Origin of the sequence: Photobacterium sp. Ph5 (assembly GCF_022129445.1) — a bacterium.
In the GTDB taxonomy this organism is placed as follows: Bacteria; Pseudomonadota; Gammaproteobacteria; order Enterobacterales; family Vibrionaceae; genus Photobacterium.
In genome coordinates this window covers 1-57,671 of the sequence record NZ_JADQAQ010000007.1, presented here as the reverse complement: position 1 = coordinate 57,671, position 57,671 = coordinate 1, and the positions used below count along the sequence as shown (strand labels likewise).

50 protein-coding genes, 2 pseudogenes and 1 riboswitch (1 of these 53 running past the window's edge) are annotated in these 57,671 nt (G+C 38.7%); of the genes and pseudogenes, 28 read left to right on the top strand and 24 right to left on the bottom strand.

Annotated elements, in window-relative coordinates:
* Positions 1-1,951, bottom strand: partial view of a trimethylamine-N-oxide reductase TorA gene (gene torA / locus I3259_RS04540; RefSeq protein ID WP_238028530.1) — the 5' portion only. Its footprint begins 578 nt before the window's first position; only the first 1,951 of its 2,529 coding nucleotides appear in the window; the start codon lies at positions 1,949-1,951; the stop codon falls past the left edge of the window.
* Between the two features lie 92 nt (positions 1,952-2,043).
* Positions 2,044-3,210 (bottom strand): pentaheme c-type cytochrome TorC, encoded by a 1,167-nt coding sequence (gene torC / locus I3259_RS04535; protein WP_238028529.1) that lies wholly within the window; start codon positions 3,208-3,210, stop codon positions 2,044-2,046.
* Between the two features lie 201 nt (positions 3,211-3,411).
* On the opposite strand from torC, the gene torR reads away from it, so the two are divergent.
* Positions 3,412-4,125 carry a two-component system response regulator TorR gene (gene torR / locus I3259_RS04530; RefSeq protein WP_005368225.1) on the top strand — a complete coding sequence of 238 codons (714 nt, stop codon included), beginning with the start codon at positions 3,412-3,414 and terminating at the stop codon, positions 4,123-4,125.
* A 572-nt stretch (positions 4,126-4,697) separates the two neighbouring features.
* Here the strand turns inward: torR and panP are convergent.
* From panP to I3259_RS04515, 3 genes are all read right to left on the bottom strand, one after another.
* Entirely contained in the window at positions 4,698-6,365 is a 1,668-nt protein-coding gene (gene panP / locus I3259_RS04525; RefSeq protein ID WP_238028528.1) for a pyridoxal-dependent aspartate 1-decarboxylase PanP, read from the bottom strand.
* A 149-nt stretch (positions 6,366-6,514) separates the two neighbouring features.
* Positions 6,515-7,486 carry a DUF2860 domain-containing protein gene (locus tag I3259_RS04520; protein WP_238028527.1) on the bottom strand — a complete coding sequence of 324 codons (972 nt, stop codon included), beginning with the start codon at positions 7,484-7,486 and terminating at the stop codon, positions 6,515-6,517.
* A gap of 252 nt (positions 7,487-7,738) precedes the next feature.
* Positions 7,739-8,251 (bottom strand): hypothetical protein, encoded by a 513-nt coding sequence (locus I3259_RS04515; RefSeq protein WP_238028526.1) that lies wholly within the window; start codon positions 8,249-8,251, stop codon positions 7,739-7,741.
* 270 nt (positions 8,252-8,521) lie between these two features.
* On the opposite strand from I3259_RS04515, the gene I3259_RS04510 reads away from it, so the two are divergent.
* Together I3259_RS04510 and I3259_RS04505 are read left to right on the top strand one after the other, a co-directional pair.
* Positions 8,522-8,611, top strand: a complete 90-nt coding sequence (locus I3259_RS04510; protein ID WP_238028525.1) for a YnhF family membrane protein — start codon at positions 8,522-8,524, stop codon at positions 8,609-8,611.
* Positions 8,612-8,742: 131 nt separating this feature from the next.
* A complete protein-coding gene (locus tag I3259_RS04505; RefSeq protein ID WP_238028524.1) occupies positions 8,743-9,993 on the top strand; it encodes a patatin-like phospholipase family protein in 1,251 nt (416 codons plus the stop codon).
* A 45-nt stretch (positions 9,994-10,038) separates the two neighbouring features.
* Here I3259_RS04505 and I3259_RS04500 read toward each other — a convergent pair whose 3' ends face one another.
* The 5 genes from I3259_RS04500 to I3259_RS04480 all read right to left on the bottom strand — a co-directional run bounded on the left by I3259_RS04500 (position 10,039) and on the right by I3259_RS04480 (position 17,087).
* Positions 10,039-12,477 carry a VolA/Pla-1 family phospholipase gene (locus I3259_RS04500; RefSeq protein WP_238028523.1) on the bottom strand — a complete coding sequence of 813 codons (2,439 nt, stop codon included), beginning with the start codon at positions 12,475-12,477 and terminating at the stop codon, positions 10,039-10,041.
* Positions 12,478-12,513: 36 nt separating this feature from the next.
* On the bottom strand, positions 12,514-13,758 hold the full coding sequence (locus I3259_RS04495) for an outer membrane protein transport protein (RefSeq protein ID WP_238028522.1): 1,245 nt from the start codon (positions 13,756-13,758) through the stop codon (positions 12,514-12,516).
* 406 nt (positions 13,759-14,164) lie between these two features.
* Entirely contained in the window at positions 14,165-15,070 is a 906-nt protein-coding gene (locus tag I3259_RS04490; protein WP_238028521.1) for a manganese-dependent inorganic pyrophosphatase, read from the bottom strand.
* Between the two features lie 254 nt (positions 15,071-15,324).
* Positions 15,325-16,329, bottom strand: a complete 1,005-nt coding sequence (locus I3259_RS04485; protein WP_005368218.1) for a GGGtGRT protein — start codon at positions 16,327-16,329, stop codon at positions 15,325-15,327.
* Positions 16,330-16,394: 65 nt separating this feature from the next.
* Positions 16,395-17,087, bottom strand: a complete 693-nt coding sequence (locus I3259_RS04480) for an iron-sulfur cluster assembly scaffold protein (protein WP_005368217.1) — start codon at positions 17,085-17,087, stop codon at positions 16,395-16,397.
* Positions 17,088-17,308: 221 nt separating this feature from the next.
* Positions 17,309-17,376, bottom strand: a riboswitch (Fluoride riboswitch).
* A gap of 492 nt (positions 17,377-17,868) precedes the next feature.
* Between I3259_RS04480 and I3259_RS04475 the strand changes: the two genes are divergently transcribed.
* The 3 genes from I3259_RS04475 (at position 17,869) to emrD (ending at position 21,558) form a co-directional block, all read left to right on the top strand.
* On the top strand, positions 17,869-19,146 hold the full coding sequence (locus I3259_RS04475; protein WP_238028520.1) for an alpha/beta fold hydrolase: 1,278 nt from the start codon (positions 17,869-17,871) through the stop codon (positions 19,144-19,146).
* A 267-nt stretch (positions 19,147-19,413) separates the two neighbouring features.
* Positions 19,414-20,013, top strand: a complete 600-nt coding sequence (ribA, locus tag I3259_RS04470) for a GTP cyclohydrolase II (protein ID WP_238028519.1) — start codon at positions 19,414-19,416, stop codon at positions 20,011-20,013.
* A 330-nt stretch (positions 20,014-20,343) separates the two neighbouring features.
* Complete coding sequence (gene emrD / locus I3259_RS04465) at positions 20,344-21,558, top strand: multidrug efflux MFS transporter EmrD (protein ID WP_238028518.1); 1,215 nt, start codon at positions 20,344-20,346, stop codon at positions 21,556-21,558.
* Positions 21,559-21,656: 98 nt separating this feature from the next.
* Here emrD and I3259_RS04460 read toward each other — a convergent pair whose 3' ends face one another.
* Positions 21,657-21,983, bottom strand: coding sequence for an HI1450 family dsDNA-mimic protein (locus I3259_RS04460; RefSeq protein ID WP_005368211.1), 327 nt, complete (start codon positions 21,981-21,983; stop codon positions 21,657-21,659).
* A gap of 240 nt (positions 21,984-22,223) precedes the next feature.
* Here I3259_RS04460 and I3259_RS04455 point away from each other — a divergent pair, with 240 nt between their 5' ends.
* The 3 genes from I3259_RS04455 to I3259_RS04445 all read left to right on the top strand — a co-directional run bounded on the left by I3259_RS04455 (position 22,224) and on the right by I3259_RS04445 (position 26,026).
* Positions 22,224-22,994 (top strand): nucleotidyltransferase domain-containing protein, encoded by a 771-nt coding sequence (locus I3259_RS04455; protein WP_238028517.1) that lies wholly within the window; start codon positions 22,224-22,226, stop codon positions 22,992-22,994.
* Between the two features lie 24 nt (positions 22,995-23,018).
* Positions 23,019-25,403: a DNA polymerase II gene (locus I3259_RS04450; protein WP_238028516.1), complete on the top strand. Its 2,385-nt coding sequence runs from the start codon at positions 23,019-23,021 to the stop codon at positions 25,401-25,403.
* Positions 25,404-25,504: 101 nt separating this feature from the next.
* The gene (locus I3259_RS04445; RefSeq protein WP_238028515.1) at positions 25,505-26,026 is read left to right on the top strand and encodes a YqhA family protein; all 522 of its coding nucleotides are present in this window, start codon (positions 25,505-25,507) and stop codon (positions 26,024-26,026) included.
* A 73-nt stretch (positions 26,027-26,099) separates the two neighbouring features.
* Here the strand turns inward: I3259_RS04445 and I3259_RS04440 are convergent, their stop codons facing one another.
* Positions 26,100-26,417, bottom strand: a complete 318-nt coding sequence (locus I3259_RS04440; protein ID WP_238028514.1) for a hypothetical protein — start codon at positions 26,415-26,417, stop codon at positions 26,100-26,102.
* 257 nt (positions 26,418-26,674) lie between these two features.
* Here I3259_RS04440 and I3259_RS04435 point away from each other — a divergent pair, with 257 nt between their 5' ends.
* Positions 26,675-26,938 carry a DUF1289 domain-containing protein gene (locus tag I3259_RS04435; protein WP_080902005.1) on the top strand — a complete coding sequence of 88 codons (264 nt, stop codon included), beginning with the start codon at positions 26,675-26,677 and terminating at the stop codon, positions 26,936-26,938.
* Positions 26,939-27,017: 79 nt separating this feature from the next.
* Here the strand turns inward: I3259_RS04435 and rplY are convergent, their stop codons facing one another.
* Positions 27,018-27,296, bottom strand: a complete 279-nt coding sequence (rplY, locus tag I3259_RS04430; protein WP_006645495.1) for a 50S ribosomal protein L25 — start codon at positions 27,294-27,296, stop codon at positions 27,018-27,020.
* A 377-nt stretch (positions 27,297-27,673) separates the two neighbouring features.
* Between rplY and I3259_RS04425 the strand changes: the two genes are divergently transcribed.
* Complete coding sequence (locus I3259_RS04425) at positions 27,674-29,713, top strand: TonB-dependent hemoglobin/transferrin/lactoferrin family receptor (protein WP_238028513.1); 2,040 nt, start codon at positions 27,674-27,676, stop codon at positions 29,711-29,713.
* 83 nt (positions 29,714-29,796) lie between these two features.
* On the opposite strand, the gene gss is transcribed toward I3259_RS04425, so the two are convergent.
* Entirely contained in the window at positions 29,797-31,677 is a 1,881-nt protein-coding gene (gss, locus tag I3259_RS04420; protein ID WP_238028512.1) for a bifunctional glutathionylspermidine amidase/synthase, read from the bottom strand.
* A 331-nt stretch (positions 31,678-32,008) separates the two neighbouring features.
* Between gss and I3259_RS04415 the strand changes: the two genes are divergently transcribed.
* From I3259_RS04415 to I3259_RS04395, 5 genes and pseudogenes are all read left to right on the top strand, one after another.
* On the top strand, positions 32,009-32,239 hold the full coding sequence (locus I3259_RS04415; protein WP_238028511.1) for an amphi-Trp domain-containing protein: 231 nt from the start codon (positions 32,009-32,011) through the stop codon (positions 32,237-32,239).
* Between the two features lie 117 nt (positions 32,240-32,356).
* Positions 32,357-32,932: a class I SAM-dependent methyltransferase gene (locus I3259_RS04410; protein WP_238028510.1), complete on the top strand. Its 576-nt coding sequence runs from the start codon at positions 32,357-32,359 to the stop codon at positions 32,930-32,932.
* 59 nt (positions 32,933-32,991) lie between these two features.
* Positions 32,992-33,369 (top strand): annotated as a pseudogene (locus tag I3259_RS04405) (MmcQ/YjbR family DNA-binding protein).
* Positions 33,370-33,404: 35 nt separating this feature from the next.
* Positions 33,405-33,878: an ASCH domain-containing protein gene (locus tag I3259_RS04400; RefSeq protein WP_238028509.1), complete on the top strand. Its 474-nt coding sequence runs from the start codon at positions 33,405-33,407 to the stop codon at positions 33,876-33,878.
* 220 nt (positions 33,879-34,098) lie between these two features.
* Positions 34,099-34,671, top strand: a complete 573-nt coding sequence (locus I3259_RS04395) for a protocatechuate 3,4-dioxygenase (RefSeq protein ID WP_238028508.1) — start codon at positions 34,099-34,101, stop codon at positions 34,669-34,671.
* A 9-nt stretch (positions 34,672-34,680) separates the two neighbouring features.
* Here I3259_RS04395 and I3259_RS04390 read toward each other — a convergent pair.
* Positions 34,681-34,887, bottom strand: a pseudogene (locus I3259_RS04390) (LysR family transcriptional regulator); the annotation flags it as partial.
* Positions 34,888-34,930: 43 nt separating this feature from the next.
* Complete coding sequence (locus I3259_RS04385; RefSeq protein WP_238028507.1) at positions 34,931-35,794, bottom strand: AraC family transcriptional regulator; 864 nt, start codon at positions 35,792-35,794, stop codon at positions 34,931-34,933.
* A gap of 582 nt (positions 35,795-36,376) precedes the next feature.
* On the opposite strand from I3259_RS04385, the gene I3259_RS04380 reads away from it, so the two are divergent.
* Positions 36,377-36,604 (top strand): hypothetical protein, encoded by a 228-nt coding sequence (locus tag I3259_RS04380; RefSeq protein WP_238028506.1) that lies wholly within the window; start codon positions 36,377-36,379, stop codon positions 36,602-36,604.
* 299 nt (positions 36,605-36,903) lie between these two features.
* Here the strand turns inward: I3259_RS04380 and I3259_RS04375 are convergent, their stop codons facing one another.
* A complete protein-coding gene (locus tag I3259_RS04375; protein ID WP_238028505.1) occupies positions 36,904-38,649 on the bottom strand; it encodes a DEAD/DEAH box helicase in 1,746 nt (581 codons plus the stop codon).
* Positions 38,650-38,825: 176 nt separating this feature from the next.
* On the opposite strand from I3259_RS04375, the gene I3259_RS04370 reads away from it, so the two are divergent.
* The 3 genes from I3259_RS04370 (at position 38,826) to I3259_RS04360 (ending at position 41,834) form a co-directional block, all read left to right on the top strand.
* Positions 38,826-39,896, top strand: a complete 1,071-nt coding sequence (locus I3259_RS04370) for an FAD:protein FMN transferase (RefSeq protein ID WP_238028504.1) — start codon at positions 38,826-38,828, stop codon at positions 39,894-39,896.
* Positions 39,897-40,055: 159 nt separating this feature from the next.
* Positions 40,056-40,754, top strand: coding sequence for a spondin domain-containing protein (locus tag I3259_RS04365; RefSeq protein WP_238028503.1), 699 nt, complete (start codon positions 40,056-40,058; stop codon positions 40,752-40,754).
* A gap of 648 nt (positions 40,755-41,402) precedes the next feature.
* Positions 41,403-41,834, top strand: a complete 432-nt coding sequence (locus I3259_RS04360) for a GNAT family N-acetyltransferase (protein WP_238028502.1) — start codon at positions 41,403-41,405, stop codon at positions 41,832-41,834.
* 122 nt (positions 41,835-41,956) lie between these two features.
* On the opposite strand, the gene I3259_RS04355 is transcribed toward I3259_RS04360, so the two are convergent.
* The 4 genes from I3259_RS04355 to I3259_RS04340 form a co-directional block, all read right to left on the bottom strand.
* Positions 41,957-42,913 (bottom strand): DUF3137 domain-containing protein, encoded by a 957-nt coding sequence (locus tag I3259_RS04355; protein ID WP_238028501.1) that lies wholly within the window; start codon positions 42,911-42,913, stop codon positions 41,957-41,959.
* Positions 42,914-42,933: 20 nt separating this feature from the next.
* On the bottom strand, positions 42,934-43,497 hold the full coding sequence (locus I3259_RS04350; protein ID WP_238028500.1) for a LemA family protein: 564 nt from the start codon (positions 43,495-43,497) through the stop codon (positions 42,934-42,936).
* Positions 43,498-43,656: 159 nt separating this feature from the next.
* A complete protein-coding gene (locus I3259_RS04345) occupies positions 43,657-44,151 on the bottom strand; it encodes a GNAT family N-acetyltransferase (protein WP_238028499.1) in 495 nt (164 codons plus the stop codon).
* A 312-nt stretch (positions 44,152-44,463) separates the two neighbouring features.
* Positions 44,464-45,303: a 2OG-Fe(II) oxygenase family protein gene (locus I3259_RS04340; RefSeq protein ID WP_238028498.1), complete on the bottom strand. Its 840-nt coding sequence runs from the start codon at positions 45,301-45,303 to the stop codon at positions 44,464-44,466.
* 268 nt (positions 45,304-45,571) lie between these two features.
* Between I3259_RS04340 and rsuA the strand changes: the two genes are divergently transcribed.
* From rsuA to I3259_RS04325, 3 genes are all read left to right on the top strand, one after another.
* Positions 45,572-46,267, top strand: a complete 696-nt coding sequence (gene rsuA / locus I3259_RS04335; protein WP_238028497.1) for a 16S rRNA pseudouridine(516) synthase RsuA — start codon at positions 45,572-45,574, stop codon at positions 46,265-46,267.
* A 234-nt stretch (positions 46,268-46,501) separates the two neighbouring features.
* A complete protein-coding gene (locus I3259_RS04330; protein ID WP_238028496.1) occupies positions 46,502-47,692 on the top strand; it encodes a Bcr/CflA family multidrug efflux MFS transporter in 1,191 nt (396 codons plus the stop codon).
* Positions 47,693-47,982: 290 nt separating this feature from the next.
* Positions 47,983-48,636: a DUF2913 family protein gene (locus tag I3259_RS04325; protein WP_238028495.1), complete on the top strand. Its 654-nt coding sequence runs from the start codon at positions 47,983-47,985 to the stop codon at positions 48,634-48,636.
* A 76-nt stretch (positions 48,637-48,712) separates the two neighbouring features.
* Here I3259_RS04325 and I3259_RS04320 read toward each other — a convergent pair whose 3' ends face one another.
* Positions 48,713-49,885 (bottom strand): MFS transporter, encoded by a 1,173-nt coding sequence (locus I3259_RS04320; protein WP_238028494.1) that lies wholly within the window; start codon positions 49,883-49,885, stop codon positions 48,713-48,715.
* A gap of 183 nt (positions 49,886-50,068) precedes the next feature.
* Between I3259_RS04320 and I3259_RS04315 the strand changes: the two genes are divergently transcribed.
* From I3259_RS04315 to I3259_RS04300, 4 genes are all read left to right on the top strand, one after another.
* On the top strand, positions 50,069-50,848 hold the full coding sequence (locus tag I3259_RS04315; protein WP_238028493.1) for a helix-turn-helix transcriptional regulator: 780 nt from the start codon (positions 50,069-50,071) through the stop codon (positions 50,846-50,848).
* Between the two features lie 268 nt (positions 50,849-51,116).
* The gene (locus I3259_RS04310; protein WP_238028492.1) at positions 51,117-52,292 is read left to right on the top strand and encodes a PcfJ domain-containing protein; all 1,176 of its coding nucleotides are present in this window, start codon (positions 51,117-51,119) and stop codon (positions 52,290-52,292) included.
* 38 nt (positions 52,293-52,330) lie between these two features.
* Positions 52,331-53,116 (top strand): helix-turn-helix domain-containing protein, encoded by a 786-nt coding sequence (locus I3259_RS04305; protein ID WP_238028491.1) that lies wholly within the window; start codon positions 52,331-52,333, stop codon positions 53,114-53,116.
* A 48-nt stretch (positions 53,117-53,164) separates the two neighbouring features.
* On the top strand, positions 53,165-54,349 hold the full coding sequence (locus tag I3259_RS04300; RefSeq protein ID WP_238028490.1) for an MFS transporter: 1,185 nt from the start codon (positions 53,165-53,167) through the stop codon (positions 54,347-54,349).
* A 51-nt stretch (positions 54,350-54,400) separates the two neighbouring features.
* Here I3259_RS04300 and I3259_RS04295 read toward each other — a convergent pair whose 3' ends face one another.
* Positions 54,401-55,087, bottom strand: a complete 687-nt coding sequence (locus I3259_RS04295) for a peptidoglycan DD-metalloendopeptidase family protein (RefSeq protein ID WP_238028489.1) — start codon at positions 55,085-55,087, stop codon at positions 54,401-54,403.
* Positions 55,084-56,340 carry an MFS transporter gene (locus tag I3259_RS04290; RefSeq protein ID WP_238028488.1) on the bottom strand — a complete coding sequence of 419 codons (1,257 nt, stop codon included), beginning with the start codon at positions 56,338-56,340 and terminating at the stop codon, positions 55,084-55,086. Before I3259_RS04290 ends, I3259_RS04295 begins: the two co-directional genes overlap by 4 nt.
* A 631-nt stretch (positions 56,341-56,971) precedes the next feature.
* Between I3259_RS04290 and I3259_RS04285 the strand changes: the two genes are divergently transcribed.
* Positions 56,972-57,274, top strand: coding sequence for a hypothetical protein (locus tag I3259_RS04285; protein ID WP_238028487.1), 303 nt, complete (start codon positions 56,972-56,974; stop codon positions 57,272-57,274).
* Positions 57,275-57,671: the final 397 nt, after the last annotated feature.

The window sequence follows — 57,671 nt, the reverse complement described above, 5'->3', positions numbered from 1 at the left end:
AGTAGATCTCGATCATACCTGAAGACGTACCTAGTGGCTCAAGATCGGGTTCTTTACGGAATGATTCGTGGCGAACCCACTCTTTACCCGCAGGGAATTCGATGAAACCTTCACCTTCCCAGAACTTCTTGAAGTTAGGCATACGAACACCTAAACCACGGCCTTGCAGACGCGCACCGTTGTAGATCTCTTCAATGATTTCCATTTGCGTCTTACCGCCAGTGAACGCTTCTTCGCGGTCAAAGCGAGAACATAGTTCACGGAAAATCTCAAAGTCATCTTTAGACTGGTACATTGGTTCAACAATCTTACGTAGGGCAATAATACCTGCGTTAGAGTGGTTACCGTACTGCTCGATATCGTTACGCTCGTAAGTTGTTGTTGCAGGTAATACGATATCTGCAAAACGACATGTTGCTGTCCACTGGTGATCAATCGATACAACCGTTTCTAACTTAGTCCAAGCCTTGATCATCTTGTTACGATCTTGGTGGTGACCAAATGGGTTGTTACCACTGAAGATCGCCATCTTCATAACAGGGTACTTAATCTTCTGACCATTGTAGTTAATGGTCTTGCCTGGATTGTCGATACAATCAACAAAGCGAGCAACTGGAATGAAAGTAGAGTAACCGTCGTATGAACCGTTATGAATTGGAGCAACACCTGTCACACCACTAAAGCCTGACATGAGTGGACCATTAGAGGTGATTGAGCCTGCATCATTGTAGTGCCAGCCGAAACCGAAGCCACCACCAGGTAGGCCGATTTGACCTAGCATTGCTGCAAGTACCACTAGCATCCACGCGTACTGTTCGCCGTGCTGCATACGTTGTAGACACCAGCCACCAATGATTTGCGTACGGCCGCTTGCCATTGTGCGCGCAAGAGCACGGATATCATCAGCTTTGATACCACAGATCTTTTCAGCCCACTCAGGGTTCTTAACAACACCGTCAGTCTTACCAAGAACGTAAGGCATGAACTTATCAAGACCTGTTGTGTAATCAGCAATGAAGTCTTTGTTGTATAAGTTTTCAGTGTATAGCGTATGTGCAAGCGCAAGCATTAATGGAACGTCAGTCTGTGGGTTAACACGGATCTGTTCGCCACCAACTGCTTTTTGCGTGCTAGAAACCACTGGATCGACGTAGATCACTTTGATTTCTTTGTTTTTCACTTTCTCTGCAAGTTGCTCATAGTACTGGTATGGGCTGTGGTCTGGTACTAACCAACCCACTTGCAGGTTTTTAATTGGGTCAGATGCCCAAATAACAATAGTGTCAGTGTGCTCAAGCACGAGCGGCCATGATGTTTGTTGCTCGTAAACTTCCATTGCACCAGCAACGTAAGGAAGAATTACCTGAGCGGCACCTGTTGAGTAGTCACCCATCTTACCTAGGGTAGTACCGTGAAGGCCAACACCACGCTTCATCATGGTACCTGCGTTATGCAGTTTACCCACTGATTGCCAACCTGTATGGCCTGCGTATAGTGCGCTTGGACCAAAGTTGTTTTGTACACGTTCCATCTCATGGTACATGAAGTCTAACGCTTGAGACCATGGCACACGTACAAAGCGGTTATTACCACGTTGGGTTGTATCTGACTTATAGCCTTGCTTTAGCCAATCAATACGTACCATTGGGTATTTAACACGTGCAGGGTTGTAAACCACTTCACGTACCGCTTGGATCATATCAGTTGGGTTTTTGTCCTTTTCAAATGGTGTTGTTTCAGTCCAAACACCGTCAACAACTTTAGCGCGGAATGCACCCCAGTGTGAGCCTGATAGAACTTCACCAGAGAACGCAGCTTTTGCTTCTTCAGCAGCCATTGCTTTACGAGGAGCAAGAAGGCTAGTACCTACAACAGATGCAGCACTTGCCATTGCAAGACCAGATAGGAAGCGGCGGCGTGAGATGCCAGTTTTATTAGTTTGAGTCGCCATATGTTGGAGAATCCTTAAACTTTAATTTTTATCGATGGGGCGGGGATTGTGATATCACCCGCCTATCATTTATTTGTTATTAGGCTGCAGGATTAGTGCGCGCCTGCACCGCCTGTATCGCTACCGTGGTTCTGAAGGTATTTCAATAGCGTACGTTCTTCTGTCTTAGACAGACGGTAGTAAGAGCTCATGGCTTTCAGACTTGCGATCCAGCCATTTGCAGTAAAATGGCCTGGTGCTGGCGCCGCGTGACAAGCGTTACATGTAGAGCCGTACATTTCTTCTGCATAGTTCCAGATAGGCTGGATGCTATCGATCATGTCAGCTTTAGTAATCCATGCTTGTACTGTTACGTTCTGCCATACGATGTCAGTTGCTGGATCAGTTTCTTCCTTAACAATCTTCTCGTTAGCTTTAATATCACCACGGATAGTCGCTTTGAATACGCGCTTACCCATGTATTCTGTCATAACACGGCCTTTACCAGATTTCTCTAACCAGCCATTTACTTCAACTTTCAGCATGTCGCCTTTACGTTCAAGTACAGTTACTTCAGATGCAGGTAGTAGTTTACCTTCTGACTTACCGTTAGCGTCGTCAGTTGCGAACAGATCTTTTTCACCTAGAGAGTAAAGTTTGTCTGCAGTAGCACCTTGAGATGTCGCTTCAGCTTGAAGGTTTTGGTAATCCTTCTGGAAACCACCAGCCATGTTTGGTAGTTCGTGTGCAATACCTTTGTGACACTCGATACAGTTCATGTCTTTAGCCGCAGCTTCGGTCATTGCAGCTGCAGCTTCAGGTGACTGTTTAGCGTGATCCATAGCAGAGTAGTCGTGACAGCTTTTACATGTTTTCGAGTTTTGGCTTGCCATACGCTTCCAAACCATCTGAGCGAGCTCTAAGCGGTGCTCTTCAAATTTCTCTGGCGTATCAATTTTCTTAGTGATGTATTGGTTGTATACATCTTTCCATGCACCAAGCTTACGTTGAATAGCACCTGGAAGATCTTTAGGTTGGTGACAGTCAACACATTCAGCACGTACACCAGAAGCATTTTTAAAGTGTACAGATTGCTTATATTCTTCATAGTTTTGCTGCATGGTGTGGCAGCCTACACAGAATTCAGTTTGAGAGGCGTGTTCAAATCCCTTATGCACAGCAAAAATGCCCGCAAGGGTGATACCAATACCAACTAGAACAAGAGCAAGAATTGAGTACTTGCTGCTTGGCTTAGTCAACATTTGCCAAAGTTTTTTCATGTTGAATGATTCCATTTAAGAATGAATGCCCGCCGTAAGCTACGGTGACGTTATAAATTTTATGGGGTAATCTTATGTCCACGATGTGAATAAGGTTAACGGTACGAATGAATAGCAAACTCATGTTTATGACAAATTGTGAATAACAACGGTTTGTGCTAACGTTTCGTAAGAACACCTAAAAAACTAAAAGAGACAAACATGACTCATCACGTACTTGTTGTGGAAGATGAAATTGTTACCCGTACTAAACTGGTAGGGTATTTCGAGAACGAAGGATATAAGGTTAGCCAAGCGGATAGTGGCGCACAGATGCGAGAGATCATGGCGACCGAAAAAATTGACCTCGTCATGCTTGATATTAACCTTCCAGGTGAAGACGGTTTGATGCTTACACGTGAGCTTCGTAGCCGCTCTGAAGTGGGGATTATTTTGGTCACAGGACGTACTGATAGTATCGATCGTATTGTGGGTTTAGAGATGGGTGCAGATGACTATGTCACTAAACCTTTTGAACTTCGCGAGCTGCTTGTTAGAGTGAAAAACTTGTTATGGCGCATGACCTTAGTGGAAAAAGCACGTGACGAGACAATGGTCGAAATGCAGGAAGATAACATCATTCGTTTTGGCGAATGGCAGTTCGATATAAACAAACGTGCACTGACTCATAATGGCTTACCAGTGAAGTTAACTAAAGCTGAATATGAGCTATTAGTTGCCTTTTCTTCACACCCAAATGTAGTGCTTAGTCGTGAACGTATTTTGAATATGTTAAGCCATAGAGTTGAAGCACCAAATGATAGAACGATTGATGTTTTAATCCGTCGTATGCGTTCTAAAATGGAACTCGATCCAAAGAATCCACAGATTTTTGTTACCGTTCATGGTGAAGGATATATGTTTGCTGGTGATTAATTTTCACCTGAAATATATTTCAGTAGCATCAAAAAATATTTATTGATGCGAAACATTTTGAAATAAAAAGGCCATATCATTTTGTGATATGGCCTTTTTTCTAGAACAAAATGCGCGAATTTCTTGATGTAAATCAACCAATAAAGAGATTATTTTTTGGTTGTTTTTTGAACAAAAACATCGATTGATAATTATTATCAAATTGCTGGCTGTTTTGAAACATCGGATTAACATTGTTAGTACCAATAAAAATCAATTTAAAGATCATGTCGTTAACAATCCAAAAAAATAATGTCAAAATATGAAAAAGATAAATTATTGAACAGCGCTCAAAAACGGGTAGTGAATACTTATCTTGGAAATAAGAAACACTATGCGAGTAATAGAAGTAGATATTTGACTGATTATTGATGCTATTCATACTACAATAATGCACTGTTAATAGTTGATTTGCAGATTATTCATAAGGTAGACATAGAATTTTGGGATTGTTAATGGTTACAAAATGTAAAAAGCCCAGCAAAACTGGGCGTAAACGCCAAATAATCAAAAAAAAGATATAGATAAACGGTCTATTTATATCGTTTTTCATCTCTTTTTCGCATTATTTGTGCGGTTAATTTTTCTATTTCTGGCAAGCTTATCGTACTTTCTTTTGCTAATTCACGTTGTTCACATAGAACATCACGTAAGATAGTTTCTGTCGTTAATGGGTTGGCTAATACAACACGGAATACTGTTGTGATCTTATGCTGCCATTTTTCTGGTGTAATACGGGTACGAGATACAAATGACTTACCTGATTCACGCTGTCTTTTTTGGATGAATTTCGTTAAATCATTCAATAATTCTAATAACGTTTCACGTTCATCATTTGTAGCAATTAATAAAGCTTGCTGCGTTGCTGCAGGAACGTAGCGATAGGTCAGTAAACAAAGCTCTGGTTCTGTGACTAGTTCAAAATCATCTTGCTGCTTTATTAAATTTGCAAAATATTGTGCATTCTCAATACTATTATTGATCAGTAACTCGTACCCAGGACGGCTAATAATATTCATACTGGCATAAAGCAACATTGCCATACCACTTCGTGAACCCTCTAAGGTGTGACTACCTAAATCTTTCGATCCTTTTCGTAAAATATATTCGGCATGGTGCTCAATCGCAGACATCAACTCTGGATTTTTAAAAATAACCATACCTGCACCCATCGGTATATAGAGCTGTTTATGGGCATCAATCGTAATAGAATCTGCACGTTCGATTCCCTTAAGTAAAGGGCGGTATTTATTCGACATTAATGTAGCGCCACCCCAAGCAGCATCAACATGAAAATGGCAATCATGAGCGTCAGCAATATCAGCAAGTTGATCTAAGGGATCAATGTTGCCTGTTTCTGTTGTGCCAGCAATACCAATGATGGCAAAAGGTTTGATATTACGTTTTTTTAGTTCAACGAGGGTGGTTTGTAAGTGATCGAGATCAATACGGTTATCGTCATCCGTTTTGATTGAAATTAGGCTATCACGACCAATGCCTAATACATCAGCAGATTTTTTTAATGAATAATGACCACGCTCAGAGACTAAGATGGCTAAGTCATCATAGCCATAATGTCTCATTGCTCGAAATAATCCTTCTTGGGCAATGCCTTTAAAATCCCCGTCAGGTTTTAAGACTGTATTCCTTGCTACCCATAAAGCGGTGATATTGGCAATGGTGCCGCCTGAACAAAAAGCGCCTAAAGAATGGTCAGCACTGTGCATCCATTGTTGGTAGAAACTTTCGTTTTCATTAAAGATGAGCTTATGAAGCATACCCAATACTTGACGTTCAAGTGGGGTGAAGGCTTTAGAAGTTTCAATTTTGACGAGATTTTGATTTAGCGCGATCATGATTTTAGAAAGTGGCATCATGAAATAAGGTAGGGCAGAAGTCATGTGTCCAATAAAACTGGGCGCCGAGGTATGAACTGATTGGGATACTAATTTATTTAATAGAAATTGGGTGTGCTCTGAGACAAAGCTTGGTGTTTCAGGAATTGCAGGATCGGAGAAGTCTTTTTCTATTTCGATAAGAGGCTTTTCAGTCGCAGCGATGTGTGTGCGTAGAAACTCATTTAAGTTTTCTGATAGCTCTTTTTCTATCATGCCCAGTGTTGAATCTGGGGCTTCCGGTACTGTAAAGATTCGATGCAGAGATTCTTGTGATGCATCGGCAGTGCGATTATTAACAGCCATAATACTCAGTAACGTTTTTTTAACTTTGATAAAGTGCTGTTAATCTAATAGAAAAGTAGGGCCATGTCTCGTAAAATTTATAGCTCTGTATCATAACAGAGCCATAATTTTCATCGTTCAGACATAAGTACTTATTGTCTTGATTGTTGTTAGAAGCGGTAGTTCATCCCTAAACTAACAAGCATAGTATCAGCATCGTAGAAGTTGATATTAGATTGTGTGGTGTTATAACCAACTAGAGATACAACGCCCCAATTTTTCCAACCAAATGGCTGTTTATATTCATAAGCAAGGAAAGCACCTAAACGGTCATCTTTTTGTTTTTTATTAAAAACAGGGTTTTCCGTATCAAATAAAGCTTTTTTATAGCTCAAAGTAAAAGCTAAGCTTGAACGCTGGAAGATTTGAATAAAAGTTGCTGAGCCACCAAAAATATCGGCAGACATTGCTTTACCGTCAGCGTCAATAGCACTGTAGTTTAATGCGGTACGGATCATTTGTGTTCGGCTCAGAGGAAGTAGGTGGCTTCCTTCTACAAAAAAGAGTTTTGCATTTCTATCTAGTAGGTTTTGATCGGTAGCTAAGCCTTCTCCACTTTTTTCTTGATCTACTTCATAGCGACCATATGCAGTATCTAACGAGTACATAGAGCCAGCAATATTGTCCCACTGAGCACGTACCGCTTTTACATTACTTCCTGTTTTAGCACGTGGTTTCCCTGTTAAATAGGGGTTTTGCCATGTTTTTAATTCTAATAATCCAGGAATGTAACTTAATGAAACAGTGCCGTTTTCTTCAAGTTTTTGGCGAAAGCCAAGTTCGGTATGGAAACGCCCTAAAGCGACATCAGAACGATCAGTACCAAAAAATAATTGCTGTTTAGCATTGCTGAAAGTATATGACAGGGTACCAAGTGGTGCGATAAGAGTGTGCTCTTGCTCATCACCAGATGAATTCAAATTGGAGGTGGTGGCATTATTAGAATCAAACTGTGAATTTGTTTGAGTGTATGCGGCCATAAGTGAGATATCACCGCTAATACCTGGTGTCCAATCCACAGGTTTTGCTACGGTATTGAAACTTGCAACTGCAATAACTAAACCAAGATAGATTGGTTTCATTTTAAACATCCTTTTCATCCAATATTCCTTACTCTAATGGTGGGATATATAAGGAATAAAAATAAAGTGTAAAGATAACTTAATTTTATATTAGCAATAGATATTATTGAATGAAAATATGATTTTTTTGTTGTGTTTTGATAATTAATTAATTAATTTATTTATTGAGGTAACTTGAATGAATTTAAAAATAACGATACCGAAAATTGCTCTTATTTTATGTAAAGGAAAATAAGAGCAATATATGGATGATTATTTACATGTAGTGGCAGCTAATTTCTGCATTTTTTCATTATAAATATGTAAAGGCTGTTTAATATCTGCAGGATGCGTTAATAAGTCTGCAAATGCACTGCGTAATTCATAATTTTGGGTATGTGGTGTAGACTGACGATCGTCAAAGGCTTTTTTTGCTGTTTTTCCGAGTGATGTTGATTGTGAAGCAAGTGTTTTAACATCGTCTTGGGAAAGTTTGAGCCATGATTCGACAGGACTATCTAAATTTAAATGAGTTGAATCATTCGCTAAGTACCAATCGAAAGCTTCACGGTTTAATTCAAAATGATTCATGCGTCCTTGTAAAAACCAAGCACTGACTTCTTGTAAATCGGGATGTTTCTGAACTGTCATCTCAACAAGGTTTTTATACCATTCGAGTGACGCGTCTATATATTGATGGTATTTATTACTTTCGCATTGTTGTACAGATGCAAAAGCAGATGCAGGTGCTAAAGCCAAAATAAGCAGTGTTGTCGCAAGTTTCATTTGACGTCCTTGTTAATACTTGTAGAAAGCAAAGTGTAACGATTTCAATGGCGTTCTAACACAAGAAAATAATGCGTTTACTTCTACTATGTCATCAAACGATAATCCGTGATGTTAGTAGCAAATTTAATGCAATAGATACAGTATTGATATTATTGTGATAATTATCTTAATTCCATACAATTTAATTGATAACAACGCTGTAACATAACTATACTCAAGTTAACAAAATGTTACATATGGAATGTTAGGGATTTAAAGGGGCGACGTATGGATAGTAATTTGAAATTTGCTGTAGTTACAGTGACACTGACGCTAACGACAATCTTTAGTTATGCAGTTATAGCCTTAACAGCGTAATATGATGATGACAAGTTAAAGAGATAAAATAGGGCTTTGATCTCTTTAACTTGTTTCTGTTACAAGTCATTCCAACTCTTCAGTTAAATGCGTATATTACGTCAGAGTGTTTTCTTACCTTTGGGGGAGAAATGAATTATCTGCCGTTTAGTTTAAGTGCCTTTGATGAAGAATCGATATCTCATTTTTCATCACAGCTTTTTGCTGCACATAATAAGAAAATAGCATTAGTTGTTCAGGGCGGTGGACAGCGAGGTATTTTTTCTGCAGGTGTATTAGACAGTTTTTTAGACCACGAATTTGATCCTTTCGCTCTATATATAGGCACTTCTGCAGGTGCTCTCAATTTGTCTTCATTTATTAGTCGTCAACCACGTTTCGGCTATCATTTTATTCAAAACTACACGACAACAGATAAATTTTTTAGCTTATATAAGTACTTAAGTAAACAACAGCCCATGAATCTTGATTGGGCGCTGCAAGTTGTTTCTCCCTCTGGTGAATTACCCCTTGATTTCATTACGGCAAATAAAACGCTCCAACATCGGCAGGCATTTGCTTGTGCAACACGTAAAGACACCCTAAAAGACATTTATATGCCGATGTACCAAGATGATTGGTATGAAGTTTTACGCGCGAGTTGTGCTATTCCCGTTTTATACAATTTACCTGTTAATATGAATGAGTTGGAATGGGTTGATGGTGGTGTGAGCGCTGCGATACCGGCTAAAGAAGCATGGCGTCGAGGGGCTGATCTGGTTATTGTTATTCGAACTGAACCTCTTGATCATGACAATCATGATGATAAGGGGATCTTTGACGATTGGCGTGAAAGTGTTGAAACCTACTTACCATATTACATTAATAAGCTTAGCCTTAACGAATCAGTAGATAGAATTAAAACGGTTCATCATGAATTAAGTCATCGTTTTGAACAGTGGCGAGAGCAATATCGTACCGATAGTATTCATATTAAAAATAAAACCGATATACAAAACGAACTCTCATATTTAGATAGTAAAAGTGAAGAGCCATTGAAACAGCCTGTTTTTGGTAATAAGAGTTGGCTATCACATATTAATATTGAGCGTTTATTAAAGCTTGCAGGACAGAGTAATAATATCGACGTAATCGAAATGTTGGCTCAATATTATAAAACCTACCAAGATGTGAATGATTTTTTAGTTAACCCACCGGAAGGGTTGCAAGTTATCCAAATAGCACCTGAAAAGTCATTAAATAGTCGAGCACTATTGAGTAGCCAAGATGATTTAGAAATGGATTATCGAGAAGGGAAAATAATTGGGCGTAAATTTCTAGGTTACTTTGCAGATATTTTAAATGAGAAAAGCAGTTTAATGCAGCATATGCGAGATGAGTAAACCGAGTAAGAATTGCTTACTCGGTTGTTGTCTCTTTGTTAGCTATTAATCATTAAATGAAGTAATAACACTATCATCATTAATTGTAAGCGATGTTCCATTACTATTAATAAATGAGGCGATAACACTCTGCATTTCATTTGTCACAGCAATACTTTTTTCTGTAGCAGGCAGTGATAGCTTGAGTGGGTTCAGAGGTGTAAGCACTGAACTATGATATCCCCCTTCAAATCTAACCGCTGTTTTCAGAGGTGACTCTGTTACAGATTTAATCGTTTGACTTAATTGCAGTGGTTTTAGTAATGGCGAAGTTCCTGTAAATGGCGAATAAATTTTATTCGTACCTTGTGCTGATTTATTTGGAATCACCATATCATTCTTCATCTCTTCTAATAAAACTGCGGTTGTTTTTGGAATAAATGAAGCGTGATTTATTGGATCTGCTGGATCCATAACGGTTTGAGCGGCATAGGCAAACTTATTAAAATTATCATTTAAAGTATCGAGTGTTATTTGGGCTAATGAATTCCCTGAATCTTTACTTGCATTTAGCTGTGCAACATAGTGTTTATAACACAATGCAAGGTTTGTGTTACCACATTGTTTAGAGAATGATGGGCTAGTCGCGTCAACGATTCCACCTTTAATGAGATCACTAAAACTTGGTGAGTTTAGTAGTAAGTATGGTATTTCAGCACCTGGATTTGCTAGTGCAACGGTATCAATATTAAATAACGTTTTATTATACTGGTCATTAAATATTGTTCTGTTCGCGATGTCTGCTACATCAACGCCGGTAATAGCACCAAGAGAGTGACCAGCAAAACTTACTACATTATTATTATTAAGTGATAATGCTGATAGTTGTTCCCCTAGTTCACTAGGATCAGAGTCTGTTAATACTTTGCCTATGATTGCACGCAAGTTAACAACATCAATAACACTTTGACGTAAATTATCTCTAGCTACGGCAAGATCAATAAAGTTTAGAAACATTTTTGGATCTTCTGAAGCGTTCTTACCGCCTATACCTCGAGTACCATGAAGAGGCAAATCAATAGCAAAAATAGCTCGGCATTGATTACCAATAATTTTGTCAGGTAAGCTTGGATTCGAATAAACAAATTGCTCTTTATTTGATGTTACACCATGTTGGAATATCGTCACGCTGTAACCTGACTGCTTACATTTTTCTTGGTTTTCTTTGTCCAACTTCGGCATGATTAAATTATATTGTACTGCCGCAACTGACTGTAGTTGCGGAACAGGACTATAACGAGTGATTAATCTTTCTGGATCGAGTTGCTTACCATTAGCTAGCGTTAACTTTTGACCTTTCAGTGCTGTGAGTACTTTAATTTGTGTCGCTTTATCTGTTGCTACTCTTGCAAGATCTATGTCAGAGATATGTAGATCTGAAAGTTGAGAAGCAATGGCGCGTTTATCAGCATCACTGCCGTTAGTAAGAACATATTTAATTTTAGCAAGGCTTGGCATATCACTTTTCCAAGGGCTTACTAAATATTTCTCTGGTGCGTTAGGTGAAGAAGAGATTTTGCTACTATCTGTAGATAAGTAGTAAGGAAGGAAAACGGTTCCTGTGTAAATTTCATTTCCTGCAGGTGTCGTTGTTCCGTATACACCACCAAGTTGTGGGCGTGTTAATTTATATAGATTTTCTTCGTTTGCTATGTTGTCACTAGCAATCACAGGCTCATCTGTTTCAATTTGTTTTGAAATTGTCTGTAAAGTTGCCATTTTTGCAGCATACAATACATCGCCTACAGATAATGTAGTAAACCATGAAGAGAAAATGATATCCCGTTTTGCAACGATATTATGGAATGCTTCTTCTGTTGCATGAGTGATCTTTTGGGCTGGAATTAATGCCGCAGTTGGTGGCGTACTATCAGCTTTTAATAAAGCGTAAGAGTTGCTCATACCTACCGTTTCACCATTCATATCTTTTAGATCATCGGTAACAGCGAACATGTAGTTACTTGATGGTTCCAGTGGCTTAAATAACATAACGATTAAGCTATTGCCCGAAACCGTCACCATGAAATCACCGTTTTGCTGAGATAAGAGTGTTGGCTCCGTGGTATCGTCAGGATTGGTTGGATCGCCTGATTTGATTAAGTAAAAGCTATTTGCAGCTGTCGTAGGATCAAGCGCCTTACCTTTAAAATTAATCGTAATAGGTTGGGTTGTGCTCCAACCATCGGTTTGTCCCATTGCGATTTCAGGTGCGGTTGCACCTTCACGAGTAGCTAGTGTGCCATCTTGTACATCCATGCCCAAGTAGCTAGGGATAACAATCTTTTTGTTTGCAGACAGTAGATCGAAGTCGACCTTGGTTTCCGCTTTTAAGCTGTTGGCAATATCAGGATCAACGGTTGGTTTCACCGTTGTTTGACTACCGCCACCACAACCGACAACGCTTAATGCTGATGCAATAATTAAGGTAATTGATTTAAATTTCATGCTATATATTCCAAATAATGAATAACTTATAACGCATTAAAAGCGGTAGTTGATCTGTGCTGCTGCAAGGTAGGCTTTACCACGAGAAGTAAAGGTACTGCCATCTTCAACGAAGGTTGCTTTCTTACTGTGAATGTATGAAAGACCCATATCGACAGAAAGATCTGGGTTGAAGTGGTAAGTAGCACCTGCTGAGTACCAGTAGCGATCAGTATCTGGAATACTTAATGTTGCTTGACCTGCATTTTGGTCAAGGGCGAAACCGTAACGTAGTGTCCATTCATCATTCATTGTGTAAGTTGTACCGACAGCCCAACGGTAAGTATTTTTATAGTGTTCTTTTTTTAGCAGGCATGTGCCAGCTTGGGCGTTATAACCGGGTTTACATTGTTCGCTGGTGGCACGAATTTCTTTGAACTTACTGTATTGCGTCCATTGTAAGCTATAGCTGATAGCCCATTGTGAATCTAATTGGTGGAAGCCAGAAAACTCTGCAATAGCGGGTAGTGGTAACGAAAGGTTAGCAGAAACAGTGTTATGTGGTTTACCCGTGATTGGACCTAAGTAATCAGTAAAGTCGCCATCGAAATTAAGATCTACTTGTGAACGGTAACTTAAACCAAAGCGATTACTCTGATCTAATTCGTATAATGCGCCAATATTCCAACCCCAGCCCCAACTTGTACCTTTTAAGTTGATTGCATTGTCACTTGGCTGGCTATTGGGAACTGCTAGTGAAAGGGCACCTAATCGACGATCAAATTCAGCATTAGCGTAAACAAGGCTTACACCTGCACCTAAGCTAAGATGTTTGTTTACACGGTAAGCGATATTTGGATTAAAGTTGATGGTTTCAAGAGAGGTTTTACCAGCCAATGAACCTGCATTGAAGTCGTTAGGGTATTTAGTTGTTACACCGTAATTACTGAAAAGTCCAAGACCAACTGCTACTTTGTCGTTAATCGGTTGAACATAGTAACTTGCAGGTATAAAGCTAACAGGGGCGATGTTTGTCGCACCTTGACCAAAACTGTGATCATAAATATCAACCGAAGGTTTAATAACGCTGATAACGCCAGAGACTTCTGCTTTTTTAAAAAGTGTCATTGCAGCAGGGTTTCTTGCAATCACAGCTGCTGTGTCTGCAACCGCCGCATCACCGGCATAAGCTCGACCTAAACCTGCTGCTGAATGTTCTGATACTTGATAGCCAGCAGCATAGCTTTGGCTTGAAATGGCTGCACCAATAACACATGCAATATAACGTTTTTTAATGGACATTCACTGCCTCTCTTTTTATTAGCTTCTTGCTCAACCAAAGGTATGACGAATGGCGGCATTATTTTTAGAGAGAGAAGTATATGTATACCCAATGGGAATACTAAGTAAATTTGACAATTGTCACATAAATAGCGTTTGTTTGGTTGTGTTTTATTCTTTGAGTTGATTTTTTAAACAAATAAAATGAGCGTAAAATTAAAGTATTTGCTCTAATATCAGTCGTATAAAATATAAATTGTCTGAAAATTACTCAAAGGCATGAAGTTGGATATCGTTGTTGTAAGCAAAAAGAGCAGATAATAATGATGGCTAAAACTGAAGGTTGTGAATGCGTTAAAATAAAAAACGCGATAGGAGTTGCCTCTTATCGCGCTTTTTTTAACTACGTTGTATTAATACTTGATGATTAAGCAAGCACAGTTTGTAGCCAAGGCCAGCCTTGTTTCTTACGACTTAGTGTATTTTCCATCATTAGAACGCCATCTTTAGCGTGTGTATCCAAGATGTTATTCCAATCACCCGTGTAAAGTAGGCGAGTAGTACTTGTCGTAATGTCTGTTAGCATTAGAGCAGCCATTGCTAAACCTTCTTCGTCACAACGACGTTGTAGATCCGCTTGAAGCTCTTCAATCATGCTGTCAACTTGCTCTAGTGTTGCAAGTTCAATTTGACCTACAACAACGTCACGGTTGTTGAAAGGGTAGCCTTTAAGATCTTTATCTACTAATTGCGCAGCAGTTAGACCTTCAATGTCAGTCTTAGCAATTAGCAGTGCTTTAATGAATGCTTCAAGATCTTGTACGTCAGCAATTTGAGCAAGCTCGTGTACTGCGTCTTTATCTTTCTGAGTACATGTTGGCGATGCAAAGCCAACAGTGTCAGATAGGATTGCAGACATCATAAGAACAGCAAGTTCACGTGTAATTTCGTGGCCTTCGATCTTAAATAGGTTAAATAGAACCGTACAAGTACAACCTACAGGCCAGATCCATGCTTCCATTGGGTTGATTGTCATTACATCACCTAAACGGTGGTGGTCAACAATACCAACAACTTCTGCTTGAGCAAGATCATCAGGTGCTTGAGCAAGATCAGAGTAGTCAACTAACCATACTTTCTCGCCAGCAACACTTGTGCGTAGCTCAGGAGCTGTAACGCCTGCTAGCTCAAGAATGTGTTGAGTTTCACGGTTCATTTCGCCTTGACGAATTGCTGTTGCTTCAAGACCACGTGCTTTAAGAAGCGCTGTACAAACTAGTGCAGAGCAAATGCTATCACTATCAGGGTTTTTGTGACCTACTACTTGGATCATGATGTTTCCTTAACTAAGTCATACAGTTCAGCACTGAATGACGTAATACGATTTAACTTAATTACAGCCGATTATACCTATAAGCCTGCATTTTTATAGGTATAAGTGTTATCAAGTATATTGAGTATCGAAGATTTTAGAGATTTTTTTCTTATATTCAACAAAATTAACAACTAGCAGATAAAAATAAAGGCATGGTTAATAAAAACCACGCCTTTTATCGTTATTTGAAGATAAAGCTTTTAAATTGCTACTTACGCGTTTTGCGCTTGCTCAATTGCTACTGCAACAGCAACTGTTGCACCAACCATTGGATTGTTACCCATACCGATTAAGCCCATCATTTCTACGTGAGCAGGTACAGATGAAGAACCAGCAAACTGAGCGTCAGAGTGCATACGACCCATAGTATCAGTAAGACCGTAAGATGCAGGACCTGCAGCTACGTTATCAGGGTGTAGAGTACGACCAGTACCACCACCTGACGCAACTGAGAAGTAATCTTGACCAGCTTCTAGACGCTCTTTTTTGTATGTGCCAGCAACTGGGTGTTGGAAGCGAGTAGGGTTAGTTGAGTTACCTGTAATAGAGATATCAACATTCTCGCGGTGCATAATCGCTACACCTTCACGTACATCATCAGCACCGTAACAGTTAATTTCGCCACGTTGTGTTTGAGAGAAACGACGCTCATTAACAATTTCTAGTTCACCGGTAGTGTAGTTGAACTGAGTTTGTACATAGTTAAAGCCGTTAATACGTGCAATAAGGTAAGCCGCATCTTTACCCAAACCGTTAAGAATAACGCGTAGTGGGTTAGTACGAACTTTGTTTGCATTCAGTGCGATTTTGATTGCACCTTCAGCAGCAGCGTATGATTCATGACCTGCAAGGAATGCAAAACATTGAGTCTCATTGCTTAGTAGACGCGCACCTAGACGACCATGACCTAAACCTACTTTACGTTGGTCAGCAACAGAGCCAGGGATACAGAATGCTTGTAGGCCTTGACCCAAAAATTCAGCCGCTTCAGCTGCTGTTTTAGCACCTTCTTTTAGCGCGATTGCAGCACCTAAAACGTATGCCCATGATGCGTTTTCAAATGCGATAGGTTGAGTTTCTTTTACGATATCGTAAGCGTTAACACCTTTGTCTTCGATGTATTGACGCGCTTCTTCAAGTGAAGCAAAACCGTATTGTTCTAGAACAGGTGTGATTTGGTTGATACGACGATCAAAGCTTTCAAATAATGCAGCCATGATAAAATCCTCAATAAATTTAGCAAATTAGGTGTAATTAAATATATGGATAACAGCTTGGCTGATTATTCGTGACGAGGATCGATAGTGCGAACCGCTTCGTCAAAACGACCATATTGACCTGTTGCTTGTTCCATTGCTTGATCTGCAGGAACACCTTTACCGATAGATTCCATCATCTTACCGATGTTAACGAAACGGTAGCCGATGATTTCATCGTTGTCATCAAGTGCAATTTTAGTAACGTAACCTTCAGCCATCTCCATGTAACGAGGACCTTTTTCACGAGTACCGTAATGCGTACCTACTTGGCTACGTAAGCCTTTACCAAGATCTTCAAGACCAGCACCAATTGGTAGACCATCTAAAGAAAAAGCTGTTTGTGTACGACCGTAAACGTATTGAAGGAAGATTTCACGCATTGCAACGTTGATAGCATCACACACTAGGTCAGTGTTAAGTGCTTCAAGGATAGTTTTACCAGTAATGATTTCTGAAGCCATTGCTGCAGAGTGCGTCATACCTGAACAACCGATAGTTTCGATTAATGCTTCTTCGATGATGCCATTTTTCACGTTTAATGTAAGTTTCGCAGCACCTTGCTGTGGAGCACAAGTACCGCAACCGTGGCTAACACCAGAAATTGCAATAACATCTTTAGGTTGTACCCAACGACCTTCAACAGGAATGGGTGCAGACTCGTGATGTGGACCACGAGAGATAGGACACATATTTTGTACTTCAGTTGAGTATTGCATTGCTCTGCCTCACTAGACACCGCGTTACTAATTATAAAACTCAGAGTAGGGAAGAGTTTTATAACGCTCAGCCGTGTTGAATTGATAATTCTTTATCGATCAGAAAACAGAAGAGGACAAAAATGAAATAACAACGCGACGAATGCAAAAATTAATATAATTAATTAAAATTATTAATATCCATTTAAACAAATACACGGTCCTCGACGATTTAAAGCCGAATGTTGTTAGACGTCATTATCCTTTATTGAAAGGCGGTTAAAGGAGGAACATCATCTCCCGCCATAAATCTATTATTTATGGCAAACGATAAGAGATAAAAATATCTACTTCGTTGATAGTATTAATATACTCTTTTATTTTAATACTGTGCTATTTAAAAAAAAGAAGAAAGATTTCAAATATGAAAAAATTGAATGATAATAAATATCATTCACATCAATGATTGTGACATTAATATTATCGTTTTTTATATATTCTCGCGAAGCATAAAAAGGCATAGGCTTCGCATAAAAAAGCCTTGAATAAAACTTTAAATAATCAACTTGCATTAAAAAAGAATGCTTATGCCTAATATAAAGATTATCGAGGGTAGTCTCCAACGAAGCAATAAACTGTCATTCATCATTTAGAGGTTACGCAATATCAAAGTGAATGTTTTTATTTTTTGTTGTATTCAAATTAAAATGATTCATGCAAATTATAGATTGTGCTTAATAAGCTGGTGGAATTAATTAATAAATTGCTTAGTTTAATGATTTAATATTGGTAAGGGAAAAATATGCAAGAATTATTTAAAAGTGATGGTTTACTATTTAAGTCTCACTGTTTTGAGGCACCATTGGATTATAAAAACGATAATCAACAAAAAATTACTGTTTACGCCAGAGAGGTAGTGAAACAAGGCAACGAACATAACGATTTACCGTGGTTAGTATACTTACAAGGAGGGCCAGGGTTTTCATCACCACGTCCGACAGGTAATTCAGGTTGGCTAAAACAAGCATTAACAAAATACCGTGTATTATTACTTGATCAGCGAGGCACAGGGAAAAGTACCCCTATATCTCATCTAACATTGGCTGATAAAAAACCTGAACAGCAAGCTGAGTATTTAAGCTATTTTCGTGCAGATAATATCGTCAAAGATGCTGAATTTATTCGTGAATCATTAGACATAAAGCAATGGAGTATTTTAGGACAAAGCTTTGGTGGTTTTTGTGCATTACATTATTTGTCTTATTATCCTAAGTCATTAACATGCGCTTATTTAACAGGTGGCATTCCTCCTATCACAGGGCATGCTGATAATGTTTATCGTGCGACTTATAAACGCGTACAAAGTAAAAACCATGGCTTCTTTTCTCGCTTTCCTAATGCGCAGCAACAGTGTGTAAATATTGCGAATTATCTCTTAGATAATGATGTCAGATTACCGAATGGGCAGCGTTTTACTGTTGAACAGTTTCAATTATGGGGGATTAATTTAGGTAGAAGTGGAGGTGATTTAGCCATGTACTACATTCTTGATGAAGCAGTTATTGAAGTTGGTGGTAAACCTCAATTGAGCTACAGCTTTTTAAACCAAATGTTATTAGAACAAAGCTATCAGACAAATCCTATTTACGCTATTTTGCATGAATCTATTTACTGCCAACATCAAGCATCGAATTGGTCAGCAGAACGTGTACGCAGTGAATATGCGGAGTTTAATTATACTAAAGGCGATACTTTCTTCTTTACTGGGGAAATGGTCTATCCATGGATGTTTGATCAATTGCATTGTTTACAGCCACTCAAAGCTGCCGCAGAGTTACTTGCAGCGAAAGAGGATTGGCCTTACTTATATGATGCTAAACAGTTAGCCAAAAACACCGTTCCGGTTGTCGCTGCTGTTTATATTGATGATATGTATGTTGATTATGATTTAAGTTGCCAAACAAAGGCAGGGTTAAGTGATTCTAAAGTGTGGATCACCAATGAATATGAGCATAATGGGTTAGGTGTAGCTGGAGAGGTTATTTTATCCAAATTGATGACGTTAGTGGATAGACTATAAAATAGTTGAGTAAATTGCTTGGGTACTGTGTGTGTTATAATATAACATATTAATGATAGTACAGGTGATTTCCTACTATACAGTACGATAAATTCTACCTGTTGGTGATCTTTTTAAGCGATTAACCACGTATTATCTTTGTTTAAAGCGCAGCACTGTTGTCATGTGATAATTTTCGCTATTATTTACAGGTTGAAATTAAGTCGATAGTCATCATAAGCAATAACACTCCTTATGATTGAGTATTAGCAAATGCTTAGGAAGAATATGGTAAATGTTAGGGCAAGAGTGCCTTTTAAAGTTGGTTTAAAAAGCAATATTCCTGCAGATTTGCTTTCGTTCAATGGGCTTGAGTCTGGTAAAGAGCACGTTGCCGTTATTTTTAAAGATGCAGATAAAACGATAGCACCCTTGGTGCGTATGCATTCTGAATGTTTAACTGGGGATGTTTTCCATTCATCTCGTTGTGACTGTGGTGAGCAGTTAGATGAAACGGTTGAAAAGATGGGTGAATTAGGCGGTATTATTCTTTATCTTCGTCAAGAAGGGCGTGGTATTGGTTTATACAATAAAATTGATGCTTACAAGCTTCAAAGTGAAGGTATGAATACATACGAAGCAAACAATCATCTAGGGTTTGGTGATGATTTACGTGATTTTAGTGAAGCGGCATATATGCTGAAAGCTTTGGGCTTAACAGATATTCGACTTGTTACTAATAATCCGAAAAAAATTCGTGAGTTAAGCGAAAATGGTATCAATATTGTTGAAGTTGTTGGTACTAAGGCACACGTAAAAGATGGTAATGAAAGTTACCTTAAAACCAAAGCTAGTCATGGCCATCATCGTTTTAATTTCGAAAATTAAACAAAATTGTATGTAAAACAAGAAGCCCTGTATTGCTCACAGGGCTTTTTTGCATTTGTTTAATTCACTTGTTCCATTTCCCCATACATATACATTAGAAAATGTAATCCAAATCTAAATTTTATTCGTGCTAAATCAAGCAATATCCTCTTGTCTTAATCCAGCATGAGGATTAACATCTCGTTTTAAATTTAGTCATTGGCTCTAATGTAAGAGCATATATCGAATATTATTTTCATTATTTGCTGTTAAATTAGAATTATATTCTGATAGTGGTGCTCGTTTATATTTAATCGAGTTCGTTACGAGATATTATTCTGTCTGAGGGAAATGGTTGTGGTTAAGCAATCGTCTTCGAATATGGGCAAGTTCTTATTCTTGCTTATTATTTTTATTGCTGTTGGGCAAATGACCCAAACAATGTATGTGCCAGCAATTCCAGAAATGGCAACATACTTTGGCGTTAAAGCTGCTTATTTACAGGCTGTAATGGCTGCGTATTTAATTCCTTATGGTTTATCGCAGTTTGTTTATGGGCCGTTATCGGATCGTATAGGCAGACGCCCTGTAATGATCAGCGGTATGGTCATTTTCTTGATTGGTACTGTTATTGCGTTAGTAGCCCCAAGTTTTGATGTACTACTACTTGCTAGTTTTATTCAAGGTATGGGTACTGGTACCAGTGGTGCAATGAGCCGAACTGTTACACGCGATTGTTATGACGGTGATGACTTACATAAAGTAAATAGTTTAGTCAGTATGGGGGTGATCTTCTCTCCATTGATCGCACCTGTATTAGGTGGCTATTTATCAGAGCACCTAGGCTGGGAATCTATTTATATTTACCTTTTAGGTTTTGGTGCACTTGTAACGTTAGCCTTGATGCGTTCTTTTGGCGAAACATTACCCGTTGAAAATCGTCGAGTGGAGCGTGTATGGGTAAGTTACCGTTACGTATTATCTAATCGTCGTTTTCAAGGTTATGTGGTGTGCTTAATTGCAACATTTGCAGGTGTTGCGACGTTTGAGGCATCGGCTGGGGTGTTATTAGGTAGCGTATTAAAACTTGATCCAAGTACTGTTAGTTGGCTATTTATTTTGCCTTTACCTGGTTATTTATTGGGTTCTTGGGGATCAAATAAACTGATGAAGAGATTAGGCACAAGCCGTGTTTTATTCTTGGGTATGTTTGCCTTACTTGCAGGTGCTATTACGATTATTGTTCCTGGTATTGAAGGACTAGTAACGGTTACTAGTTTAATTGGTGGTGCGTTTGTTTATTTCATGGGCGCAGGTGTTTTATTTCCAGCCGCAACCACATTAGCCATTCAGCCGTTTCCTCAACATGCCGGTACGGCAGGGGCAGTGCTTGGTGGACTTCAGAATTTAGGTGCCGGTTTAGCTACATTGGCTGCATCAGCAATGAGTGCACAAAGTCAGTTTAATTTAGGCGCTGTACTTGCTGTAATGGCAATTATTGTCGTATTAAGTTTGATGTGGATCCGACGTAGTGAGAAACACGATATTACTATTTTGGCGAGTTAATTAAGTTAGATAACACAGATAGTAGTCAAAAAAAGGCGATATCACATCACGTAAGAAAGGATGTTGATATCGCCTTTTTTATATCAGGAATACGATGTTTAATCGCGTTTCCATAAAATATGACAGCCTTTGTTTTCAGGATCACGGCTGATTAGCATGCGTGCAAACACGTCATCTAGTTCATCATTTTCTTCGTTAACAAGACCAATGATAACTTCAGCAAAAAGCTCTTTATCCACATCAAAACCAGCGTGTTCAGCCCAGTCATCACGTGTTTCAACGATTTCAGCTGCACCACGATCTTCAAATTGTGCAGTGAATAGTAATACGTCTGCTGGCTCTAAGTTATCTTGTGCCATTTCTAAGAAAATATCGTATGCCGCATCGATAACGTCATCGTAAGAAATCAGGTTTTGAGTTTCCATAGATTAAGATCTGTCTCTTTGTTTGTAAGAGTGGTGATTATACTAAAACCTCAGTAAGAAGCGATGCCTATGATGGTTTGAATGAAAATTTAAGCAGAAAAACAGCGATTTTGAGTTTTTACTATCGATAGGTTGAATTTGATAGTATATAGAGAGAATAAAGCATAAAAATCTACATTTATATTACGATTTGTTATTGTTGTTTTTACGGATTGAAGCTGTCTATGAGTTGTATTTGTAATGAAAACACTACCTGTTCTTGATGAATTAACCCCATTTCAAGCACCTTATATGCCAGTGTTATTAGCTTTGGTAAAACAATTGCAAGCTGAGTTTTCAGAGCAGACACACAGCATATACCTTAATGGCAGTGTTGCCGCTCGTTGCGCGATAACAGAACGTTCGGATCTTAATATAACACTGGTTGTTAATAGATCATTATCGGCATCAGAAAACCGCGTATTAGATTCACTATGTCAACAAATAGCCTATCGTTATAACGTTATCACTCAGGTTGATCTGACGGTGGTTACGCGAGATGAAGTGATGACACTGACATCGATTTTTAAATGGGGTTTTTGGTTTAAGCATTGTAGCGTATGCCTCTATGGCGATAGCTTGGCAACACAATTTGGTTTGTTTGAACCAAGTTGGGAGATAGCAAAAGCCTTTAATAGTGATATAAAAAGGGTACTTGCGGATTGTCGTAGTAAAATCATGGCAACGAAAAGCGTGACAGAATATAACGCATTGTGCCGAAAGGTGGGTAAGAAGATGCTACGAAGCTGTTTTATGCTGGTGGCACATCGCACATCGAGTTTAGCTTATAGTGAGCAGCAATGTGCTGACTTCTTTCTTCATTTTTATCCTGACAAAACAGTCGATATTGAACGTATTCAAATTCTTATCAATGGTCCGCAAGTGCCCAAACGTGCCGCTTTGTTTTTAGTTGAACATGTCGGGAATTGGATTGTGGCGGAGTTTGAAAAAATAGAAAAAAAGATCGGGTGATCATATCAACAGCAGAGGTTTTATTTGCAGTCGTTAACAACGGGTTTTGTTTTAACTCGCCAAAGTCGTGACATTAATGGACAAACAGAAATCATTCTCTGGGTGAAAACAGAAAATGGTCCATATCGTTTGTCTATTATTGGCGATAAGCCTGTTTTCTTTGTTCGTACAGAGCAGAAAGCGCAAGCTCAACAGGTATTAACGAGTGCGAATATCACGACAGAGTGGAAAGAACTGCCACTTAAAACCTTTCAGCATCATGTTGTTTCTGCCTGTTATTGCCACACTATTCGCGATGGCTTCTCTGCGGTAAAAGCACTTTCTGCAGAGCTCATTGATGTTTTTGAATCAGATATTCGTTTAGCAGATCGCTACTTAATGGAACGTTTTGTTCGTGGTGGTTTAGTCTTTACGGGTGATCATCGTCAGCGTGCTGGTCATATTGAAGTAACAAAAACTAAAGTAAAACCGATTGATTATGTGCCAACATTGAATGTCGTGTCGTTAGATATTGAATGTTCTGAGAAAGGCGTACTGTATTCTATTGGTTTACACAGCGATGCTGATAGCCGAGTGATCATGGTAGGGCAAGCACCTAACGGTTATAGCGATTCTAGTGAATTGTTCATCGAGTGGGTCGAAAATGAAAAGGCGTTATTGCAATCGTTAGAGTCGTGGTTCATGGCTTTTGATCCTGATGTGATCATCGGATGGAACGTGATCGACTTTGATTTTCGTTTATTACTGCATCGTGCGGAGTGGAATAAAGTTAATTTACGCATTGGTCGTGGACGACAAACGCCGCATTATCGACCTTCTTCGCAAAATCCTAATCAAGGTTTTATTACTGTTCCTGGACGAGTTGTCATGGATGGTATTGATACACTTAAAACAGCGACTTATAACTTCCGTTCGTGGTCGTTAGAGTCGGTTTCACAAGAATTACTGGGTGAAGGTAAAGCGATTCATAATGTGCATGATCGGATGGCTGAAATTAATCATATGTTTCGCCATGATAAGCTCTCTCTTGCTAAATATAACTTACAAGATTGTGAGTTGGTGACTCGCATTTTTGAACATACTCATTTACTCGATTTTGCTATTGAACGTTGCCGTTTAACGGGCGTTGAATTGGATCGTGTAGGGGGCTCAGTTGCCGCCTTTACTAATCTTTATATGCCGCAATTACACAGAGCAGGGTATATCGCGCCAAACCTTGTTAGTGATAATTGGATAGCAAGTCCCGGTGGTTATGTGATGGATTCTAAACCCGGGTTGTATGATTCTGTATTAGTTCTTGATTTTAAATCACTATATCCTTCGATTATCCGATCTTTTCGGATTGATCCTATGGGGCTAGTAGAAGGGTTAAAGCAAGAAGAAGGTAAAGCCGATCACCAAGCCATTCATGGGTTTCGTGGTGGGCGTTTTCACCGTACAAAACACTTTCTGCCGAAGATGATTGAAGATTTATGGGCAGCGCGCGATCAAGCTAAACGTGATGGCGAAAAAGCCTTTTCCCAAGCAATTAAAATTATCATGAACTCATTTTATGGTGTATTAGGATCGTCAGGCTGTCGTTTCTTTGATCACCGTTTAGCTTCATCGATTACCATGCGTGGTCATGAAATCATGAAATTAACGAGAGAGTTAATTGAAGCTAAAGGCTATGAAGTGATTTATGGTGATACTGATTCAACCTTTGTATCACTTAAAAAAGCCCATTCACAAGATGACGCTAATGCCATAGGGAATGACTTGGTGGCTTATATTAATCAGTGGTGGACAGAACACCTTCGTGAGGAATATGGCTTAACATCGGCTCTTGAGATTGAATACGAAACGCATTACCACAAGTTTTTAATGCCTACTATTCGTGGACAAGAAACGGGTAGTAAAAAACGTTATGCAGGTTTAGTGTGGCGAGGGGATACAGAAGAAATTGTATTTAAAGGATTAGAGACGGTACGTACAGACTGGACAGCATTAGCTCAACATTTTCAGCAGTCACTTTATCAAATGGTGTTCCATGATCAGGATGTTGATGATTATGTGCGTGATTATACTCAGCGAACGTTAGCTGGGGAGTTTGATGATTTGCTTATTTACCGTAAACGGTTAAGGCGAAACTTAGCGGATTATCAGAAAAATATACCACCACAGGTTAGAGCTGCTCGTTTAGCTGATGAAATGAATCTAAAACTAGGTCGTCCTCGTCAATACCAAAACAAAGGAACGATTGAATATGTTTTTACCACGTCAGGTGCTGAGCCAAGTGAGTATCGACAAAGTCCGATTGATTATAACCATTATATCGATAAGCAATTGAAACCAGTTGCCGATGGTATATTACCCTTTATTGGTAAGTATTTTGATGATATCACTGCGCCGCAGTTGGGTTTATTTTAATGGTGTGTATAGAGTACCTGAAATGCTATATGAGTATTAATTGTTACTAGTAGTTTATGGTTTATTCTTTATAATGTTAAAAATTTCAAATAACGCTCATTATGAAAAAAACATTTAATGCTTTTCGATACGTCGGCTGGTTAGCTATCATTTGCTCTACTCTAGGTTCATTATTACTTTTTATTGTTGGCGCAATGAAAACGTATACCGCGTTTGCAGTGGTATTTCTTAATGAAGTACCGCACAACAGTCTCGCGCATTTAGACACAGCAGATATAGCGACGTATTATTTAATTAAATCGCTCGATACATTCTTAATTGCTTTTGTATTGTTTATCTTTGCTCATGGTGTATTCACGCTATTTATTTCAAATAAGAAGCCAACAGACGCAGATAAAACGAATGTTTTAGGTTGGATAAAAACGCCTAATATTGGGCATTTAAAGAATGTATTAGCAGAAGTGATTGTGATCATTCTTTTTGTTAAGTTCTTAGAGGCCGTATTAGTTAATTTCGATAATCTAGACTGGAAGATACTTATTTTACCCGTTTCAATTTTACTGCTTAGCCTTGGTTTGAAATTTTTAAATTTGGCAGAAGAGTCTGATGATAAAGCGGAATAAGACGACTGATTTTAAGTGAAAGTATAAAAAAACGCGCTATATAAGCGCGTTTTTTATTGCTAATGAGTTAAGGCTATTTAAAGAATTCAACTTTAGATACGTCTTTAGTATTAGCAAGAATAGGATCGAAGTTGATCACACCACGGTTTTGAGTACAGATTTTGTATACATCACCACATTCAAAAATAGCTAAAATTTCTTCAGGTGCCCGGAATATTTCAGGTGGTAGTTTACCCACCTCACCAATACATACGGTTCCTTCATGCGACCAAACTAGCTTGCTTACACGTTTACTATTACTTGGAATAGGTGCAGAAACGTGTGCTGCAATTGATGAATAAACAGATTCCGCTTGTTCAAGGTCTTTAGCCGATGGTACAAAAAAATCCATGGTTCCCTCCTGTGATATATCTATTCGGGGACATGACTAGATATATTATGTAAAAATTCGTTATCAGCCATGACAACTCAAATAACCTTAGCAGAGTTAAGGTGATGAAAGCAACTAACATAAGTGACTATTTTTTCATGAAATCAATGTTGAATTAACGAATTAGCAAAGTTTTGTTCGTATTTTTCACTTAATAACAGCACTTATTACAAATATCTATTATTCTCAGTTAAGGTGTGATAACGAAACTAATAGACATGGAACAGAAAGACTTTTTTGATATTCCAAGTCCCTGTAAACGTATATGTGAAGTGAATAATAAGGGATATTGCAAAGGATGCTTCCGTAGTAGGGAAGAGCGTTTGTATTGGCTTAAAATGACCGATGATGAAAAACATCTGGTACTTGATATATGTCGTCGCCGTAAACAGCAAGTGTTAAGGCGTCACCGAGCTAAACTGCAGCAAGAACTAGATAAAAATATAGAGCAAGAAGATGATCCGCAACAGTCATTGTTTTAGCAAAATATCGATGCAGTTATTTTAGATATAAAAAAAGCACTCCGAGGAGTGCTTTATAAAAGTTTTTATGAACCCGCAATTAGATGCGTTTGAAGTCCATGTGTTCAACTTTAGGCTTGAACGGGTGACGTTGAATGTCTTGAGGCTTAACTTTAACTTCTTGACCGTCGATTACTAGTACGAAACCTTCGTAGAACTCAGGCTTGTCCATTTGGTTGATAACATCGCTGTGCTTAAGAGCGATAGCAACTGGTGCTGCTTCACCACCGTAAATGATACCTGGGAATTGCTCTGCAAGACGTAGGCGGCGGCTCGCACCTTTACCTAGGTCAGTACGTACTACTGCGTTGAATTTCATAATCAATACTCTTTGATATAAATGATTCACTAAGTAATGCGACCTTACTTAGTGTCGTAAAACGAGCGCGCATACTAACAATCATATTGCTGTTTATCAAGCGTATTAAAGTGAAAAATAATACTTATTAAATAACAAATAAATAGATGGGTTAATTGTTTTCTTTTTGTACGAAAAATACACGTTAATTATACTGTGACCACTTTTTCTTAATGTTAGCAATCAATACAAATAGCTTATATAGCAATGAATATTCCCTCTAATAATGCGAATCAAATAAGTACCATTTCTTAATCTAAATGATAGTAATTATCGTTTTTGTTTGTAATAATGTTTGTGAATTTTGTTACAAATAAAAAATTGTGAAGTAGGGATATATGAACAAGCAATTAACTCTGATCGCTAGCTCTTTAGTAGCGGCTCTTTCTCCATCCGTTTATGCCAGCAACGATGTTTCTCAATTTGATGAGGTTGTTGTTTCGGCTTCGAGAGTTGATGAAACTAACCAAGATAAAACAAGGACTGTTGCAAAAGTTAGCAGCGAAGAACTTGATGAAATGCAGGTTAATTCAGTCGCTGAAGCGGTAAAATTCATACCAAACGTGTCTGTTGCTGGTGGTAATGTTGCGAGTAATCAATCTATTAATATTCGTGGCTTAGAAGGGAATAAAGTCCTACAGGTTATTGATGGTAACCGCCAAAATGCCCAATTTGATCACCGACCATCCTTCTTCTTAGACCCAACTTTGATCAGTGATATTGAGGTAGTAAAAGGTCCTGTAAGTTCTTTATATGGCTCAGGTGCAATTGGTGGTGTTGTTATTCAAAATACAATCACTGCAGATGATTTGGTAGAAGATACAGGCTTTGGTGGCAAAATTAAGACGGGCTATCAGAGTAACGGAAATGTTGTTACCACCGTTGGTGCGATTGCTAACAAACAAGATAATGTTGATTGGTTACTAGCAGGTAGTTACCAAGATAGTGGTGTGATGGAGCAAGGCAATGGTTATAAGCTCTATGGTACTGAAGCGATTAATAAGACGGGGTTAGCGAAATTTAATTGGCATTTTACCGATAGTCAAAGCATCGGCTTAGATTACCGCATTTCTGATTATGATGGACATCCACCAGTTGTTGGTTCAGCTGAGCCATTAAGCTCAAGAGATAGCTTGATTGATCGTACGTCTTCGGATCAAAACATTACATTAAAGTATGCTTATAATCCTGAAAGTAACTTAATTGATAGTGCGTTTAGAGTTTATCGTAACGATACAGATATTAAAGAGTTGGGTAATGGAAGTACTGAAAAAGATATCAGTTCTATTACCACAAAAGGCTTCTCTGTTACCAATAAATCTGATTTAGATCGTTTCCAAGTCTTTATTGGTGCTGATGGTTATGAAGATAAATTAGATACTAAACGTCCTGCTACAACTTCGGGGCGTCCAACTCCTCCAGATGGCGCTAAAGCAACAACCTTAGGTGGCTTTGCTCATGTTAATTACTCCTTATTAGAGTCACTTGAATTAGATGCAGGCTTACGTTACGACACGTTTGAGTCAGAAGCTGAAGGATTTGAAAATAATAAGCAAGATGCTTGGTCTCCATCTGTAGGTGCTAACTGGCAGGCAACAGATTGGATGGCATGGTCATTAAGGTATGACGAAGCATTCAGAGCGGCAAGTACGTCTGAATTATTTATGGACGGTACTCACTTTGCAATGGGACCTATTACCAATGTATTTGTACCTAACCCGAATTTGAAGCCAGAGCAGGCACATAATATCGAGTTAAAAGGTACATTTAATTTCGATAATCTTATTGGTGATGATGAATTACTGATCACAGCTAGCGTTTTCCAAAATAAAGTTAAAGACTTTATCAATCTAGATGTAACAGTACCAAGCCGTAGCGAAATGATAGCGTGTATGATGGCAAACCGTGGCTCTGGTGTTGGGTGTGGTGGTACAAGTACTTCAGATAACATCGACAATGCTAAGTTAAAAGGTTTTGAAGTTGTTGCCCAGTACCGTTATGACAGATTGAATACATTGCTATCGTATGGTCAAACACGTGGTAAAGATGAAAAAACAGGTGAGTGGTTAAGTAATATCCCTGCCGATAAATGGGTGGCGCAAGTTGACTACGGTATTTGGGAAATTGATACCAAGGTAGGTACACGAGCGATCTTTGCCAGCACTCAAGATCGACGTCCAAAAGACGATAACGAAGGCCCTTATAAGTCTTACGAACTTGTTGATTTCTATGCCTCATGGGAGCCAACGTCAAACATGGAAGGCTTAACAGTTGATTTTACTGTTGCTAATGCGTTTGATGAAAACTACCGCACACCGTGGACACAAGTTTATGAGCCAGGTCGTTCATACAAAATTTCTGCTGAATATAAGTTTTAATCCTTTAATACTTATATAAATAAAAACCGCGCAGTTTTACCTAAAGTAAGCTGTGCGGTTTTTTATTACGTTGAATCAGGTTATCAATTTTTCAAGAACGCACTATCTTCTAATACAATCAAAGGTTCGATATCACTGTCTTTTTTTATCACCAGTGAATCATCTGAACGTAAACATACACCGCCGTAGTTCCCATCGACAGTAAAAGTGCAAACCTGAATATATTTATCCGCCACTTTAGGTAAGCACCACAGTTGTTGGTAGATGTTTTTCTGATTATTAAATTGCCCATCGGTTGTATCTAATACTGAATCGTTATGACTAACTAAATCAATATTGCTGCCACAGCGTCCTGCAATAGGCTTAACGGCATACCCGGTTTGGCGAAGTTCATCGGTAACCGTGAAGTCAGTATCTAATAAATAATGGTGGTGGGGGAATAAAGACCAAAGCACAGGTAATATTGCTTTGTTACTTGGTATCACAGTCCATAGTGGCTCAAACACTTTTATTTCTGGGCGAAGCAGTACATCGATTAGGCGCACTTTTGTATCAGGGTAGCCAGTGTGAATAGGCACAGCAGCATATTCTGTACTGCTAACTTCACGCACTTGATCCATTGCGGTTTCCCACGCCCATGTTTTCCATACACACTGAATCAAACGTTGGTCGTCATCGACTAATTGTCCAATATTGTTCCAATGTATACCGTCCAACCCTTTGAGTATTTTGCTTTCAATACCAGCTAAGGTTAACGCTTTTTGCATAAATAACGCATGGTAATCTTCTTCTGCATCATCATCTTGCATGATATGTACAAAATCGTACTCTTGGCTGTATTTCCACACACTGGCAAGCTCGTTGAGTAGATCTTCAGCAGGGCTATTTTCAGTAATGTCGCCACCTTGCTCTGCCCATTTCTGAATGATCAAACACGCTTCCGTGTGGCAAGACGCGGAATCAGCATTGTATTCATATACTTTCAATCCATCTTCAGACATACAGAAATCAAGACGACCCGTTAACATACTATGGCGGTGTTTTTGCCATGATAACCGTAAACGAGGCCATAAAATTTTCGGAATATCGAACAGTTCAAGCAAACTATCGTCTTGAAGTACTTTATCAGTGGCGTGTAAGTACATTAAATGTAATTCGTTAGTGGCTTTGGCTAATTCATGCTCAGCACTTTCAGAAATAGTGAAATAACGGTAAATATCATCGTTAAGTAACTGTTTGCTGTTGGCTTGTTGATAGGTTAATTCAAGCTGGTCAGTTTCATCTAACCAAGGGATTGAGAATTGCGCTTGGTTATCACGATAGGCACATTGAATATTTAGTAGCTCAGGTGAAGGAGAGGGTTGAGGTAAACAATCATGCGCTTCGATGTTATAGGCCATCCAACCTAAAATTTCGGAGTCTTCAAACGTATCTTCAATGGTGTAGCAGCCATCTTCAACGTGTAAGGTTAATACACGTGTCCATTGTTGACCTAATGGCAGTGGTGCAAACGTGACGTTTTGCTCTGCGATCATCACTTTGTTATCGATAATTTGAGTAATAATTGCCACGTGACCTGTTTCTTGAAACTCTCCACCTTTTTGCCAAATCAACAATGAACCTGCGACAGGCGCTTGGCGAGAACCATTTGCAAATGCGTAAAGCGGTAAGATTTTATCGTTAACGACTTGACGTAAAAAACGTAACGAAAAAATCTCATACGCCATACCAACATCGGTAAATACCAACCCGTAATTGATATATAAAAAACGGCGAGCGAACTCAACACATTGCCATTTATACCCCATGTATTCACCATGAACGTAGCTACGCATGGCGGAATCATCGGTGTATTCATTTTCATCAATAGTACTGTAATCGGAAGAGTAAATTGCAATACCACCTGGGGCATAACCTAGCAAAGTGCCAAAAGGAGCATTATTGGCGTGATCGTCTGTATTCATAATGTGGCCTACATGTAATTATCGAAACAAAAGCAAAGAGCTGTATGTTTTGATGGTTAAACTTTCTATAGCGACCGATGATGTGGCTCAGTGTTGAGCAAATAAGATATGCATTCGCATCAGGGGAGTATGGAAAAACCGTTATCTATCAAGCTAAAACTTTCAGCAAAAGCTTTCAATGCGGAAATGTGAATTGTAATGATATTTCAATGATTTGGACATTTACTGAAACGTGTTGTAGCAATACCTGTTGGCTTCTTAAACAGTTGTAATTTATTTAATTCGATGTAATTTTATTAACGTTGTTTTATATCTTTAAAAGGAGAAAATCATGACAGAAAAACAAGAAAGAGACATAGAAAAACAATATTCCAATGCTGAATTTGCTGCCAAGTTACGTCGTCTAGCGGATGCGGTAGAAAATGGCACTCGTTTTGACATTCAAATTGCGGGTGAGCGTATTTATGTGCCTGTTCGTGCGGAATACAGCATTGAGCATGAGCGCGAAGGGGATGAAGAAGAAATCGAATTCCAAATTAAATGGCGTAATGACAATAACTAATCAAGATTGCAATGCTCTACCTATCGTAGAGCATTTATCTGTAAAAGCTATGATGATGTGAAGTATGGCTAAGTTTGTCCGTTTAAGGGGGCGTTATATGACAGAGGGAGGAAATCCATGAGTGAATGGGACTCTGTGGCGGATCGAGTCAATTTTAATTTAAAAATATCAGCTGATGATTTTGTTGCATCTGTACCGCTTGAATCTAAAATTTTGGACTTTGGTTGTGGATATGGACGCATCACAAAACAGATATTAGAGCTTGGTTATCGTGAAGTCGTTGGCATCGATTCATCGAAAGAAATGGTAAGCCGAGGTTTGAACGAATGTCCAGAGCTTGATTTAAGATATTTATCAACTGAGGTTTTGCCTTTCCCTGATAGCGAATTTGATTCGATAGTTTTGTGTGCCGTACTCACTTGTATTCCAGAGCAAAGCTGTCGTGACAATATACTTAGCGAAATACACCGAGTGCTCAAACCTCAGGGTATTATTTATCTAGCTGAGTTTTGTTCAGACCAAAGCTTACATTTTGTTTCAGGTACAGGCGTATCGATGTGGCATAGTTCAAAAGCAGAGTTTGAAGCGTTACTAATAGATTTTAATGTTGAGAGTTCTACGCTGGTCGATAACTCGACTATATCAGGTCATAAAAGTAAGGCAATCCATATCATCGCGCGAAAAGTTATATAACAGATAAGTAAATATTGGAAATACTTAACGCGGCTACATGATCTAATAGGGAAGTCAGTATGAATTACGAAGAATTTAACCATTTTTGCGGCTCTTTTATTGGAACAAGTCACGTCGTTCAATAGGGAAATTCCTATGTATGGAAAGTCGGTGGTAAAGTCTTTGCCATAGGTGGCTGGAGTGATGGTTCCCAAGCAGCATTCACGTTTAAAACGTCTAATTTAAATTTTGAGTTTCTTAGTAATAGTGATGGTTATAAACCTGCGCCATATTTTGCTAATCGTGGAATGAAGTGGATACAGCAAATTGAGACCTCGGGTAAATTAGACGACGATTTAAAGTATTATTTGTCTGAGTCTTACCGCATCGTAGCTAGTGGTTTAAGTAAGCGTAAACAACAAGAGTTGGGCATCGAGAGCCGAGCTGAACCACGCTAAGAATAAGCGTTCAAGACGAAAATTGAGTAAAGATCATGGATGAAAGAAGTAAATTATACCTAGAACAATATCTTAGTTCTCTGCCCTGTGAAAATGCATCAAAGTACACCTCATTTAGTTCCGATTATTTTTGTGCCGATGAATATAATGCAAACCTATGCGCTGATCTCATATTACGTGGTGAAAAACGAGCCTCATGCAGTTTAGAGATTTGGTATAGCGAACAAGGTGAACTTATGCCTGAAGTGGGACATCTTCAGGTTGTAACTAATTGGTCTGGTGAACCCGTTTGTATTATAGAAATAACTTCCGTATCAAAGTGCAAATACAATGAAATTACGGCTGAGTTTGCTGCGTTAGAAGGTGAAGGTGACAAAACGCTAGGCTGGTGGAAAAAAGCTCACTGGGATTTCTTCTCAAAAGAGTGCGAAGAACTCAATATCAGTCCATCAGAAGATATGGTGCTTGTCTTAGAGCATTTTAAAACTGTGTACCCAGTGAAAAAATAACAAATTGTTTAGAGTGTTTTACCATACGGGCATTTTACTGTGTGCTGGTTTTAGTGTTTAAGTTAGTTTGCTGAGACTTCGGTATTGCTTGCTTCACATCTTAACAAGGTTTTATATCCAAATGTTTCTGATGCTGATAAAACTATATTATCCACAGCTTAGTCTTGGCAAATCGTTCAATTTTAACCAAACTTAACTAAAACTAGCGATTGGTGACACCATGGAACGACGACACTTTTTAGCGCTTTTGAGTTTGATTTTTACGACACGTTTAAAAGCCAAAACGCCGATACAGTTAACACCTGAACAAGCAGAGGGACCATTTTATCCGGTCGATCGTATTCCTCTTCGATCAAATTTATTACTTCAGACTGAAGGATTAATTGGAGAGCCCATCATATTGCAAGGGAAAGTAGTGGATACAACGGGAAACCCTGTTTCAGGCATCAAACTAGAAATCTGGCAGTGTGATGGGCAAGGTATCTATTCTCACCCAAACCAGCCAAATACCGATATGTTTGATGCTCACTTTGCAGGGTTTGGCGCGGTGGAAACTCAATCGGATGGACGCTACTTATTCCAGACATTGTATCCTGTACCTTACGCTTCTCGTCCACCACATATTCATGTTAAGTTGTGGCATGGCAATCAAGAACTGCTTACCACCCAATTGTACTTAAAAGGTAATACTGGTAATGAATGGTGGGGTGGAAAAGCCCGTGATCATCTACAGTTTGAAACTATGCGAATCGACGGGCGTTTAACTGGTGAATTTACCTTTGTCATTGGCTAGCGAATCCGTTTAAGGCATTAGCTCAACCAATTGTTCTATGCGTTCTTTTTCTAATATTGGATGAGGTTCGGCTTCCGTGACTAGAACGATATCCACAGAAGGCTGCTATGGCATATTGTCTAAGATATTAAGATCGTCTGTAACGCTAATAATGCCCATTGCACCTACTGCTATTCCCAAGCTTACAATCGCTCTCTGTGCAGATGCCATATTACAGACTCGACGCAGGTCCGAGTCTATTATTTCCCTTAGCTACTTACTATTTGATCGGTAGGTAAATCTCCGTTAACAACTCACATTCATTGACTTCATGAACAAAATTTAAGTAACGGAAGTAACAAGGGTAGTCTCTTAATTCTTCTTTACTATCTGGCAGCCATTTTTGATATAAGTGATACACGGTGTCGCCAATGTTGTCATGGCTTCCTTTATGGATCGCCATAGCGCACCTGCCACTTGGTATTGTTCCAGATTTTATTCCATAGGTGTTCTCTGGAACCTCTCCTTTGTGCGAGCCACAGATATCAAACTGAAACTCATCATCTGGCGTATCGCTTGGGTCAGAGTGAGGAATACCAAATGTTTCGCTGGCTTTTATTGGAGATAAACCTGTCGATTTTCGCCAATTTATAAACTTAGCTGCTGTCTCGTATACCAGTAGTGGGCTACCTTTATGTTCAATTAATGCAACTTCTCTTTTTTCGAAATCTACGATTTGAACATCCATTACACTTTCTCCTGTTATTGGTGGATGATATTCATATTTTGAGTGCCAAGAACGCCACTCAGGCTGATTTCTAAATTGGGAAGGTGTTTGCCCAAATATCCTTGAAAAAGCACGTGTAAAGGCTTCTAGGCTTTCGAATTGAGCTTCAAAAGCAATATCAGTAACACTGAACTCTGACTCAAATGCTAACCTGAAAGAAGCGCGTTTCATTCGTGCCAGCAACACATATTGCATAGCACTGATCCCCATGAATGCCTTAAAGATACGGTGAAAGTGGTACTTTGAACTGGCAGCTACTGTGCTTAGTTGCTCAAGTGAGAATTCGCCGTCTAGGTTGCTATCTATAAAATCGCACACTTTCTTTATCTGTCGTTCATGACGTTTCATCACGCTCATTGTTTTTGATACTCCAACTCAGAAATCGTAGAAATGATACCTAGGAAGATTTAATTACGCCTGATTGAAATTGCTGGATGACGGATAGAATATAATTTGTGGAGGACGAATAGGTTTACTTAGTTGCCACATCAACAATTAATAACGCAGATCTTAACTACATGGTACTCAGTGCTTACTTCTATCCATTTCTTGTCCCGAATTTCCAAAGTTGGCACAATAGTTTGATTATTAGGTTTGACTTATTTCTGCCCCTTTATGCGTTAGACCTTTTATTCATTCATATCTTATTTAAGCGTCACTTTTGGTGCTCTAATTCACAAACACCGCCCTGATTGAATATTCTGAAACCAGTAACATCTTTAACAAAATTATGACGTCAAATTTGTACTTGTTTTATATGCTTTTTATTATAAAAATTCATGCTTTACTGTACAATTGTCTTGAGTTTCGATCACGAAGTTCGTGAAAGATCGAATATGTTAAATACAGCAGTTTTTAGCGAAAAGATTACTTATTCAAAATTAAAATAAATCTATATATTCATGTTTACCTCTGTTTTAGATAAGTGACGTTATAACCATGAATTTTTATAACCCGACACCAGAACAAAAAGAGCAAGACCGAAAATTAAAAGATCTACATATCAGTGAAATTGCTGCAAAGGAGGTTGGTAAACAAAGCATACGGTCAGGAATTATTTATCCATTAGTTCTTTGGGGCATCAAAGGACTTTTTGGTTTATTTTTATTTTTTCTAGGTATGTGTGTTACTAAATATTTTCCTGAATATTCTTCTTTCTTACCTTAGTGCGCATAAATAGCTTTATTGTTAAATGACCGCCTACAGTGGCGGTCTTTTTGTACTCTAAAAGGAATTTCATGTAGGAGTTATCAATACTTTTCCTAATATCAACCTGCCTGAATAGAGCTGGCTGTCTAACACGGTTTTGTCCACAAATGAGTTAGTAGTTAAGCTAACTCACTTGTGATCACCAAGAAAGGGGTTTATTTGTGATTCATGGCAACACTGACCGTACGACTAGTAATAAAACGCCTGATTCACTCAAAAAAGAGATTCAGCGTCTTATTTAAAGATGTATTACGACTTCAGTCTTTCTGATATTGATCTAAATCGAACAACTTGTCTCGAATTGCCCAAAAGCGACCATTTTTACGGGCGATTACAATTTCAGGTGGACGTAAACGGTGCTCGTTATTAGCAACTTTTGTTGGGGCGGTATCGGTGAATGGGCGGTGACGATCCACTAAATGAGGATTAATAAAACGCTTAAGAAACTCTTGCTTCTGGGTTTTATTAGAAAGCGTCCACACTTCGTTAATTTCATTACCTTCATCGCCGACATAAACCACTTTTAACTGTGGTTTATCGAATTTATTCTTGCCTGGCTCTAAACGCATGTCTGTACATTTCATGATCATGGCGTCTTTAAGTTTTAACGCCTCACGCAGTTTTTTATCCGGATCAACCATGACCGCCTCACAAAGATGGCAGCGTCTTGCGGCGATATCGTTATCAGCGCCACATTCTTCGCAGTATTTAGCGCGGAAACGATAACCACACTCTTCACGCTCGCCAGTTTCATCATCCTCAAAATAGCCTTGGCAACGACGTCCATAGTGCTCAACTAAAAAGCCTGCGGGATCGAGTTTGCCCCAAAAGCTGTTTTTAAAGCCACAAGCAGGGCAAGGTACCATCACTACTTCACTCTCTGAATTGGGCTTTGGATCACCTACTTCAGGTTGGTACAAATCGTAACAGTTACCAGCATATTCCAATACTAAACAGTCTTTTTTACCATCAGCTAAACGTAAGCCTCGACCAACAATTTGCTGATATAAGCTGATAGATTCTGTTGGGCGAAGAATAGCAATTAAATCCACATGTGGCGCATCAAAGCCAGTCGTTAACACTGAAACGTTAACTAAGTATTTAATCTTTTGCGCTTTGAAATCATTGATGATGCGATCGCGTTCATCAAGAGGGGTATCACCAATCACCAACGCGGCATTTTCACCGGATAAGTAGCCCATGATTTCTTGGGCGTGATTAACGGTTGAGGCGAATATCATCACACCTTTACGATCTTTAGCATAATCAATCACTTGTTCAATGATCATTGGTGTTGCACGCTCTGATTTTCCAATCACGCTATCCAAATCAGCTTCTTTGTAGTGGCCTGTCGATGAAGGGGTAATGGATGAGAAATCATAACCAATTACTGCCATATCCATGATTTTGGGCTCGGTTAAAAAGCCTTCGTCTAATAGATAGCGGATCGGTAATTCAAAAATACAGTCGCGGAAGAAGCGATCTTGCTCGGTACGAACCTGTCCTCGGGTATGGTATTTGTAAATCCAGCCCATGCCTAAGCGATAAGGTGTCGCAGTTAAGCCAAGAATTTTAATGTTTGGGTTTATGTCTTGAACGTGCTTAATAACTTTACGATAAGCACTGTTTTCATCATCAGGTACACGGTGACACTCATCAATGACTAATAATGAAAATTGTTCTTTGAATTTATCTAAGCTGTTTGCCATGGATTGTACAGAAGCAAACACCACTTGCTGGTCGGTTTCTTTTCGCCCTAATCCAGCAGAAAAAATAGAGGCTTTTAAGCCGTAACTTTCATATTTGGCATGGTTTTGCTCTACCAACTCTTTAACGTGGGTTAACACGAGAACGCGCCCACGAGCAATACGTGCAAGCTCTGCGACGACAAGGCTTTTACCTGCGCCTGTTGGTAGGGCTAATACTGCTGGGGTGTTGTGTTTACGAAAATAGTGGATAGTCGCGTTAACACTGTCTTGCTGATAAGGACGAAGGGTATACATAGAAACTATTCTGGGGTAACTGAAAACGTAACTAGTGTACATTTAACCAGTAATTTGGCAAAGCTTTCATTCATTGTTAAGTAGTTACGTTAGATGCGGTGTTTTGCCTCTGTCTAGTAGTGTTTAGTAACTGTTGGTAAACTTTCATTACATTTATAAGTTATTAAGGTTTTTGTATGTTCGCGAAAACGTCGAATGTTTTCCTGAAGCGAAGCTGCGCTGTGTTATTGACATTGTCTACAACCATGATGTTGTCGAGTTGTAGTGAGCCACCAAAGTTAGAAAAAATTGCAGGTTATGCAGAAGGCACTAGCTACCATGTGAGTTATTGGTCTAAAGATGATGTTTCATCAACGAAGGTTAAAGCCCAGTTTGATAAAGCATTAGACGCGATTGATAAAGAATATTCAACGTATCGTGATGATTCGTATATTTCTAAATTTAATAAGAGCACTTCAACAGAATGGCAACCTGCTTCAAAAGACTTTATTTATATGCTGTCTATAGCAAAGGCGATCAATAAAGAAAGCCACGGTTGTTATGATCCCACTATTCAGCCGTTATATAAACTTTGGGGATTCCAAAGTGATAAATTAAATGTGCCAACAGCCGCCGAGATTGCAAAGGTACGTGCTGATATTGGTATTAATAAAATCGAAATCGATCCTGAACATTTACGTATTAGAAAAACCATTCCCCAGTTGCAGATTGATTTATCTTCAATGGGTGAAGGTTATGCGATTAGCCGTTTAAGCCAAATTTTAGAGTCGGATGGTGTTGAGAACTACCTAGTTGAGTTCGGTGGCGATATGAAGATCAAAGGGCATAAGCCAATGGGTGAGAAGTGGCGTGTGGCGATTGAGCAACCTGTAGCGTTAAAAGACGGTATTCATCCTTATCAAATCGTGACGATTAATGAAGAGAATGGCGTATCACTTAACACTTCTGGTACGTATCACCATAACTTTAAAGATGGCAAAAAAGATTACTCACATATTCTTGATCCAAGAACGGGCGCACCAATCACCCACGATCTTGTTTCAGCATCCGTGTTTGGAGATAATCCGATCCAAGGTGATGCATGGGCAACAACTATGCTGTGCTTAGGTCCTGATGAAGGTAAAGCAGTGGCAAATGAAGCGTCATTGCCTGTTTACTATATTCAAGATGTTGATGATGCGTTTAAGAGCTCAAAAAGTAATGCGTTGATCCAGTATAAAAACATCACATTAAGTCAGCAGAAATAAAGTATTAATTTGATAATTACACTACGATTTTAAATGTCCTGATTTAAAAAGAAGCCTTATTTAGAATAATCATCTAGATAAGGCTTCGTGTTTTAATAAGCCAGCTAAAATTTATATCTAGTATTGAGGTATTTCTCAGTAATTAAAAAGGTGCTAGATATGAAACTTATACCATTTCTCATCTCTTCTTTTATTGTATTAACTCTCACTGGATGCGGAAGTGACAGTAATGATAATTTTAATCCCACATCACAAACCGCTCGGTACGAACTTGAGTTTGATACCAATTGGAGTGCCGTAAACTTTCCAACAAACTTCCCTGAAAATCGCCATTTTTCTGGTTTAGTTGGACTCACTCACAATCAAGAAGTGAGAGTGATTGAACCCAATGTTCTTGCGGATGATGGTGTTGTGAGTGTCGCAGAGACAGGAAGCAAAGATATTTTAATATCTGAAGTGAATACACTACAAAATTTAGGCGTAGCAGGTAAGCTTATCAGTGGTGATGGCATTCCCGTTAATGATGATGATGTTGATGTACAATTTGATATCTCACAAGATTTCTCATTGGTTTCAGTGATCACTATGTTGGCACCAAGCCCTGATTGGTTTACAGGTATTGATAGTGTTGAGTTATTTGTAAATGGTGCATGGGTAAATGAAGTGACGGTACAAGCACTTGTTTATGATGCGGGTAGTGATAGTGGCGTGACATTTACTTCAGAAAACGACCCAACCAATCCACGGGTTCCAGTCTCTTTGCTAACAACTCCACGTGCAGATACGGATTTTGAACAAGGGGTACATTATCAAAATCAATTACATATAGGCACATTTAAATTAAAAAGAGTGGATTAGTATTATTAGTTACGAAAAGGCATAGCTATTGTTATGCCTTTTCATGATGATTGAGAATAATAAGATTGTGACAATTATTCACGTTTTTTTATTAGCAGTATTTTATGCTTTAAAGAAACTTACAGGTCATCAAAGTGAAGAGTAGTTATACATTTAATGATCAAAATTTTTGTTATGCAGTGGCAAGTTCTATTCAACGTTTTTTATCAGGATTAATTGATCTTTTGGTTTTTAGTATGATTTCTATCATCCTACTTTATGTTTACAGTTTAATACGTTACTAAGAGCTATATTCATTCAATCAAATAATGGAGATCGAATATAACCGAGTGATAATTAGTCTTTTAAATACAATGTTATTTATTATTGTGAATTGGTCTTCTTTTAGGGGCGGTCAGACACTTGGTATGCGTATTGTCGGAACACAAATAGTGATGACAAATGGTTTTAAAGCATCAATGATCACGGTGGTAATTAGACAAATATTTTATTCATATTTAGTGATGATGACCGTTATTATTCCACCCGTTTTTATCCTAGGTATTAATGGCCTACTGTTAAAGTTTCATCCATATAAGAGGCTGTTACATGATTTCATTGCAGGTACAATGGTTGTTCAAAAGTATTAACTGAATGAATTAGGTAACCATGAATATAAAAAGGATCACTTGGGAGCAAGCGTTAGCTGTTAGGCATCAGGTATTATGGCCAACTAAATCAGCACTTTTTTGTAAAGTAGAAGGGGATGAAACGGCGAGTCATTATGGGGCATTTGTAAACAAGCAATTGGTCTGTGTCGCATCGATTTATAGAGAAGGTGATATGGCACGATTACGGAAATTTGCCACACTAGTTGAATATCAAGGACAAGGGATTGGAACTGCTGTGATCCAATATATATTTAGTTATCTTGAGACAACGAACGTGACACATTTTTGGTGTGATGCACGAACGAGTGCTATTGGTTTTTACCAGCATTTAGGCATGACCATATCAGGTGATACGTTTTATAAGTCAGATGTTGAATATGTCAAAATGGCGTGTCAATTAAGTAATTTAACCACGCCATTTAAGATATAAGCAGTAAGAGAGTGATTACGATAATGGCGTAAAAGGTCAATTTCCACCAGCAAAGGCATGAGCGTTTTTTCTTCATATTTATAGTATACAACGATGAGTTTTTTCGTTTATAAAACAGCGAGTCAGCGCTTCGTCCAAATGCGAGTGTTGAGATCTAAGTCATTAACAATATCGATAACAAATTCTAAGTCTTGGGCAATTAGATGGACAGATTCTAGTGAATCCGATGATGTAAATAATGCGGGCTCAAAGTAGTTCTTATGACTATTCATCGCGATATAAATATTGTTATTAATAAATGATAACGAAACACGATTTTTAGCTTTAGTCACGAAGTTGACTAATTGCTCCATCATCGTTGGCGTTAATAAGTATCGTGCTTCAATTTGATCGCTGCTATAGACCGAAAAGTGTTGCTCAAAGTGTGGGTTTTCTAGATCTACACGTTTATTTTCGCGGTTAAACAGATGAGATACAGCATCACCAATTGCACTTATAACTGCGTTTTTAGCTGGTAAAATGAGCGTCTGGCTATTGAAGTGCTTATTGGCGTCGGCAATAAATAATATTCCATGAAAAATGGTTTCCCATTCCTCGCGGTTTTCTTTTTGATTCACGCGCTGCTTTTTAACTTGCGTCTCTAACTCTGAAAAACGCAGTGTCGTTTTACCGATTGTACCTTGGACAAAGTCTTCACCACGAAAGCTATCATAACGCTGTGGAAAGAGTTGGCAGTCTTTATAGTCTTGTTCGGAAACAGAGCCGAGAGGCTGATAATCAAAACTCTCGTTGATGTTAGCCAGCAGAGCGGTGATCACCTTTTGTTTATAACTGACGCAGTATTGTTGCTTCTGTTTTGAAAACCGAACCAACATAAAAATAGCAGCGATGAAGGTAGCAATAATGCCAAAAGGTAACGCATTGAAATGAAGAGCAGTTGGGATCGCAATCGCAGCTGTAATACCTCCAACCGCAAGCGCAATCCATAACTGTTTGACGACATGTAAGCGAGTAGACTCTAGCAAGGACAGCTGTGTTCTTAGCTTTTGTTCGTATAAGGCTGAAATACGATCTTCCATGGTGAAACCTAATTGTTGGGTTATTTGCTATTAAACAGTTCTGCAGCATTGACGTTTTGACGCTCTACTTCTGGAATGTCAAACAAAGGTAATGTTGTTAGGTGCATGCTATTAGCAATTATGCTTGATGGAAACATTTCTACTGCGTTATTGAAGTTAGTGACAGATGCGTTAAAAGTACGACGTGCTGCTGATAATTGGGCTTCAACTTCATTCATCGAGCGCATTACAGTATCAATATTATCGTTCGCTTTTAATTCCGGATACGCTTCAACAGCCACGCGGAAATGAGAGAGTGCAGTGCTAACTTGCTTGTCTAAAGTGGCTTTTGTATCAGTGCTGCTGGCATTACCCGCTTGGCTACGAAGTTCTGTTAATTCTGTTAATACCGATTTTTCATGTTGCATGTACGCTTTGGCTGTCTCAATTAAGTTTGGTAGTAAGTCAAAACGCTTTTTTAGCATCACATCAATGCTTGATTCTGCATTGGCAACTTGGTTCTTTTTAGCAATTAAACCGTTACGTATTGTGATATAGGCGAGGGCGATAATAATAATGATGGCAAGCGTGATCATAAGACCCATAATTTTTTCCTTGGTATATGACAAAATAAGTGTGGGCAGTACGGTGATGATTATAAAGAAGAGCTGAATATATTCATACAGTTATCAATAAAAAGCCTTGCGTGAGGCAAGGCTTAATGAATGATTTAATTCTGTGTGTATACTGAACGTTACCTTAAGTTAAGAGGCGACGTGTAGTGGTACTGTTTTTTCTATTAAGGGTTTGGTCATGACACAGAACTGTCGGCGCGGAACAAAGCCATGGCGTTCGTAAAAAGTACGTGCACCAGCATTACCGATATTCACTTCCAGTGATAGGGCTTTAATGCCGTCATTTATTACTCGATCTTCAACTTGCGGCATCAATGATGCGCCAATGCCTTTTTGTCGCCATTCTGGCTTTAAGTAGAATTGATCAATAAACCCCACTTTACCGCCATGTTCAAGGCTAAAGGCATAACTCACAACAAGGTGTCCTGCTACACAGGTCTCGCCATTTTCTTCCACTTCAATAAACCAAGCTTGCCCAAGCTCTGGTGTTGATAATAGTTGTTTTACCGCTGTTGCAGTTTGCTCTACCTTTTGCGGTAGGGCTTCGTAAGCAAATAATTCGTCAATGAGTTTTAGAAAAGTATCAAGAGATGAAAGCACAGGTTTCGTTAACGAGATTTTCATACGGTGTCCCTAAGTAAGATCTATACACAACCAATTAAGCTATCAATGAACTATAGATCTGAAAGTCTGAATGTAAACGTAATCAAAAAATAAATCATTTATTATTCTATATGCCAATAATAGATTGTTTGCATAATAAATAGATTTGTAACTCTTCGATAATGAGACAAGAAACACGAAAAAATGTTCATATTTTTGATTGTAGCAACATAATTTGTCATGAAGGCTCTCGGTTGATCGTATCGTTGTGTAAAAACGGAGATTAAAGCCGAGAGTCATTTTCCTACGATGAGAGGTTTATTTTTTTGCAAATTAGATAACGCCAAGCTCACGTAAACGTTCCATTAAATACTCATGCGCGGTGTATTTATCTGAAAGTATCACCTCAGGCTTTGGGTGTAAAAACAGTGGTAATGAAATACGTGATTTTGTTTTATCTGCGCCTTCAGGGTTTATCACTCGGTGAGTTGTTGATGGGAAATAACCACCGGATGCTTCTTGTAGCATGTCACCGATATTAATAATTAAATGACCGAAATCACAAGGTACATCAATCCAGCTACCATCTTTAGCTTTAACTTGAAGCCCTGGTTCATTGGCTGCAGGTAAAATGGTTAATAAGTTAATATCTTCGTGGGCTCCCGCACGAATAGCACCAAGCTCTTCGTCACCTTTTAGCGGAGGGTAATGTAGGATGCGAAGTAATGTTTTTTCGCTGCTATCAATCATACTCGATAGCGATTGGGAATATTTAGCTGAAACATCATCAGGTGAATATTGCTCAACCCAACTTAATAATTCAGTCGCAAGATCATTCGCTTCTTGATAGTACTGCTGAATTTCTTGTTTAAGTTCAATTGGGCACTGGCCCCAAGGATAGTAATGAAAATACTCTTTTATGTCTTTTTGAGTATGTCCCTTAGCTGTTTCTGATACTTCGGTTGGAAATAGTCCATCTTGGGTTTCTACATTAAAATGAAAAGCATTTTTTTCTTCACTATTAAAAAACTCATACCATTTATCATAGATTTTTTGGACTAATTTTTGTTGGATAGGGTGGTTTTTTAGTACCCCAAAGCCCGTTTCTCGTAGGGATTCGACAAAAAGCTGCTTTGCATTTTCTGCTGTGTAATCTACTGCTTCCAGTTTCATTGATATGATTCTCCAACGGTATCTTTTTATTTATAGCAATCGTTTAGCTGAGCGCAATATATTCTATTTGGGAAACAAATAGGTAACAAGTCGATTACCATTATTATTGAAGAAACACTCTATCTCTCTGTGTAGATAATGTATCGAGGAAGAGGGAAAGCTATTACTGATTGTCAGTTATCATGGTGTGAGTGATAAGTTTTTAATGCATATTTATGTTTTGGTTTCTATAATACCGATCTTTTGCAGTAAGTAGCGGAGCCAGTTAATGAGGCTTGATAAATTCTTAGGTACCACGTTAGGTATCACCCGTAGAGAAGCCGGTAAACTTCTTCGAGATAAAATGATTGAAGTTGATGGCGAAATCGTCCGTAGTGCTTCGTTTTCAGTTAGTGATGATAACGATGTGGAATTTAACGGTCGCCCGCTAAAGCTACAAGGTCCTCGTTATTTCATGCTTAACAAGCCCGAAGGTTTTGTGTGTTCTCATGTTGATGACTTTAATCCAACAGTGTTTGTTTTGTTTGATGAAGTAAGTCCTGAGAAAATGCACGTAGCAGGTCGTTTAGATGGCGATACAACGGGGCTAGTATTAGTGACAGATGATGGCCAATGGTCTCACCGTATCACATCTCCTCGTCATTTATGTGCAAAGACCTATTTTGTAGAAGCGGCTGATCCAATTACTGAAGATTACATTAAGCAATTTGAAGAGGGTGTACAACTTCGCAGTGAGAAGGAGTTAACACGTCCTGCTAAATTAGAAATCCTTGGTGAACGTGAAGCATTACTAACGATTTCTGAAGGTAAGTACCACCAAGTAAAACGCATGTTCGCAGCGATGGGAAATCGAGTTGTTGGCTTACACCGTGAGCGTATTGGTACGGTTGAGCTTGATGAAGATCTCGCTCCTGGTGAGTATCGACCGCTTACAGCAGAAGAAATTGCATCATTTCTAAAATAATTAGCTTGTGATATTAATTTTATAAATTCTGTGCTGTAATGAGAGGCGTAAACATAAAGACTTGTTCCAGTCTTCAATGTTTATGCCTTTTATTTTATTTAATAAATACAACATACGTATAGCGAAGGGTATGTGAAAAAAGAAAGAGTACTTTTCCATATTAGAAAGGTTCTGTTTGCGTGTTTTATCATAAAATAGAAGCTTCCTATGGAATATTAGCTCATAAGAGGTGCTATGAACCAGCAAGACAGCCCAAGGTTGAGTCTGCAATTGATATTGATCCTTGGCGCAATAGCAGCGCTTACGCCTTTAGCAATTGATATGTATCTGCCCGCAATGCCTGACATTGCAAAAGACTTTTTAGTTTCTCCCAGTTTAGTTCAGGTAACATTAACTGTATTTACTGCAGGTTTTGCTTTCGGGCAATTGATTCACGGGCCACTGGCAGACAGTTATGGCCGTCGTCCAATGCTGTTACTCGGTACGATCAGTTTTACTATTTTAACGATATTAGGTGCGTTGAGTACAAGTATCACTGAATTGACGGTTATTCGTGTCCTGCAAGGCTTTGCAGGTGCTGCCGCTGCCGTCATTATTAGTGCATTAGTTCGTGATATGTTCGAGCGCGAAGAATTTTCTCGTACCATGTCGTTTGTTACTTTGGTGATGACAGTTGCACCGTTATTAGCACCTATGATTGGTGGTCATTTATCGGTATGGTTTGGTTGGCGTGCAGTATTTTGGTTTTTAGCTATTTTTGCCGTTATTGTATTGCTTTCCATCATTTTTAAAATTAAAGAAACATTACCCAAAGAAAAACGTATACCTTTCCACTTTTTATCCATTATCCGCAATTATATAAAACTACTGTCTAATCCAGTGGTACTCGGCTTGATACTGTGTAGCGGCTTTTCATTTTCAGGCATGTTCACTTTCTTAACGGCGGGTTCGTTTGTTTACATTGATCTTTATGGTGTGAGTGTTGAAAACTTTGGCTTTTACTTTGGTTTAAATATCATTTGTTTAATCCTTATGACCAGTATAAATGGGCGTTTTGTAAGGAAGAAAGGCACTCATTGGATGTTACGACTTGGATTAGTCATTCAACTGTTTGCTGGTGCGTTAATTGTTATTGGTCAGTGGCTTGATTTCGGACTCTGGGGAGTTGTTATCCCTGTGATGTTGTTTGTTGGTGTGCTATCTATTATTGGTAGTAACGCTATGGCTTGTTTACTCGCGCGTTATCCTCAAATGGCTGGTACTGCCTCTTCATTAGGTGGCACATTCCGTTTTGGTGTTGCATCCATTGTCGGTAGTATTGTTGCGTTAATGCCGGATAGCACGGCATGGCCAATGGCAGGAACGATGGCGGTGTGTGCAGTCTTATCTGCGGGTTTTTACTGGTTCTTAGCAAGAGAGGCTTAACACTTTCTGGTAGTTGTCATTTTCTCATAATGAAAATGACAACTGTTGAATGTTTGTGACAAATAATATCATCAGAGAATGATAATGAGTGTTGTTTTATAGATTAGATAACCAAGTTTTCTGCTTTGATGTATTCCTGCTTTGTTATTAACGTATAACTCGTTATTATTGGCACTTATCTCACCTGACAGTAGCGTACGATAAGTGGAAATTTCTAACAGGAACCTTGTTCTTGGTTAAAAATTCGTAAGCTTGCTTTTAGCCGTATTTATTTTTGATTTTCTAAAATTATGACTTCTTTTTATAACGAAATTCTACATGTGGTAACGGAAGGGTTATCGACACTGGTTACTGCGCAAGAGTCTGGTAAAACCCAGAAAAACCCGGTCAGTGAGACGGTTTTTTTAAGCGCGTGGGTGACGAAGATGATCAAACAGCAGTGTTTTGATCACTGTGTGTCTAAGACGTTACTGCAATGGCAGAAACAATCTCGTACAATGGGAAAAAATGCGCAGCTTAAAGTACAATTTGAGCGTATTAAAAATACCCTTAGCGCGTTAAATGATGATGATGGTCATTCAACGGTTATTACCGCTGAACTAATAGATGATTTCTATCGTGTTGTAGAAGCCGCTGATTGGTTAGTGACTAACGAGTATGAAGTGAACCGCAAAGTGTCTCATCATACCGATGGTCAAGCATCATTAGTGGTGTGTGCGGCGCAATACAAGTCTGCGATGAATGAGCTGGGTAGATTAATAAAACCACTTTCTTTTTATCTTCGTGGTAATGCACAGCAGTTTATCGATTTGGCTTACCAGCAAGGCATCTTGCTGTTTAAGATCACTGACTACAAATCAAAAGTGAAATTTCACGGTGAGTATGTGATTTACCCTGATAATGCTGGTACACATTTACCTGAGTTACCAACAGTACGCGCTTAGTTATGTAAGTACTGAGTATAAAAGCCGCAGCGATTACAATCATCGATGCGGCTTTTTATCGTTAATCACCTTAGGTTTAGCTTGTTAATACTTTTTTATTGCGAAGTAATGTGAGCTTAGTACTGATTATTTTAGCTAAAGTGAGTAATAAGCAGCACACACCACAGCCTAATAATGTCATTGCTAGATTACCTGTCGATGCTGCAAAATCTAAACCAAAGCCAATTATAAGGTAATAGAATAAGCCTAATAGAGCACCTGCTGTACCTAAGTGATTACGGTAGTTTTTTAAAGCGGTGCTTAGCAGATTTGGTAGCGTTAAACCAAAAGCAACTGAGACGAGCGCCATAGGAATAAAGAACCAAACCGTATGTTGTAACAAGTAAACACCAATACCTGAAATTACCATTAAAAGCATAGCCATAATTACAATAGAGTCACTACTTAATTTATAACGAATTAGTTTTATATTGATTAATGAGCCTAATACAGAGCCAATTGCTAAAGCAAAACCGGTGTAGCCAAAGAATTTCACACTTACTCCAAGTTTCTCGAACATAAATGGAGCAATGTTGTAGTATGAAAATAAAGCAATATTAGCAAGACCGATCATAAATACGATATACCAAATATGGCTATCACGGATCATCTTGTTAGCAACAGAAAATAAACTATCACGTTTAATGTTTTGAGGTTTTGTTTCCGGTAATTGCATACCAGTCCAAAACAGTAAAAGTGTGATCAGAGTAATCATTGCTGCAAATACCCACGTATAACCCCCATGTGCTGTTAACCAACTGCCGACAATCATTCCAATGACTGGGCTGATTCCAATTGATGTTGCTGCTATCGAGAATAATCTCGATAATTCAGCTCCTTCGAAGCGATCTCTTAAAATGGTTTGGGTACATACAGAGCCAACCGCGGCCCCAAAGGCACAGCAACCAAATCCAGCAAGGAAAAGATCAAAACGAGGAGCAAAATAAGTAAATATGGCAGAGAAAATAAACAGGGTTAAGCCAGCTAATGTTGAACGGCGACGTCCGATAATGTCACAGAGAGCTCCCCAAAATACTACTCCAAATGCAAATGCCATAAAGAATATGGATAAGCCTTGCGCGGCATTTTCAGTGCTTATTTCAAAATGATTTTTAATCGATGTGAGTGCTGGACTGTACATCGTTTCAATAATTTGTGGAAACATTATTAGCGAAATAAGTAACGGCGTTGATATTTTTTTTATATTCATTTTCTTATCCTTTCGGTAGTCATGATCTAACCGTTATTTATCAAATTATTCATTTCGATAAATAAGACACTTGGGTTACTGTCATTTCAATAGGAAAAATTATATAGTGATAAAAATAGGTCTAATATTAACATTGAGACTGTTTATATCAATTTAAGGACAAGTTCATAAAAGGAAGTCTAAATGGCCTATATTACGATGGAACAGCAATTTTGTGCTGACGATTATCAGGGGCTCGTTATTGGACTCGCTGCTGATCTTATTGAACATGACTCGGGGTATCATACTCATAATAAAGATCAGCTTTTGTTTTCTCATCATGGTTGCATGATCATTAGTCTAGATGGCCTGAAGTGTGTTTTGCCGCCAATGCGTGCAGCATGGATCCCTGCTGGTATTGAGCATAAAGCACAAACGTCTAATGTTACCCATTACCGTTCTTTATACTTTGATCAATGTTTGCAGTCACAATTACCACGAGAGCTGAAGATATTCGATATTAATCCTTTAATGTCAGCGCTAATGGAACGTATGGCACTTTGGACGTTTGATAAGCCTGATAAAGAGCAAGTTAACTCAGTAAATTTATTGATTGAAGAATTAAACCTTGCTGAAGATAGCCACTTAAATTTACCTATTCCTACTGATACACGTTTAACATCATGGTTAGCTGGTATTGATGATGAACAATTTATCGCTCCAACGTTGGCAGAACTCAGTTTGCAAGTCGGTGCAAGTGCGAAAACGATCACTCGTATTTTTAATAAAGAAGTGGGGATGCCATATCAAAGCTGGCGACAGCAATGGCGTCTATTAGCTGCTATTGAATTATTGTCTAAAAGCTGGCGAGTATCAGATGTTGCTCACCATTTGGCTTTTTCTAGTGATAGTGCTTTTATTAGTTTTTTTCGAGAAAAGACAGGGTATACACCAGTAAATTTTATGCGTGAACAGAAAGACTAACATTCAATCTATGCTGTTTTATTGTTTGATATTAATATAAATTTGACATTGTATTAGCTAAAGAATAACGGCCAGCAAACAGTTAACTATTCCATTTATTGTTTAATGTATTTTTCGTACTAGGTTCTCATCCCTGTCGTTTTACAGTTGAATCTTCACTTCGCTAAGGCATGATAGATTTATCAGTTGTTATTGTTTTTTATATCAAAACGTATTGAGCAGATAATGATAACAATCATCCAAGGCTAACAGATATAGATGGATATTTATGCTTGCTTGTTGTGCTGAGCGCGAAGAGTTTCATCACTCAGCGCCGTTAGTTTTATCATTTGATGAAGCCCTAACATTTTTTCCTTTTAAGCTTGAGTTTTATGACTGGCATGATTGTCTTGCTATGTATCGGGCATACCCAGATGGTCATCGAGAGCCCTTAGAAGGGAGCTGTTCATTCTATATTGAGCATATTGAATCGCTTGATGGTGGACAACAATGGATTGACAGTATTCCAGCACGGTTAGTTGAGCAAGCAAGAGGGTATGCAGATCTTGGCGTTTATATGCTCAAGATTGCTGCATTGAGCCAGAAAGCCCGAGATTTGTTACTTCAACGTCCGACCTTATTGTATTTGGTATGTGAACAATATCCGTTAGACCAAGATGAAGTATTAGCACTGTGCGAATTAGGCCAGCGTGAGATCCTCGTTCAACTTGGTCTGGCTTCTAGTCGTTCAGCATTGCGCTTTCTTGATCGGATTGAGAGTGATTTTTCAACCCGTTCTATTGTGATTATTATTCACCGCTTATTAGATCCCGATGTAATGTCGTTTCATCTATTCAAACATTATAAAACGATCACCAATTTAACCTTGCAGATCTATCTGCAATGGCCAACGTTAACTGGTACGCCTCTTGGACGACATCTAGCGGAAACTAATCAGCGTGAGCGTTTTCAAATCAATCAGATTTTATCATATGTTTTCCAGCTGGGTTATCGTGTGTTAGATGTTGATTCAATCAAGCGTATTCATGCTATTACTTCTTATGAAGAGTTAAGATCCTTACACGACAGGTGGGTGGTCGCGCAACATAGTATCAATTTTGTACCCGATGCAGCCTCAAATAAGCCTTACGTGATCCCATTTTCGGGTAACAATAACATTGTGCCTATTCGGGATTATCAAGAATTAGAACAAGAAGGGATCGAACAAAACCATTGCGTGTCGATTTATCATAATAGGATCATTAAAGGCGAATATTTGGTTTATAAAATGTTCATGCCAGAACGTGTTACCATTGGTTTGAAACGTCATTACTTTGTTAATGGGCGATGTAGCGATACTTATACAGTGGATCAAATTCAAGCCCGTAATAATAGGATGCCATCTTCTGAAACATTAGAGGCTGTTTATGGTTGGTTAGACAGTATTAAGTCAGCTAAAACATAATACCGGTTGAATTTATTTGTTACTCTCAAAGGAAATGAATGCGGTTACTTCATTCGATAAAACGTTATGCACCAACAGAAGAAAAAGCGCCGCATTCTCACGACGATTTTGTACAACTTTTTTATATCCATCAAGGCTGCGGTATTGCAAGAACAAAGAATAAAAGCATACTGGCTGTTGGTGGGCAGCTTATTTGGGTGCCCTTTAATCATCAGCATCATTTGAAAGTGTTAAAAGATTCCTGTTTAAGCATTATTCATGCATCTCCTGACGCTATTCCATATTTCCATGACGAGATGGGGATTATTTCTACCAATAGCTTAATGGTACAGGTGATGGCAGAGATTGAGTCGCAAGATATTAGCTGTGAGCAAGATCCTGATAGCAACTGCGATATTCAACACCATTATTTAGCGGTATTTCTCGATCAACTCAAGAAGCAAAGTTATCAAAACGATGCTTACCAAAGTAACGATGATATTGATAAACGACTATTACCGATCATTGAAGCTTTAACCTTACAGCCAGACATCAAGCTATCTTTAGAGCGTTTTTCAGATCATTGCGGTGCATCTTCTCGTACTCTCAACCGTTTATTTATTAGTACGTTTGATAAGCCGTTTCGTGAAATAAGACAACAACTGGTGATGGAAAAAGCATGGCAATTGAGTAGGGCTGGTGTCACACATACTGATATAGCCTTAGATCTAGGTTACAACAGCTTATCTGCCTTTTCCCATGCCTTTAATCGTTTTAAACAAGATAAAGCGAACAAGAAGTTGGCGAAAAATCACAATTCGTTGGCGTCAGTTCAACAACGATAATAAGCGTATCTCTTTAAACTAAAGACATCAACTAAGGAGATTGTTGCTATGTCTTTATTACGTTTAGTTTCTATCAGTTTATTAATGGCGTGTAGCTATTTCTTTGCCTCTGATATGTATGCGCCCAGCTTACCTGTGATGTCTGAGGCATTGGATGTGTCATCGACAGCAGTACAACAAACGGTGAGTGCTTTTTTTATTGCGTTAGGTTTAAGCCAATTAGTGTGTGGCGCTGTCGCAGAACGCTTTGGTCGTCGTCCTATCGCGATCTTAGGCGCGGCAATATTTATTACTGGCTCAGCGCTTTGTTTATATGCTGATCAACTATCAGGTTTAATTATTGGTCGTGCTGTACAAGGTATTGGGGTTGGGGCGTTGTTTTTATTGTGCCGAACTATAATGCAAGATTCATTGACTAAAGAGCAGTTAGTGGATGTGATGTCATGGTTTAGTATTTTATTTATGTGTTTACCCGCATCGACACCTGCGATTGGTGGATATTTAGAAAGCCATTTTGGCTGGCATAGTAGCTTCTGGTTTATGTTGGGGTTAGCAGTACTGCTATTTGTGGTTGTTGCTTTAGGTTTAAAAGAAACCCACTTAGAAAAAAATATTCATGCGACAGAACCAAGGATTGTTGCTCGTGATTACACCATGATTGTAACTAATCCGCAGTTTTTACGCTATTTAATCATGGTAGTGATGGCCAATGGTGGTGCGCTGGTGTTCTATTTGATGGGCGCGTTTATTGCCAAAGAGCAATATCATTTACCCGTGCAATATTTTGGCATGTCTTCATTGTTACTAATTGGTTGTAGTTTATGCGCACGTATTTTTTATATTCGTTTTCTAAAATATACCCAGACAGAAGGGCGAATCATTAAAGCGGCAAGCTGTATTATGTTGCTTGGGGCGCTGGCAATACTATCAAATGTGGTATTTCACAGCATGGCGACGATTATTATCGGTATGGGAATCTACTGTTTTGGTGCAGGTTTAACAACCTCAGTCGTAGCGGTCAGTGCGTTGTATTTATTTCCTAAGCATAAAGGACAAACAGGAGCGCTGTTTGGTTCATTACAAATGGTTGGGATCTTTACGTTAACCTTTATTGTTAGTCATTTAGCAAGCGTTGAGTGGGAGATGGCATGTGTACTCATTACCATGGCGTTAGTGAATATTTCCGTACAACGCTGGTGGAATGATAATTCTGTCGTGCTGGCAAAAGCGTAAATAAAAGCGCCTATTAGCTTAAAGGCTAATAGGCGCTTTTATGTATATAGATTAATTTAAATCACTACGTTTTAGGATCAGATTAGGGTTCGGGCAGTTATCTTGGTAAAAAACCAAATGCTCAGGGTCAATCACCCCAGGGTAATCATTACTGTAATCACCCATGTCTTTGATAATTTGAAAATGCAGATGGGGCGCCCAACCACCATTTTCTTCCGTTTTACCTATTGCTGTAAATTGCTGACCTGCTGTTATTTTTTGTTCTACGGTGAGGGTTGATAAATACTCAGTGGCACAATGCCCATACAGGGTATAAAAAACATGATCTTCTAATTCATGTTTTAGGATCACGGTTGGACCATAGTCACCGTCTGCGGTGTGGTTAGCAAAACCAAAGACTTCACCATCAAGTGGGGCATAAACAGGTGTGCCAGCAGGCAAACCTAAATCAATCGCCATATGAACAGTGCGATCAGGGGAATCGGTAAAGTTAGCTTTATCTTGATAGATCAAACGATGTTCAGCGTAACGACCAATCACCACCATAGCATTAGTTGCAATAGCACGGTTTACGATTTCATCAGCAAAGCTATGCTCTGCGGTAACCATACTCCATAAATCGCTATCGGGCGTTAAATCAACAATATAGCCAGCACCAAATTGCATTTCTTTCGGTACAACAGGGTGAAAGTCATGGGCTTTAAGGACATGTTCTAGTGATGTTTTGCTGTTTGTCATGCTGCTTCCAATTCTGATGGTGTTTTCTTCTCTGTCATCGTTTGTTGAGTTGGCACCATTACCATTGCTGATAGGTAACCAAGAACCGCGATAGCTGTTGGTAGTAATAGATATACATTCACTATCATAGCAGTCAAATAGCCAGTTAATGTCCACGCCAAGCCAACCATTGCACTAGAAAGCGCCATAGCCCAACCTTGATCAATATCACTCGCTCGATCTGAAAGGGCAGTGATATAGAGCGGGAAACATAGCGCTACCATTGCTGCGGTAAATATCATTGCAAAGACATGACTGGTTGGTGTCGGTGTTATGGCTAGCAGCAACATACCCATTGCTGAAAGCGCTGTTGTTACTCGAAGTGCAGAGGACACAGAGAAATGGTTCAATATCAGGCGAGGGAGCAATAACAAAGAGAAAATCATCACGATACCAACCCCCATCATAAAGTATTGGTAGAACGCACTTTCTACCGAAATATTCCATTTCTGTGGGAAGATAAATGCAATATTTTGGAAATAGAGACTCCAGCTAAACTGACAAATAAACACGATAAACAAACAGTTCAACAAACCTTTTTGACTACGTTTTAAAGGCTTTACAAATGAGAATATATTTTCTTCTTTTACTGTGTTTTGCGCTGGTAAACGGATAATCAACATTAAGACTAAGCTAATGAGAGCGATCATCAAACAGGCGTAAAATGGCGCTTGTGCACCATAGTTTGCTGATAATTTACTGCCAAGTGCAGGGCCAAATGACATGGCAGCTGTCATAACTACAGCCACTAAACTCATCAACGTCGCTTTGTTTTTCCCTTCACTGTTATCCGCCAAAATCGCTTGTGCAATCGGCTGACTAGCTGAGCCTAAGCTGTTGATCATGTTACCGACAAATAAAATGATCACTGAACTCACCACAATCGCATAAATCGGTAAGGCGAAACCGATAGCTGCAATCACCAAACAAATGGCAATCACGGTCTTACGGCTGAACTTATCGGCAAAACGCGCAATAAAAGGGGTAAAGAACATCGAAATAAATGGGGCGGCAGACATTACCGTACCAAACAACATGCGGCGTTGTTCAATCGGCATACTTTTCGCTAATTCAAGCGAGTGATCGGTTAAAAACAGACTGACATAAGCAGGGATCGTAATAAAAAATCCGGCAGAACCAAGAAAGATAATGATGTATAGCGTTATAAGCGTAAATAAGGGCAAGTGTTGAGCCGTGCGGTGTTGGTTGTGCATCTTATTCTCCCAGTGAATATGCGCGCTATTCTAATTCTCTTGGGGTAATTGGCAAACACTATCGTTAAGTGTTGAAATTAATTTTTAACAATTACTGGTCAAAAGCAAACTTATGCAACTGAAAGTGATTCTTATGTAGACTCTTGCCATTAACTACGTTTTGTTTTGAGTTATCTACGGTTTACAAGTAGTAAGAAGCCAAGTTCGTTAGCTTATCTGTTATTTGAAAGTTGCAATAAAGTTAAATTAAACAAGTGGTTAATAATAAATATATTAACGTGATATCTGGTTGATTTTAATTGCCAATCTATATGAACAGTTGCTTTGAAACATGGTGATTTTATCGCATGAGTTCTGTTTTAATAAGAAATATTTCTTGTTAAAAACGGAAGAAAATCCATAAACGATTGAAAATCAATCAATTTAACATTCCATGTTGTATTAAATAAGACTGATTAAATACATTTCTTACTTTTCACACCCTCTAACAAAGCGTTCAGTGTGATAAAGTGCTATCAACTTCATGATATATATAGATTATATCGATTATGATAAAGGTATTTTATGAGTATATTTTTGCACGAAAGTAAGAATGCTTATTAATATACTGTTATGTTTCAAGGATGAGTTTATGGCTATTAAAAAAGAGATATATTTTGGTAAGACACGCAGAAAAGTGTTTGAGTTAATTTTTGAAATGTCTGATGTTAAGTCTTCGGAAAACGATGGTTACGAAACTAATGCAATAATCATTGGTTTACCAAAAGATTACAACCGTATGGGAACTAGGGATGCTGCGACTGAAGAAAAAGAGGCAAGGGATGGAAGAGAGAAATACACAGTACAGGGGCTGAAAATTGAGGCTGCTTCAGAATTTGATGTGTTAATTTTCACATTTGCTTTTTCAGACAAGTCCTTAGACAATTTATGCTAGAAAATCCAAGTATTAAGCTATATTCGTTAATTGATGATTATCTGGAATTACAAGAAATTGATGATGTCTTTTGGACTCACGACTGTGTACCCGATTGCGAATGAAACATAACAGATAAGGATATGTGTCGCGTAGCCGACACCTATCCGAAGTGTTGGACAAGCCCAAGCCACTTTATATAAGTAAATATTGGAAATAGCATGAAGGGGGATGCCAAAAAGAAGTCGAGCGTTATCCTTGGTGAGAACCAATAATATTAATACCCTGATTTATAATAAAATTATCTTTAATTATGAAGCGTGAAAGCCATTATCCTTATTATTTAACGTCGGTTATCTGGGTCGAAATATTCCCGTTAATTGCATGACATGTTGGCAGCAGGGGCAAAAGGGTTGGG

Coding starts and splice junctions, on each gene's coding strand:
- I3259_RS04515 (WP_238028526.1), bottom strand. CDS start 8,251: ATGAAACTTGCGACAACACTGCTTATTTTGGCTTTAGCACCTGCATCT.
- rsuA (WP_238028497.1), top strand. CDS start 45,572: ATGAGGCTTGATAAATTCTTAGGTACCACGTTAGGTATCACCCGTAGA.
- I3259_RS04385 (WP_238028507.1), bottom strand. CDS start 35,794: ATGAGCGTGATGAAACGTCATGAACGACAGATAAAGAAAGTGTGCGAT.
- emrD (WP_238028518.1), top strand. CDS start 20,344: ATGGTTGTGGTTAAGCAATCGTCTTCGAATATGGGCAAGTTCTTATTC.
- ribA (WP_238028519.1), top strand. CDS start 19,414: ATGGTAAATGTTAGGGCAAGAGTGCCTTTTAAAGTTGGTTTAAAAAGC.
- I3259_RS04285 (WP_238028487.1), top strand. CDS start 56,972: ATGGCTATTAAAAAAGAGATATATTTTGGTAAGACACGCAGAAAAGTG.
- I3259_RS04290 (WP_238028488.1), bottom strand. CDS start 56,340: ATGCACAACCAACACCGCACGGCTCAACACTTGCCCTTATTTACGCTT.
- I3259_RS04305 (WP_238028491.1), top strand. CDS start 52,331: ATGCGGTTACTTCATTCGATAAAACGTTATGCACCAACAGAAGAAAAA.
- I3259_RS04410 (WP_238028510.1), top strand. CDS start 32,357: ATGAGTGAATGGGACTCTGTGGCGGATCGAGTCAATTTTAATTTAAAA.
- I3259_RS04310 (WP_238028492.1), top strand. CDS start 51,117: ATGCTTGCTTGTTGTGCTGAGCGCGAAGAGTTTCATCACTCAGCGCCG.
- I3259_RS04400 (WP_238028509.1), top strand. CDS start 33,405: ATGGATGAAAGAAGTAAATTATACCTAGAACAATATCTTAGTTCTCTG.
- I3259_RS04375 (WP_238028505.1), bottom strand. CDS start 38,649: ATGTATACCCTTCGTCCTTATCAGCAAGACAGTGTTAACGCGACTATC.
- I3259_RS04415 (WP_238028511.1), top strand. CDS start 32,009: ATGACAGAAAAACAAGAAAGAGACATAGAAAAACAATATTCCAATGCT.
- I3259_RS04395 (WP_238028508.1), top strand. CDS start 34,099: ATGGAACGACGACACTTTTTAGCGCTTTTGAGTTTGATTTTTACGACA.
- I3259_RS04435 (WP_080902005.1), top strand. CDS start 26,675: ATGGAACAGAAAGACTTTTTTGATATTCCAAGTCCCTGTAAACGTATA.
- I3259_RS04495 (WP_238028522.1), bottom strand. CDS start 13,758: ATGTCCATTAAAAAACGTTATATTGCATGTGTTATTGGTGCAGCCATT.
- I3259_RS04505 (WP_238028524.1), top strand. CDS start 8,743: ATGAATTATCTGCCGTTTAGTTTAAGTGCCTTTGATGAAGAATCGATA.
- torR (WP_005368225.1), top strand. CDS start 3,412: ATGACTCATCACGTACTTGTTGTGGAAGATGAAATTGTTACCCGTACT.
- I3259_RS04510 (WP_238028525.1), top strand. CDS start 8,522: ATGGATAGTAATTTGAAATTTGCTGTAGTTACAGTGACACTGACGCTA.
- I3259_RS04345 (WP_238028499.1), bottom strand. CDS start 44,151: ATGAAAATCTCGTTAACGAAACCTGTGCTTTCATCTCTTGATACTTTT.
- I3259_RS04320 (WP_238028494.1), bottom strand. CDS start 49,885: ATGAATATAAAAAAAATATCAACGCCGTTACTTATTTCGCTAATAATG.
- I3259_RS04425 (WP_238028513.1), top strand. CDS start 27,674: ATGAACAAGCAATTAACTCTGATCGCTAGCTCTTTAGTAGCGGCTCTT.
- I3259_RS04330 (WP_238028496.1), top strand. CDS start 46,502: ATGAACCAGCAAGACAGCCCAAGGTTGAGTCTGCAATTGATATTGATC.
- I3259_RS04300 (WP_238028490.1), top strand. CDS start 53,165: ATGTCTTTATTACGTTTAGTTTCTATCAGTTTATTAATGGCGTGTAGC.
- I3259_RS04520 (WP_238028527.1), bottom strand. CDS start 7,486: ATGAAACCAATCTATCTTGGTTTAGTTATTGCAGTTGCAAGTTTCAAT.
- I3259_RS04360 (WP_238028502.1), top strand. CDS start 41,403: ATGAATATAAAAAGGATCACTTGGGAGCAAGCGTTAGCTGTTAGGCAT.
- I3259_RS04460 (WP_005368211.1), bottom strand. CDS start 21,983: ATGGAAACTCAAAACCTGATTTCTTACGATGACGTTATCGATGCGGCA.
- I3259_RS04340 (WP_238028498.1), bottom strand. CDS start 45,303: ATGAAACTGGAAGCAGTAGATTACACAGCAGAAAATGCAAAGCAGCTT.
- torC (WP_238028529.1), bottom strand. CDS start 3,210: ATGAAAAAACTTTGGCAAATGTTGACTAAGCCAAGCAGCAAGTACTCA.
- I3259_RS04325 (WP_238028495.1), top strand. CDS start 47,983: ATGACTTCTTTTTATAACGAAATTCTACATGTGGTAACGGAAGGGTTA.
- I3259_RS04355 (WP_238028501.1), bottom strand. CDS start 42,913: ATGGAAGATCGTATTTCAGCCTTATACGAACAAAAGCTAAGAACACAG.
- I3259_RS04440 (WP_238028514.1), bottom strand. CDS start 26,417: ATGGATTTTTTTGTACCATCGGCTAAAGACCTTGAACAAGCGGAATCT.
- I3259_RS04490 (WP_238028521.1), bottom strand. CDS start 15,070: ATGATCCAAGTAGTAGGTCACAAAAACCCTGATAGTGATAGCATTTGC.
- rplY (WP_006645495.1), bottom strand. CDS start 27,296: ATGAAATTCAACGCAGTAGTACGTACTGACCTAGGTAAAGGTGCGAGC.
- gss (WP_238028512.1), bottom strand. CDS start 31,677: ATGAATACAGACGATCACGCCAATAATGCTCCTTTTGGCACTTTGCTA.
- I3259_RS04480 (WP_005368217.1), bottom strand. CDS start 17,087: ATGCAATACTCAACTGAAGTACAAAATATGTGTCCTATCTCTCGTGGT.
- I3259_RS04315 (WP_238028493.1), top strand. CDS start 50,069: ATGGCCTATATTACGATGGAACAGCAATTTTGTGCTGACGATTATCAG.
- I3259_RS04445 (WP_238028515.1), top strand. CDS start 25,505: ATGAAAAAAACATTTAATGCTTTTCGATACGTCGGCTGGTTAGCTATC.
- I3259_RS04380 (WP_238028506.1), top strand. CDS start 36,377: ATGAATTTTTATAACCCGACACCAGAACAAAAAGAGCAAGACCGAAAA.
- I3259_RS04370 (WP_238028504.1), top strand. CDS start 38,826: ATGTTCGCGAAAACGTCGAATGTTTTCCTGAAGCGAAGCTGCGCTGTG.
- I3259_RS04365 (WP_238028503.1), top strand. CDS start 40,056: ATGAAACTTATACCATTTCTCATCTCTTCTTTTATTGTATTAACTCTC.
- I3259_RS04455 (WP_238028517.1), top strand. CDS start 22,224: ATGAAAACACTACCTGTTCTTGATGAATTAACCCCATTTCAAGCACCT.
- I3259_RS04485 (WP_005368218.1), bottom strand. CDS start 16,329: ATGGCTGCATTATTTGAAAGCTTTGATCGTCGTATCAACCAAATCACA.
- I3259_RS04500 (WP_238028523.1), bottom strand. CDS start 12,477: ATGAAATTTAAATCAATTACCTTAATTATTGCATCAGCATTAAGCGTT.
- I3259_RS04350 (WP_238028500.1), bottom strand. CDS start 43,497: ATGGGTCTTATGATCACGCTTGCCATCATTATTATTATCGCCCTCGCC.
- I3259_RS04295 (WP_238028489.1), bottom strand. CDS start 55,087: ATGACAAACAGCAAAACATCACTAGAACATGTCCTTAAAGCCCATGAC.
- I3259_RS04475 (WP_238028520.1), top strand. CDS start 17,869: ATGCAAGAATTATTTAAAAGTGATGGTTTACTATTTAAGTCTCACTGT.
- panP (WP_238028528.1), bottom strand. CDS start 6,365: ATGGCTGTTAATAATCGCACTGCCGATGCATCACAAGAATCTCTGCAT.